We start from the raw sequence: 57,424 nt of genomic DNA, 5'->3' as shown, positions 1-57,424 counted from the left end.
GTCTTTCATGATCGGATCCTTCCTCGGGCAGGCGCTCGACGGCGCCCGCACGCGATGAACAGCCACCACTCGGGTGTCCGGCGGCGGTGCTTTTTATCTCTCTTACGCTCCGGCGGGTGGGATGCGCAACTGGCCAGCCTCGACGACGGCCTCATCGACATCGACGAGCTGCGCCTCAACCGCGAGCAAATAGGCGGCAAGCGCGTCCATCGTTGGAGCGGCATCACCGCCGTCCGGGTGGAAATTGCGCCTCAGTGCCGCGGCCAGAGCCACGCCGTCCTTTTCTTCCAGCGCCGTCGCGTAGGCTTCGAGGCGGCCGTAATACATGCTGGCCAGCTTCTTCATCTTCTTCGGCACGCCAGCGTCACCAACGCCGAGTTCTCGAATTGAATGATCGACATCCTCGAAGAAGGCATCGATGATCTCCTGGGCAATCTCCTGGCCGGGCCGCGCCGAGGCGCGCGTGCGGCGGAAATAGAGGATCAACATGGCCGAGAGCATCTCGAAGCGTCCCATGACCGTGTCAGGCACATCGAGGTCGGTGTAGAGATAGGGTTGGCGTGCCGCCGACGTCAGCAGTGCGTACTGCCGCTCGACAATCGTGGTGTTGCCACTTTTTCTTTTAAACAGTCCAAAAATCATCACAAAGCTCGGGCTTGGCTTTTCCGAAATGCGCGCAAGCGCCCATCCCGTTGTTGCATGACGGCCGAAGCTGGTTTACCGAAGCAGGCACGAATTGCAATGGCGGATCTGCCATCGTTTCTCCAAGGGGAGCTGTCGTTGACGAAGCGGTATTTGAGAAAGAATTTTAAGACCCTCGGCCGCGTGGCGGTCGTAGCTACCATCGCCGGCCTCACCCTTTCAGCCTGCCAATCCGCCAATGTCGGAGAAGTCCTTCACCAGGGTTATGTGGTTGACCAGGAAACGCTAAATCTCGTTCCTGTTGGTTCGAGCCGCGAGCAGGTTCTCCTGTCGCTCGGCACGCCGTCGACGACCGCGACCTTCGACAATGAAGTGTTTTACTACATCTCGCAAACTCGCAAGCGTCCGGTCGCCTTCATGAAGCCACAGCTGATCGGCCAGTCGATCCTTGCGGTCTATTTCGACAAGGAAGGGACCGTCAGCCAGCTCGCCCATTACACGCTCAAGGACGGCAAGGTCTTCGACATGCTGTCGCGCACGACACCGACCGGCGGCAAGGAAACGAGCTTCCTCGGCCAGTTGCTGACAGGCCCCGGCGCCGGACAGGCTGCAGCACGCAGCCTCTTCAAGGACTTCGGGAGCAGGTAGTTTACCGATCGCAAAGAAAAGGCCCGCGGAAGTCGCTTCCGCGGGCCTTTTTCGTTTCAGCGATGCAATCAGGCAAGAACTGCAAGCAGCAGCAAGGCCACGATGTTGGTGATCTTGATTGCCGGGTTGACCGCAGGGCCGGCCGTATCCTTGTAAGGATCGCCGACCGTGTCGCCGGTGACGGATGCCTTGTGGGCGTCCGAGCCCTTGAGGTGGCGAGTGCCGTTCTTGTCGACGAAACCGTCCTCGAAGCTCTTCTTGGCATTGTCCCAGGCACCACCGCCCGAAGTCATCGAGATCGCCACGAAGAGGCCGTTGACGATAACACCGAGAAGCGATGCCCCGAGTGCCGCAAAAGCCGAAGCCTTCGAGCCTGAAAGAAGCAAGACGCCGAAGTAGACGACGATCGGCGCCAGCACCGGCAGCAGCGAAGGAACGACCATTTCGCGGATCGCAGCCTTCGTCAAAAGATCAACGGCACGGCCGTAGTCCGGCCGCTCCTTGCCTTCCATGATCCCCGGCTTTTCGCGGAACTGTCGACGAACCTCCTCGACGATCGAGCCGGCAGCACGGCCGACGGCCGTCATCGCGATACCGCCGAAGAGGTAGGGGATGAGACCACCGAAGATCAGCCCCGCGACCACGTAGGGGTTGGAAAGGTCGAAGGAGATCTGACCGACGTCGGCAAAGTACGGATACTTGTCGCCATTGGCCGCGAAGTAGCTGAGGTCGTTCGAATAGGCGGCGAAGAGCACCAGGGCGCCGAGACCGGCCGAACCGATCGCATAACCCTTGGTGACCGCCTTGGTGGTGTTGCCGACGGCGTCGAGCGCGTCGGTCGATTTGCGCACTTCCGGCGGAAGGTGCGACATTTCCGCGATGCCACCGGCATTGTCGGTCACAGGCCCGAAGGCATCGAGCGCCACGATCATGCCGGCAAGGCCGAGCATGGCGGTGACGGCAATGCCGGTGCCGAAGAGGCCCGCGAGCTGGTAGGTGGCGATGATGCCGCCGACAATGACGATCGCCGGCAGGGCAGTCGATTCCAGCGAGACCGCAAGCCCCTGGATCACGTTGGTGCCATGGCCGGTGACCGAGGCCTGGGCGATCGAGTTTACCGGGCGCTTGTTGGTGCCGGTATAGTACTCCGTGATCACCACGATCAGAGCCGTGACGACCAGGCCGAGGATGCCGCAAAGAAACAGGTTCCAGCCGGTGATGTCCTTGCCCGCGACAGTGCCGATCGCGCCCCACCCGATGGTAAACGACGTGGCTGCTCCAAGCCCCAGGATCGACAAGGCGCCAGTGACGATCAGGCCCTTGTAGAGTGCGCCCATGATCGAGTTGTTGGTGCCGAGCTTGACGAAGAAGGTACCAACGATCGAGGTGATGATGCAGGCTGCGCAAATCGCCAGCGGATAGACCATGACGGTCGCAAGCACCGGCGTGCCGGCAAAGAAGATTGCCGCCAGCACCATGGTCGCCACGACCGAGACGGCATAGGTCTCGAACAGGTCGGCGGCCATGCCGGCGCAGTCACCGACATTGTCACCGACGTTGTCGGCAATCGTCGCCGGGTTGCGCGGATCATCCTCGGGAATACCGGCTTCCACCTTGCCGACGAGGTCACCGCCGACGTCCGCACCCTTGGTGAAGATACCGCCGCCGAGACGGGCAAAGATCGAGATCAGCGAAGCGCCGAAACCGAGGGCCACCAGCGCATCGATCACTTCGCGCGAGGCAGGTTCATGCCCGAGACCGGCCGTGAGGACGACGTAGTAGACGGAGACGCCGAGAAGCGCCAAACCCGCTACGAGAAGGCCGGTGATGGCGCCGGACTTGAAAGCGATGTCGAGGCCGGAAGCAAGGCTGACCGAAGCCGCCTGGGCAGTGCGGACATTGGCCCGAACCGAAACATGCATGCCGATGAAGCCGGCGGCGCCCGAAAGGATCGCACCGACGAGAAAGCCGAACGCGGCGGCGGGAGAAAGAAGAACCCAAGCGGCGATGAATACGACGACACCGACGATGGCAATGGTCTTATACTGACGCGTGAGATAGGCCTGCGCCCCTTCACGAATGTAGCCTGCGATTTCTTGCATGCGGGCGTTCCCCTGGTCGGCGGCAAGCACCGACTGTGTTGCCCAGATGGCGTAAGCCACCGCGAGCAACCCGCATGCGATAACGCCCAACAAAATGGTCATTTCGCATTACCCTCCGTTACAACCCGCGGACTCACTCCCGGCCGCAGGCCCCTCAAATCCGCGAATCACGCACCACCTCCTCAAGCAGCACCCCTCACGGCGCGGCCAGAGTGCGGTTGCAACGGGAGATCGTCAAGCCCCGGAAAACACCAGTGTGACGGCGCTGGACGGCGTTGATTTTGTGGAGAAGTCGCGCGTTAGGCGGCGGCGTTGCGTGGTGCCCGCTTCAGCAGCAGAAGAAGGACGAGGCAAACGATGGTGACCGGCCAGACGACGGCATTCAGCATGTCCCAGCCATAGGTGGACAGGACCTTGCCTGACGCGAAGGACGACAATGCCACGGTTGTGAACAGGATGATATCATGGAAGGCCTGTACCTTGTCGGCTTCCTGCGACCGATAGCTACTCGCAACGATCGCGGTCGAGCCGATGAAGCCGAAATTCCAGCCAAGCCCGAGCAAGACCAACGCGCCCCAGAAGTTCCAGAGTTCGACGCCCATATGGGCCACCGCAGCGCAGGCCATCAACAGAAGCAGGCCGCAACCGACGATGCGCTCGGCGCCGAAACGGCTGATCAGCCAACCCGTGACGAAGCTCGGGGCGAACATTGCGAGCACGTGCCACTGAATGCCGAGCGTTGCGAGGTCGGTCGAAAAACCGCAGCCAACCACCATGGCGACCGGTGCGCCGGTCATCATGAAGGTCATCAGCGCATAGCTGGAAATGCCACAGACCATGCCGGTGACGAAGCGCTGGCTGCGAACGATTGTGCCGAGCGGACGCACGCTCTGGTCATGATGGTCGCTGACCATGACGCCCGCTTCCGGCAGCCTCAACGGCGCAAAGAAGAAGGCCGCTATCAGGCAGACCGGGATAAGAACGACAAAGGCACCGGCAAAGGCGACCGGTGCGAAAAGGTCGTCGGCGAAGATGACGATCTGGGGGCCGAGCACCGCCGAGATGATGCCTCCGCCAAGGATCAGCGAGATCGCCTTTGGTTTGTAGAAAGAGGGAGACGCGTCGGCAGCGGCAAAGCGCAGCTTCTGGGTGAAGCCATTCGACGCGCCGAGCATCGCCAGCGCGAAGGCGAAGAGCCAGAAGCTTTCGCGGAAGAGGGCAACCGCGGCAAGCGCCGCGCCAAATGCGGCAAGTCCGGTGCCGCTGATGAATGCACTGCGCCGACCGATGACACGCGACAGCATCGCAACCAAGACGACGCCAAGCGCCATGCCGACGTTGAAGGCGGTAAGCGGTGCCGTTGCCAGCGACTTGTCGTTCGCCAGCAGTTGATAACCCGCGACACCACCGATGGAAAAGCAGATCGGCCCGACGACGCCGAGCATGGCCTGCGCGGCGGAGAGAAGGAAAACGTTGCGGCGCGCTTCGCGAAGGGCACCGCCCAAGTCATCCACCGCAGCCGCGACCATGATCTCTATTTCCTTGCTTCGCCACGCACCTGCTTGGCGATGCGGTCGAGAACGGCGTTGACCAGCTTGGGCTCGTCATCGCTGAAGAAGGCCTTGGCGATCTCGACATATTCGGTAACGATCACCGGTACGGGTACGTCCTTGCGCTCCAGCATCTCGAAGGTACCTGCACGCAGGATGGCGCGCACGGTGGAATCGAGACGTGACAGAGCCCAATCGTCCTGAAGGGCTGCGCCGATCAACGGGTCGAGCTTGCGCTGGTCGCGCACGACGCCCGAAACGATCGACCGGAACCACGAGGCATCGGCCTTCAGATAGGTGTCGCCGTCGACGTCCTGGCCGAGGCGATGGGCCTCGTACTCGGCAACCACTTCGAGCACGCCGCTGCCGCCGATATCCATCTGATAGAGCGCCTGCACCGCGGCGAGGCGCGCGGCGCCGCGCTGGTTGACTTGCTTCAGCGGTTGATCCGAGGGGGTCTTCGTCACTTTTCCGTGCCCAGTTTCTTCTTAAGTTCAATCATGGTGAGCGCAGCGCGCGCGGCAAACCCACCCTTGTCGCCTTCCGACCGGCGGGCGCGTGCCCAGGCCTGGTCGTCATTTTCCACCGTCAGAATACCATTACCGATCGCCAGGCTCTCGCTCACTGCGAGGTCCATGATCGCACGCGAGGATTCGTTGGCGACGATATCGAAGTGGTAGGTCTCGCCGCGGATGACCATGCCAAGCGCCACGAAGCCATCATACTCCGTTCCGCCTTCGTCCGCTCCGTCAAGCGCCATGGCGATTGCCGGCGGGATTTCGAGCGCGCCCGGAACGGTTACGATATCATAGGTCGCCCCGGCGGCGTCCAGCGCATGTTTTGCACCATCGAGCAACGCATCGGCCATATCGTCATAGAAGCGTGCTTCCACAATCAGGATGTGGGCAGCCGTGGACTTTGCCATGGATCACCTGTCTTTGAGAGTTCGGCGCCGGATGCGACCGGCAGAGGCGGCGGTCAAATCATGCCCTGCGCCGAATGGCAAGCAAATTCCGCCACAGACGGCCTTTTGCCGCGCTACACGGCGCCACCCGCTGCCTCATCGCACCGATGCTGGCCACGCACGCATAATCGCGTCGATCTCAAGTCTACAATTCTTCAAGGCCTTGCATTCGAGCGAACTGGGTCTCAAGCTCCGGTATCACAGGAGCCCCCAAGAGGTCGTCCCGTATGCCAGAACTCGCTTCAGCGATCCGCCTGCCCGGCCCGCCCCAAGCGGTCATCTTTGACATGGATGGCCTGCTCTTCGACACGGAGGCGCTCTATCGTGACGCGATGATCCGTACTGCGCCCGAGTTCGGCCAAGACATGCCGGTCTCGCTTTATCTCGATACCGTCGGACTTTCGGCGGAAGCTACCCGCCGCGTGCTGAAGCGGCATTTTGGCCTTGCTGTCGATGTCGACCAATTCTGGAAACGCGCGACGGCACGTTTCAACGCCATGGCTGAGACCGAGCTTCGCCTGAAACCGGGCGTGATCGAGCTCATCGCCCTGCTGGAGGACATGTCACTGCCCTTTGCGATCGCCACCTCTTCACATCATCACGACGTGAAACGCAATCTCGATGCGCACGGGTTGCGCGATCACTTCCCGACAGTCGTGGCCTATGGCGACTACGACAGCGGCAAACCACGTCCCGCCCCCTATCTCACGGCTGCACGGTGCCTTGCGATTCCTCCGGAACACTGCCTTGCTCTGGAGGACAGCCACAACGGCGTTCGCTCCGCAGCGTCGGCCGGCATGATGACGGTCATGGTTCCCGACCTGCTGCCACCGAGCGAGGAGGTCCGCAACTTGTGCGTCAGTATCGCCAACAGCCTGCTCGACGTGCATCACGCGCTTCTGACCATCTGGCGGCCGATGGAACAACGCGCTTGAAACCAGGAGGCGTCGAGCTGCAGATCGCCACAGGATTGCAACACCGCCCCAAGATCGCGGCAAGGACGGTGGCAAATTCTGCGCTCACAGGTTGACGATCATCGGATCGCGCGACACGGATAGGACCGGAGAGCCACCGCGAAACGAACGGAAGGCGATGCAAGGCGGCGAGCGGGCGGTGTGGTTGATGCCCACACTTCACTCCAGCCGCAATCCAGGGAGGAGAATTTGACGGACACAACGAAACCGATCATCAACCCCAGGGACCTCGAACTCGACCATTGGACACAGGGAAGCTTCTTTGAATCGCGCGATGCTGCCTTTGGCGCGCTGCTCGGTCTGAAGGACCTCGGCATTGGTTATGGAGAAGTGCCACCGGGGAAATCCGGCTGCCCATTCCACAATCATCACGTCGAGGAAGAACTGTTCATCATCCTCGAAGGCGAAGGCACCTACCGGTTGGGCGATAAAAGACATGCCGTTGGGCCTGGCGACATTCTGGGCGCACCTGCCGGTGGGCCAGAAACGGCACACCACCTGGTCAACACGGGCACGGTGCCGCTGAAATACCTGTCGATCTCGACCATGGCCGCGACCGAAATCTGCGAGTATCCGGATTCGGGCAAGTTTCTCGCCAAGACGCGCGGACCGGGCGGTGAGCGACGCTTCCGCTTCATCGGTCGCAGTGGCGGCGCCGTCGATTACTGGGACGGCGAGCCTGGCGCCTGATCGCAATCCAAGCCAACGGACAGTACCGGATCCAACATGAACAGTGTTCCCATCATCGAGACAGACCGCCTCGTCCTGCGTCCTTATCGCCGCGACGATTTCTCTTCCTACGCCGCCCTTTTTGCCGATGTGGACGTGACCCGCTTCGTCGGAGGCGTGCCGTTCACGCGTGAACAATCCTGGACGCGTTTTTTGCGTCAGGTCGGCATGTGGCACTATTTCGGCTTCGGCTTCTTTGCGATCCAGGACCGGCAGACCGGCGTCTTTCTTGGCGAAGCCGGCTTTCACGACGTGCACCGCGCCATAACGCCGTCGCTTGAGGGGACGATGGAGACGGGGTGGGCGCTGTCACCGAAAGCGCATGGCCAGGGGCTGGCGACGGAGGCCGTCAGCGCGGCTCTCAAATGGGCCGATCACCAGTTTCCGACCCTCAGGAAAACCTGCATCATCGATGTCGGAAACCAAGCGTCCATTCGCGTTGCTGAAAAACACGGCTTCAAGGAGTTCTGGCGAACGACCTACCACAGCAACCACGTCATCATGTTCGAGCGCCACCTGAAGACTGTAACTGCGACAGGCAAGATGCGCGCACACGCCGAAACATGAACAATTTTTAATTGTTTTCCAGCGTTTTACGCCACGGAAACGGCCAGATTCCGGCCCAGCGTCCTAGGCGTTGGAGCGACGCGCGCGCCCTTACCTGGGGACCAAACGCCGTCCAATCAGTCGAAACAGTCCAGTACGGTTTGCTGCGGGCCCTCCCTCCCGCAAATGATCCCGGCTGGCCCCTGCGATATGCGAACCGGGTGTCGGGTCGACCCCGATGCATCGCAGGCAACAAAGGAGCATGACCATGAACCGCATCGCAAAGCTTTCCGTCATCGCTGCCCTCTCAGCCCTTTCGTTCGGCGGCGTCTCCCATGCCGCGAGCCCCGAGATGAGCTGGCCGGCCCACATCGACCAGACGGTCCGCAACTTCAAGGGCAACAATTTCACGATCGTCAACCTCGATACGCTCAAGGAAACGAGCCAGACGCGCACGTCGATCGACGAAGCGACGCCGCAGCAGATCTCGGCCCTGCACGCCGCAGTCACCGCCAACAAGCCGCTCGCCGCCGCGCTGAAGGCCCAGAACGTCGAAATGAACAATATCGCCGGCGCCGAACAGGCGGCCGATGGCGGCCTGACCTTCTATCTGCGCTAACTCCGAGCAGCCTGATGAGACGCAACCGCCCCCGATCGGGGGCGGTTTGTTTTCCAGCAAAGCTCGAGCGGTCGGTTACTCCGGCTTGGACGCCGGGAACTCTGCTAGGCGCGCCGCGTAGCGGGCCATGGTGTCGACCTCGAAGTTGACGAAATCTCCGGCCTTGCGTTCGCCCCAGGTCGTCACCTCAAGCGAGTGCCGGATGAGCAGCACGTCAAACTCGGCGCCGTCGACCTTGTTGACCGTAAGCGATGTGCCGTCGAGCGCGACGGACCCCTTCGGGGCCACAAATCTTGCCAGATGCGCCGGCGCCCGCAGGCGAAAACGTACGGCGTCACCCTCGGGCTCCACGGACAGGATTTCCGCCTTGTCATCAATATGGCCCGAGACCAGGTGGCCGCCGAGTTCGTCGCCGATCTTCAACGACCTCTCGAGATTGATGCGCGTTCCCTTCTTCCAGCCGACAATCGTCGTCAGGCGCAATGCTTCTTCCCAGGCCTCGACCTCGAACCAACGGTCGTTGCTGCCGTCCTCAGGCAATGCCGTCACGGTCAGGCAGACACCCGAATGGGCGATGGACGCCCCCATGTCGATGGTCTTCGGATCATAGCTCGTTGCGACGCGCAACCTGATGCCCTCTTTCAGCGGGGTCACGCTGTCAACGGTGCCAATGTCGGTAACAATGCCTGTGAACATCAGTTCTCTCTTTCGTATTCCTCGAACACGTCCTCGCCGTAGTGCGCTTCAACAACACGCCTGAAGCCCGCGGGAATGGACTTACGATCAAATGGGGATGGGATGCCGTCTTCGCCAATGGCCGCGGGGCCAGTATAAAGCTGAATGCGGTCGACGAGACCGGCGTCGAGAAAGGCCCGTGCGGCAACAGCGCCGCCTTCCACCATCAGCGAGGAGAGGCCGCGTGAACCGAGCGCCGTCAGAAGATCGGCGATCGAGTTTGCTTCCAGCACCTCGACACCGGCCGCTTCCAAGGCTTTCCTGCGGGCGGCCAAGCTGTCGTCGGCTTCGCCTCCCGCCTCGGCCGATCCACCGCCGGATATCACGATCACCGGGCTCTCTCGCGCCGTGCGCACCAACTTTGAATGAAGCGGCAGGTCGAGACGGCGATCGAGCACAATGCGCACCGGCGAACGAGCTTCGAGCCCCGGCAGCCGCACCGTCAGTTCCGGATCATCGGCCGTCGCAGTGCCGATCCCGACCAGGATGGCGTCCGTTTCGGCCCTCAGCATCTGTACCTGGCCGCGGGAGATCGGGCCGGTGATGCGCACCTGCCCTGCCCCCTTTCGACCAATCATGCCATCAGCCGAAACCGCAAGCTTGAGAGTCACATAGGGGCGCCGGCTGACCTGGCGCATGAGATAGGCTTCGAGTGCGTGATGGCCCTCTTCGGGCAGAACGCCGATGTCGACGGTGATGCCGGCATCGCGCAGGCGCACCACGCCGCGTCCGGCGACCCGCTCATCCGGATCGAGGATCGAAACCACCACGCGGGCAACACCGGAGGCAACAAGTGCATCGGCACAAGGCGGTGTCTTGCCGTGATGCGAGCATGGCTCCAACGTCACGTAGGCTGTCGCCCCCCTCGCCTTATCGCCAGCTTCGGCGAGCGCCTGGGTTTCTGCGTGCGGACGCCCGCTGCGCGCAGTTACGGCGCGGCCAACGACGATGCCGTCCTTGACGATCAGGCAGGCGACGGAGGGATTGGTGGATGTCTGACCGAGATGGTGGCGGGCCAGCCTCAGCGCCGCGGCCATGAACCTCTCGTCCTCACGGGTGGGCTCTGCCATGGCTCTGTCCTGTGCGCCCTCTACTCGCCCGGGTCGCGCGCGATCTTGGCGCTGATCTCGGTGATGACCTTCTCGAAATCCTCGGCGTGCGAGAAATCGCGATAGACCGAAGCGTAGCGCACGAATGCCACGTCATCGAGGCTCTTCAAGGCTTCCAGCACCTGCAGTCCGATTTCCTCGGACGGGATCTCTGTTTCGCCGGAGCTTTCCAGTCGCCGAACGATGCCCGAAACCGCCCGCTCGATACGATCGCGGTCGACCGGGCGCTTGCGAAGCGCGATCTCGAAGGATCGCAGCAGCTTGTCCCGGTCGAAAGGAACCTTCCGACCGGTCTTCTTGATGATCATCAACTCACGCAGCTGCACCCGCTCGAAGGTCGTGAAACGACCTCCGCAATCCGGACAAATCCGGCGGCGGCGAATGGCATTCCCGTCCTCTGCCGGACGGCTGTCCTTCACCTGGCTGTCTTCAGATCCGCAATAGGGGCAGCGCATGAGCGACCGATCACATGTAGCCGTACATCGGGAAGCGGTCGGTCAGCTTGACGACCTTGTCGCGAACGCCGGCTTCGACGGCAGCATTGCCTTCGTCGGAGTTGGCAACCTTGAGGCCATCGAGGACCTCGACGATCAATTCGCCGATTTCCTTGAACTCGGCTTCCTTGAAGCCGCGGGTCGTACCAGCAGGCGTGCCGAGACGGACACCCGAGGTGACGAACGGCTTTTCAGGGTCGAACGGGATGCCGTTCTTGTTGCAGGTGATGAAGGCACGGCCGAGGGCGGCTTCCGCACGCTTGCCGGTTGCGTTCTTCTTGCGCAGGTCGACGAGCATCAGGTGGTTGTCGGTGCCGCCCGATACGATGTCGAGACCGTTGGCCTTCAGAGTTTCGGCGAGGGTGCGGGCGTTCTTGACGATCTGGGCCGCGTAGTCCTTGAACGACGGATCCAGCGCTTCACCGAGTGCGACAGCCTTGGCAGCGATGACGTGCATCAGCGGGCCGCCCTGGAGGCCCGGGAAGACGGCCGAGTTGATCTTCTTGGCGATATCTTCGTCGTTGGTCAGCACCATGCCGCCGCGCGGACCGCGAAGCGACTTGTGCGTCGTCGTGGTGGCAACGTGGCAATGCGGGAACGGCGACGGATGCTGGCCACCGGCAACGAGACCGGCGATGTGCGCCATGTCGACCATCAGCCAGGCGCCGACTTCGTCGGCAATCTCGCGGAAGCGCTTCCAATCCCAGATGCGCGAGTAAGCGGTGCCGCCGGCAATGATCAGCTTCGGCTTGTGCTTGCGCGCCTGCTCGGCAACATTGTCCATGTCGAGCAGGTGATCGTCTTCACGCACGCCATAGGAAACGACGTTGAACCACTTGCCGGACATGTTGACCGGCGAGCCGTGCGTCAGGTGGCCGCCCGAGTTGAGGTCGAGGCCCATGAAGGTGTCGCCCGGCTGCAGCAGCGCCAGGAACACGGCCTGGTTCATCTGCGAACCGGAGTTCGGCTGAACGTTGGCGAAGTTGACGCCGAAGAGCTTCTTGGCGCGTTCGATCGCCAGTTCTTCCGCGATGTCGACGAACTGGCAGCCGCCGTAATAGCGCTTGCCCGGATAGCCCTCGGCATATTTGTTGGTCATGATCGAGCCCTGGGCTTCGAGCACGGCGCGGGAAACGATGTTCTCCGAGGCGATCAGCTCGATCTCGTGGCGCTGACGACCCAGCTCCTTCTCGATCGCACCGAAGATGTCCGGATCGCTGTCGGCCAGAGAGCGGGTGAAGAAGGCGTCATTGGTCTGTGCAGGCATCGGCGCGAGGCTCCTCTCAAGGGTGGCAGTTCTTTAGCTTCCTCGCACGACGAGAGCAATATCCGCTGTGCGGTTTGCGTCATTTCCCTCATCTGCCGCGCCGAAATATCGCGGGCCGTTGCGCATGAAAAAGCCGCGCTCCCAAGGGAAGCGCGGCTTTTTGAGAACCGTGTCGCAAATCTGCCTATTGCGGCAGAGCGTCCTGCTCGACCGAACCGGAGGGCTGCTCGACACCATAGGGCGACTGCAACGCGAGCTCGGTCGCACCGTCGCGCTGGTAGATGTCGTCGCGGAACTGCACCACGCCGTCCTTGGCAGACCAGGCGGTGATGTAGGTAAAGAAGACCGGAACTTCCTCGGCGAGAGTGATCGGCGTGTTGACACCGGTCTTGATCGTCGCCTCGATCTGCTGGCGCGACCAGCCGGGCGTATCCTTCAAGAGCCAGGTCGACAGATCGCGCACGTTCTGCACGCGAACGCAACCGGACGATTCGAAGCGCATCAGCTTGTTGAACAGGCCCTGCTGCGGCGTGTCGTGCATGTAGACCTGATGCTCGTTGTGGAAGTTGATCTTCGTCGACGACATCGCGTTGATTTTGCCCGGGTCCTGGCGGAACATCAGGTTCGGCGCCTTCTCGGCGTTCCAGTCTACCGTTTCCGGGGAAACTTCGCCGCCACTGCCATCAAACAGACGGATCGAGTTGCGTGCGAGGTAGGTCGGATCCTTGCGCATCAGCGGCATGATATCCTTCTGGATGATCGAGCGCGGCGCAGTCCAATAGGGGTTGAGGATAACCTCGTAGATCTTCGAGTTGAGGATCGGCGACTGGCGGTCGATCTTGCCGACGATTGCGGTGTGACGCAGCGCCACGCGGCCGTTCTCGACAGCCTCGATATAGGCGGCCGGGATGTTGACCATCACGTAGCGGCGGCCGAGATCACCGGACATCGACTGCAGACGGACGAGGTTGGTCTGCAATTGGCCGAGGCGGGTGTTGGCATCGACGTTGATTGCCTTCAGCGTGTATTCGCCGATGACACCATCGGCCGGAAGGCCATGGCGCGCCTGGAAGCGCTTGACCGCACCCTCGACGTAGCTGTCGAAGGATGAGGAGACGCCTGCCGACTGCGGCAGGTCACCGGAAACCATCAGGCGCTGGCGCAGTTGCTGAACCGAAGGATCGGTGACGCCGAGTTCCAGCTTGACGCTGGTCTGGACCATCGGCCAACCGCCTTGGGAAACGATGTTCTGGTAATCGAGGATCGCTTGCTGCACGTGCGCGATCGTTTCCGGGCCGAAGACCGGGGTGTTTGAAACGACGGCGGTCGCCGTACGCGACGCCTTGGCGTCGAACTGATCGTCCCAGGAACCACGGCGCGGCGAATTGATGATCTCGTTCAGGGCGTCCTGTGCACCTGCGGCGCCGGCAATTGCCGCGGCACCGAAGGTTGCAGCCGAGCGCAGAAAGGCGCGGCGCGAGAATGCATCAATTCCATTCTTTTTCGACATATTCTACCATCCCAATGCGTTGGCACGCCCTATGCGCTGACACGCACGTTGCCGGAGCCCTAACACGATCGTGGTTAACAAAGGTCAACCAACGAGCCACCCTGCCCTCACATGATTTCACGATACCGCGAGTGAGGACCCTCATCCGGCAGGCGAAACGCGAAACGAGTCCACGTTCAGAAAACACGTGGCCGCACCTACCGCATGTCCCCGTCGCTGTCACAGCAATATGGCCAATTCGTGTCTCGGCCGGATCGATGGGCGGGATGGCATGGCTTTTGCTTTGCGTTTGCGGACGCACGTCTCAAGCAGAACAAATCGCGACAACATTATGAATTTCTAATATTTTTTCGAGTGGCACCACGGCTGCTGGGCGAGTTGCGCGCCGGCGCGATGCGGCTTTTCGGCAAAAGACCGAAAAAGCGAAAAGCGGCAAAGGTCGGACACGCAGGGATTGCGCCCGACCCTTGAACTGGAGGTATTGGCCTGGACTACAGGCGGTACATGATCGAGTCGTTCCAGAAGCGGTCGAGGCGCTGCAGGAGCTTGTTCATCTGGGTGAATTCGTCCGAACCGATGCCGCCGACCTTCTGGATCGAGCCGATGTGGCGCTCGTAGAGCTTGGCGACGGTTTCGGCGATTTCCTGGCCGTCTTCCGTCAGGCTGATGCGAACCGAGCGGCGGTCGACACGGGAGCGCTGGTGGTTGATCAGACCAAGGTCGACGAGTTTCTTGACGTTGTAGGAAACGTTCGAGCCGAGGTAGTAACCGCGGGAGCGAAGTTCGCCGGCGGTCAGTTCCGAGTTTCCGATGTTGAAGAGCAACAGCGCCTGAACGGCGTTGACGTCGTCGCGACCCTGACGGTCGAACTCGTCCTTGATGACGTCGAGCAAACGGCGGTGCAGACGCTCGACGAGGTGAAGGGATTCCATATAGAGACCGCGGATGGTATCTTCCTGAGGGTCTCGTGGCTGAGCCGCCTGCGGCTTCATCTTGGTGTTCATTTGACTGCCTCACTGTTTTGTTTGGCGGTGTCTGTTTGTCTTCCCGCCTTGAGTGAGACCCTATCGAATACGTCTAAAATTCTACTTAAACCGCAGCCTTAACAAGAGCTTGCCATTTGGCGAGCCTGTCTCAGGGTGAATCAACCCTTACCTGCTTTGCCTGCCGCCAGCGCTGGTAGAACAGCGCGGCACGGAAAAGAACGAACGTCAGCGCCACGGCGACGTGCAACACGACCAGCAACGGGCGGCTGCCGAAACTGGCAGGATAATACTCATACATGGCGATCTCGATCGCCACTGCGACCACCCAGACGACAGGCCCCCAGGAGACGAGCAGCCACAGCCCTAGGGCCGCGACCGGGTAGACGACGGCAAGTGCCGTCGCCGCCGCACGCCACTCCGGCGACAGCAGATCGAAGCGGCCGGCGCCGCCATGGGAAAAGCCGATCAGCATCGCCCAGTAGTTGAGCGCGAACCAGATGCATGAGGCCGCGACCAGACGCAGGAACAGCCCGAAGAGGATCTCGGTCAATGACGGTTTCGGCACATGGGCAGAATCATGAAGCATGGCCGGCAAGATAGGGCGGGCGCGCGTCATCCGCCAGCGGGATCGAGGCCCCCTGCCCTTCCAGCCGGGTGGCAGGGAAGAAATGCCGCAGCCCGCACGCCGGGCGCGCAGTTTCCAAGCGGAGGCGCCGCATGGTAAAGCGCATGCCTATCGACGATGACAGTGGAAAGGCATGGGCGCGATGAACGACAGGACAAATCTTGTGGACAGGATCACCGGCCACCGCCGCATGCGCCGCAACCGCAAGGCCGACTGGACTCGACGCCTTGTGCAGGAGAACCGCCTGACAGTCGACGACCTGATCTGGCCGATCTTCATCGTGCCCGGCAGCAACATCGTGCAGCCGATCGATGCGATGCCGGGCGTCAACCGCATGAGCATCGACAAGGCGGTGGAAGCCGTCCGGGAAGCGGCCGATCTCGGCATCCCGGCGATCGCCACCTTTCCAAACATCGACATGTCGTTGCGCGACGAGACCGGCTCCAACAGCCTTGCCGCCGACAATCTGATCAATGAGGCGACCCGCGCCTTCAAGAAGGCCGTGCCCGAGATCGGCGTCATTACCGATGTCGCTCTCGATCCCTTTACCAGCCACGGGCACGACGGAATCCTGCGCAACGGCGAGATCGTCAATGACGAGACGGTCGAGATGATCGCCCGGGCGGCCATCGCCCAGGCCGATGCCGGTTCCGACATCATTGCGCCCTCCGACATGATGGACGGCCGCATCGGCGCGATCCGCCAGGCGCTCGACGCAGCCGGCCACCAGAATGTCGGCATCATGTCCTATGCGACGAAATTCGCCTCCGGCTTCTATGGTCCCTATCGCGAGGCGATCGGTACGGGCGGCCTGCTGAAGGGCGACAAGAAATCCTACTACATCGACCCGGCCAACGGCACCGAGGCGATCCGCGATGCAGCGCTCGACGTCGAGGAAGGCGCCGACATGCTGATGGTGAAGCCCGGTCTTGCCTATCTCGACATCTGCTGGCGGATGAAGGAGGCCTTCGGCCTGCCGGTCTTTGCTTACCAGGTTTCGGGCGAATATTCGCAGATCAAGGCGGCAGCGGCGAACGGCTGGATCGATGGCGAGAAGGTGATGCTGGAGACGCTGCTCGCCTTCAAGCGCGCCGGTTGCGACGGCATCCTCAGCTATTTTGCCGTCGAGGTGGCCCGGATTCTCGCCAAGGGCAGATAGTTTGGCGAAGCGGCCAGGCTAGCGATCCTTGTTTTGCAGGGTCCGCAATCCCATATCCATCAAGCAACCAAGCGAGGCTTAAGCGGATGACCATGCACAACGAAGACCTGAGGCTGCCGAGCAACGACTGGCGCGCCTATCAGGGCGTTCTGTCGCGACGCGTCTTTGCCTTTCTGCTGGACTACGCCGTTATCGCGCTTCTTTGGATTCCTGCGGCGGTCGTGGTCTTTTTCCTGGGCATCCTCACGCTTGGCCTCGGTTTCATGCTTTACCCGGCGCTGTTTGCGATCGTGGCCATGCTGTATTTCGGCCTGACGGTCGGTGGCCGCGAACAGGCCTCCCCCGGCATGCGCATGATGGGCCTGGCGATTGCCCGCACCGATGGGCGACCAATGGACTTCCTGACGGCCATTGTGCACCTCGTGATCTTCTGGATTGCCAATGCGCTGCTGACGCCGCTGATTCTGCTGATTGGCCTGTTTACCGACCGCAGCCGGCTGCTGCACGACCTGCTGATCGGTACAGTCACGGTGCGTCGCGACATGTACTGACGTCCGGCGTGCAACGGGCACCGCTTATTTTCATACATCCTAAAGTATATGGGCAGAGGATCATCGAAGCGGTAACGAGTGAGTTGACGTTTTCCATTCTTCCGCCATGCTACTGTCATGAACAACCGCGCGAAGAGTGACCGCCGGACTCGATGAACACACAGGCCACACCGTCTCCCCAATTTTACCTGACTGCGCCGGCAGCCTGTCCTTATCTGCCGAACGAGATGGAACGGAAAGTCTTTACCCACATGGTGGGCGAGCGCGCGCCCGAACTGAATGACCTTCTCACCCAGGGCGGCTTCCGCCGATCGCAGAACATCGCCTATCGGCCGGCCTGCGAGACCTGTCGTGCCTGCATCTCGGTGCGAATCCTGGCCAATGAATTCCGGCCCAGCCGGTCCATGCGCCGCGTGATGGCCGCCAATCGAGATGTGATTTCAGCGGAGTACGCCGCCGAACCCTCGAGCGAACAATATAATCTCTTCCGCCGCTACCTCGACCGCCGCCACCAGAAGGGCGGCATGTCCGACATGTCGGTGCTCGACTATGCGATGATGGTCGAAGACACGCATGTGCACACGAAGATCATCGAATACAGGCTGAGGGTTGAAGGTGACGGCATTAGCGAAAAGGCCCGCGGACCGTTGATCGCGGCCGCCTTGACCGACCGCATGGGCGACGGGCTCTCCATGGTCTACTCCTTCTTCGACCCGAGCCATGAAGAGCGCTCGCTCGGCACGTTCATGATTCTCGACCACATCCGTCGGGCAAAAGAGCGTGGCCTGCCGCACGTCTACCTCGGCTATTGGGTCAAGGGCTCCCGCAAGATGGGGTACAAGACAAAGTTTTTACCGCAGGAACACCTTATGGCCCGCGGCTGGGAACGCTATGAAGGTGGAGCCACCACCTTGGAAGCTGCTCCTACGAAAACGGGTTAAAAATTGAGTTCATCCTCTGATGCCGCGACGCACAGGCGCGGCCTTGCCATCACCGGCCTTGGTGGCCTTGCCCTTTCCTTCGACATTCCCCTCATCCGGTCCGCCGGTGGTGATGTCTGGTCACTGCTGGCCGTGCGCAGCCTGTCGACATTCCTCATCGCTCTCGGTGCCTGGTTCGTGATCAACCGCGTTCTTGGCCGCAAGATCTCGCTGATGCCGGGCAAGAGCGGTCTGATCGTCGGGCTATTCTACGGCATCAATTCCTGCACCTTCCTGCTCGCCGTGTTTAACACCTCGACGGCGAATGTGGTCTTCATCCTCGCCTTCACCTCGATGTTTGCCGCCCTTCAGTCCTGGATCTTCCTCAAGGAGCGCCCGTCGAACGCCACGCTCACGACCATGCTGGTCATGGTGTTCGGCGTGGGGCTGATCGTCCAGCACGGGCTGGAAAGCGGCCACTTCTTTGGTGACGCGATGGCGGCATCCTCGGCGTTCCTGCTGGCAAGCGCGATTACCATCAGCCGGGCGAGCAGGCGCGACATGGCGTTGGTGCCGCTGGTGACCGCGATCTTCCCCGCGGCCGTGGCGATGCTGATGCTGCCGGCCGGCGGCCTCACGATTGCAGCGCCTGGCTACATTCTCTTCAACGGCCTGGTGATGATCCCGCTCGCCTTCTTCTGCCTGGCGACGGGACCACGTTATCTGTCGGCCCCCGAGGTCGGCATGTTCTACCTTCTCGAGACAATCCTTGCGCCGATCTGGGTCTGGCTGGTCTTTTCCGAGACCCCGACGACGCAGACCCTGATCGGCGGCACCATCCTGATCTTGGCGCTCGTCGGTCACTCGCTGTGGCAGATGCGCAGCCGGTCGTTGCGAACAGCGATCCCCTGCCCCGAATAACGGACGGTCGTTCAGTTGTCGCGGCGCGGCCCCATGGGTCGCGGGCGGCGAGATTTCGGCTCGCTATCTCGATCGCGAATCGGCGTTCGAGTAAGAACAGGTTCCGGCGCTCCAGACGCCAGCAGCGTTTCGGGCATCTCGGTGCGCATGGCCCAGAGTTCGCGGTTGGTGTTGATCCAGGTGGCCGCTTCATTCAAGGGCGCCGGGCTTCCACTCAAGGATTCGCCATCGCGGCGCCGCAGGCGGGTAATGAGCCCGGCAGTATCGAGCAGCGCGAGATGCTTCTCGAGTTCCTCGCCACGAACCGCAACCGCCGTCGCCATATCGGCGACACGCACCTCACCACCGAAGAGAATCTCGAAGATCCGACGACGAACCGGATTGGCAAGCGCCAGGAGAATATCGTCAAGGGCGGCAGAGTTCGGCATCATTTACATCCTGTTGGATGTGCATTGATCCATGATCGCGCGGCACGTACAAGCGCCGTTTCTGCCTTCATTTCAATGGGATTTCCAAGGACTTAAGGCGCGCGCCACGCGCACCAAAACGAGACAGGTGGCCGTGCGGCTGACTTGGCTGCACGGCCACTTAAACAATATCAGCCGCTGAATTTTCCGCTGCGCGGGAAGCCCTTCGGCACGACGCGACCGGCCGACGCGCGATCGGCCTGCCACTCGATCAGTTCGTCCTTGGTCTTGGTGAAGACGCGGCCGGCGCTGTCTTCCCAGACGAGGCCCTCGGCGAGCGCGAAGCAGCGGACGTCGGAGATGCCGCCATCCTTGTAGCGCTGCAGCCGGACGCCCTTGCCACGTGCCATCTCGGGGATCTGGACGAGCGGGAAGACCAGCATCTTGCGGTTCTCGCCGACAACGGCGACATGGTCCCCCTTGACCGGCACGACGAGCTTCATTTCGTCAGGCATCGCGACATTCATCACCTGCTTGCCCTTGCGGGTGTTGGCGACAATGTCACTTTCGGTCACGACGAAGCCGTTGCCGGCGGCGGACGAAACGATGAGCTTGCGCGCCGGATCATGCACGAAGGCAGTCAGCACGTCCTGGTCGTTTTCCATGTCGACAATGATGCGGAGCGGTTCGCCGTGGCCGCGGCCGCCGGGCAGCTTGTCGCCGCCAAGTGTATAGGCTTTGCCACCGGTGGTAAGGACGAGGATCTTGTCAGTCGTCTGCGCCGGGAAAGCCACCTTCAGCGCGTCACCCTCCTTGAACTGGAGCGACGACGTGTCGGAGATGTGGCCCTTCAGCGCCCGGATCCAGCCCTTCTCGGAGATGACGACGGTGATCGGTTCCTTCTCGATCATCGCCTGCTGGATGGCCTCGACGTCCGCATCCGGCGCGTCGGCGAAGGTGCTGCGGCGCTTGCCGATCTCGGTCGCCTTGGCGAACTTCTTTTTGACCTCGCCGATCTCCCAGGCGACGGTCTGCCACTGCTTCTCCTCGGAAGCGAGCAGCGCCTCGATCTCGCTCTTTTCCTTCGAGAGCGCATCGAACTCGGTGCGGATCTCGAATTCTTCCAGCTTGCGCAGAGAGCGCAGGCGCATGTTGAGGATCGACTCGGCCTGCAGGTCGGTGAGCGAGAACCGCTCCATCATCACGGCCTTCGGCTCGTCCTCCTCGCGGATGATGCGAATGACCTCGTCGATGTTGAGATAGGCGACGAGGTAGCCACCGAGGATTTCGAGCCGGCGATCGATCGCAGCCAGCCGATGGCGCGAACGGCGTTGCAGCACCTCACGGCGGTGGGCGAGCCACTCCGTCAGAACCTCATTGAGGGCCATGACGCGCGGCACACGGCCCATCGACAGCACGTTCATGTTGAGCGGAATGCGGCTTTCAAGCTCCGTCAGCTTGAACAGCGATTCCATCAGGATGCCGGCGTCGACCGAGCGGCTTTTCGGCACCAGCACGATGCGGATGTCTTCGGCGGACTCGTCGCGGATGTCTTCGAGCAAGGGCAGCTTGCGCGCGACCAACAGCTCGGCGATCTTTTCGATCAGCCGCGACTTCTGAACCTGATAGGGAATTTCGGTGACGACGATCTGGTAGCCGCCGCGGCCAAGGTCTTCCTGGGCCCAGCGGGCGCGGACGCGGAAGCCGCCGCGACCGGTCTTGTAGGCCTCGACCATGCTGGCCCGGCTCTCGACGATCACGCCGCCGGTCGGGAAATCAGGTCCCTCGATGCCGCCCTTCTGCGGATTGGCGGGATCGTAGAGCAGATCCTCGAGGCTTGCGTTCGGATGGCGGATGAGATGCAGCGCCGCATCGCACAGTTCATGCGCGTTGTGCGGCGGGATCGATGTCGCCATGCCAACCGCGATACCCGTGGCGCCGTTGGCAAGCAGGTTCGGGAAGGCCCCGGGGAGCACGGTCGGCTCCTGGTCTTCCTCGTTATAGGTCGGGCGGAAATCCACCGCGTCCTGGTCGATGCCTTCGAGAAGCAGCGAACAGACATCCGTCATCTTCGCTTCAGTGTAACGCATCGCCGCGGCGTTATCGCCGTCGATGTTGCCGAAGTTGCCCTGGCCGTCGACGAGCGGATAGCGGATCGCAAATTCCTGCGACAGGCGCACCAGCGCATCATAGATCGAGGCGTCGCCGTGCGGGTGGAACTTACCCATCACGTCGCCGACGATGCGTGCGCACTTCTTGAACGAGGAATTGGGGCGAAGGCCCATCTCGCTCATCGCATGCACGATACGCCGGTGTACAGGCTTCAGCCCGTCGCGAACATCCGGCAAGGCGCGGTGCATGATGGTCGACAAGGCATAGGCGAGGTAACGCTCTTCCAGCGCCGCCTTGAGGTCAACCGGCTGAATGTGATCGTCCCCGCCAGACGGGGGAATAAGGCTTTGTCCCATGGTTCCTTGCTAGCGCAACAAACCCGGAACGGCAAGGATTTCAGGGGATGCGATTGTGGAGAACCCCTTGGCCCGCGCCTGCTTGCGCCCAAAGCTGATGCGCTTGTCCCGACGCAATGTTCGTGCAACGGTCAGGCGGCTATGCGTCGGCGGCGAGCGATTTGGTAACATGCCGGAAAGCATGACCGAGCAGGAACATACTCGGTGTCATCAAGCGAATATAATTTCGCCCTGTTTCGTAATAGCTTCTGCCGCAGTTGATTTGGACGATTTGCGAGGGGGACTGCAAGACACGAACCGGCCGATTGGGAATGGCGGCGCAGTGCCGCCGGAACTGACCGATACTGCCGTTCGCATAGTTGACGCCTCCAGCCAAGATAAACCAGATTAGCGACGCCTCATCTTCGAAACAGCTACACACTCAAAGATTTTACGAAGGAACTCGACAATGATGCATACGCGCAAGATCCGCCTGATGATGGCGAGCGCCGCGCTCCTCACCTTGGCCAGCCCGGCCTTCGCGCTCGACGGCGCGGATCTGATGAAGAAGCTCGACGCGGCGACGAACGCGAACGGCACGTCCATCACCTATGACAAGGCCGAAGTCGACGGCGACAAGGTGACGGTGACCGGAGTGCAGCTCAAGGTCGCGAGCCAGCCGGGCGAAGCGGTCGACCTCAAGATCGGGGATTTGACCTTCGAAGGCGTCGAAGAAACCGAAGGTGGTGGCTATTACGCCGAAACCGTGTCGTTCCCGGACGTCAACGTCAGCCAGGATGAAGGCAGCCTGTCGGTCAAGGACATCCTGCTCTCCGGTCTGACGATCCCCGCCAATGCGAATGGCGGCACGATCAACGACATCCTCCTTTACGAAAGCGCCAGCACCGGCTCGATCACGGTTGGCTCCAAGGGCAAGGAAGTGTTCTCGCTCGAAAGCACCGAGGCGAACCTCGCCCGCCAGGAGAACGACGCCGGCTTCGATTTCGACGCAACCGCTACCGGCATCAAGGCGGACCTTTCGTCCGTCGAGGACGCCAAGACGAAGGAAGCCATCGAAAAGCTCGGCCTGACGACGCTTGACGGCGCGCTGACCATGAAGGGCAGCTGGGAAGTCGAAAGCGGCAACGTCGCTCTCGAAGAATATGCCGTCGACTTCAAGAATGTCGGCCGCCTGAACTTCGCCGTCGACATTTCCGGCTACACGCTCGCCTTCGTCAAGTCGATGCAGGAGGCCATGAAGGCTGCCGAGGCGAACCCGAACAAGGAAGAGGCCAACCAGGCCATGGGCCTCGCCATGATGGGCCTGATGCAGCAGTTGACCTTCAACAGCGCCGAAATCCGCTTCGACGACGCCTCCATCACCAAGAAGGCGCTCGACTATGCCGGTTCGCAGCAGGGCGTCACCGGCGAGCAGATGGCACAGTCGCTGAAGGGCCTGGTGCCAATGATGATGGCACAGCTCAATGTGCCGGAGCTGCAGAACCAGGTCTCGGCCGCGGTCAACGCCTATCTCGACGGCCCGAAGAGCCTGACGATCAGCGCCGCACCGGAAAAGCCGGTGCCGTTCCCGATGATCATGGGCGCTGCCATGGGCGCACCGAACACCATTCCTTCGGTGCTCGGTGTCAAGGTGACGGCGAACGACTGATCGAAGTCCTCACCATCGAACGGGCGCCGGCGAAATCATTGCCGGCGCTCTTTCTTTTCAACCTGGCCGACACGCGAAGGGGCCGGTGGAACCTTCGGGTCGTTGACAAGACGCCGACCGCGGCCCCATAGATCGCACCGCCGGTTGGTGCGCGACGGATGCAACGACTGATCGTCTCCTTGAATCGTCACCGATTTGAGGAGAAAAGCATGCAGCATTTCAAGGTGCGACAGCGACCTTTGCGTGTCTGAAAACAGGCGCGGCGCTGTAGTCCCACACACCATCTCATCAGCCGAAGATTGGATACCGATGACTGCCTGGTTCGCTCAACCGGTAAAGTTCAGGGAAGAACTGTCCGAGGACGCCTTCGAGCCTGCACACGCCGAATATTATAGCGGGCCATCGGGCAAGCCACTCCGTCTGCTGTTGCAGGCGAGAACCGACTTTCTGTCGATCTGGCGCGCAAACGATTTCACCGAAACGGCATCGCAGATCCGAATTCTGGGCCGCCAGGTGATCGTGGTGAACTCGCCCGATCTGATCCGGCAGGTCGTGGTCAAGCGCCACGAGAATTTCGAACGCAAGACACCCCAGATGCGCCGTGCGCTCGAGTACCTACTCGGCGATGGCCTGTTCATTTCCGATGGCGACACCTGGAAGCAGCGCCGCCCGCTCGTCGCCGACATCGTGCACACCAAGCGCGTGCCGAGCTTCGGTCCGGTCATGGAACGCACGGCGAGCGAACTCGTCGAGCGTTGGAGCACGCTGCCGGAAGGAACGCAGATCAACGCGCTGCACGAAATGGCTGGGCTCACCGCCGAGATCATCGCCCGGAGCGTCTTTGGCAATCAGCTCGGCGACGACAGTGCCGCGGCCGTCACCGAAGGTTTCACGAGCTATCAATCGTTGGTGGACTCGGTCAATCTCGGCTACTTCATCGGCTTCGACGACGGCCTGCCGATCTTCCGCACCCCCTCCATCCGTCGCTCGGTGAAGCGCATTCACCGGATCATCGACAAGGTCGTGGAGGATCATCTCGCTGGGCGCGGTGACCACAATTCGATGGTCGAACTGCTCATCCGCCGCCAACAGAGAAACCCGGACCTGAACCTGGATCTGGTGGCGCTGCGCAACGAGGCGGCGACCATCTTCATGGCCGGTCACGAGACGACGGCCGCGACCTTGACCTGGGCCTGGTATCTCCTGTCCCGGGCGAAATGGGTCGAGAAAGCCGTCCACGACGAACTCGACCGGGTGTGCGGCGACCGCGTGCCGACGATGGACGACATCCCCCGGCTCGAATGGTGCAAGGCTGTGATCGAGGAAACCCTGCGCCTGTACCCGCCGGTCCCTATCCTGGCACGCCAGACCCGTGACGCCGACAAGATCGGCCATATCGACGCCGAGCCCGGTTCCCTCGTTCTTATCGTGCCTTGGCTCCTGCATCGGACAGCGAGCCTGTTTGAAGACCCGCATCATTTCAAGCCCGAGCGATTCATGGGCGAGAAACGGCCGATCCCCTATAGCTATGTTCCCTTCGCCAGCGGCCCGCGTGTCTGCCCAGGACTGCATTTCGGCTTGACGGAAGCCATCCTCTGCCTTGCCGTCATCGCGCAGAAATTCCGGGTTTCGGTCGCCGACAATCACAAGGTCGAGCCGATCTGCCGCCTTACCTTGCGCCCGAAGGACGGACTGCCGGTGACCATCCAGCGCCGCCAACAGCAATCGATTGCCGCGGTCGCATAACAACGCCGTCCGCGGCAAAATCCCGGCTTGCCCGTAACTGGACGCCTTGTGCTCTTCGAGCTTGATGCGCGCCGGTTGGCTCCTATCTCCTTTGTCAGAGCTGCCGAAACGGCAGCGGCATTCCTGACCGACCTGATGGAAGGAGGAGACCATGGGACTGAAGCAAGCGGATATCACCGCCATACTCGGCCCGGTCGACGAGACACTGGTGGCCGAGTTGCTCGCGACCGGTGCGACAGCGGGTGAACTTGCCGAGGCCATCGCCTGGGTCAACAACGATGAAGCGCTGATTGGTGAAGGTCGCCACCTGCCGGCGGGGCGCGTCGCCGCGTTGATCGATATCCTGACGCCGGACAATGACGAGGAACGTAATTTCGGACTGTAGCCGAACTGGCAGCAGGCCGGGCTGATCGATTGCAGGCAGGGCAGCCCGTGTCGTGGGTGACCTGCGGGAATTCTGGGCCATGGTTTCATGTTGAGGGAGGTCAACGATGGCTGCCAAGGAAGTAAAATTCAGTAGCGAAGCCCGTGATCGCATGCTGCGCGGCGTCGACATTCTCGCCGACGCAGTAAAGGTAACGCTCGGCCCCAAGGGGCGGAACGTCGTCATCGACAAGTCTTTCGGCGCACCGCGCGTTACCAAGGACGGCGTATCGGTCGCCAAGGAGATCGAACTGGAAGACAAGTTCGAAAACATGGGCGCCCAGATGCTGAGGGAGGTGGCGTCACGCACCAGCGATGTTGCTGGCGACGGCACCACGACCGCAACGGTGCTGGCGCAGGCGATCGTCAAGGAGGGCGTCAAGGCAATCGCCTCGGGCATGAACCCGATGGACCTGAAGCGCGGCATCGATCTGGCGGTGGACGCCATCGTGGCGCAACTGAAGGTGCACGCGCGCAAGATTTCCAACAATGACGAAATCGCCCAGGTCGGTACGATCTCTGCGAATGGTGACACCGAAATCGGCCGGTACCTTGCGCAAGCCATGGCGCGTGTCGGCAATGAAGGCGTGATCACCGTCGAGGAAGCCAAGACCGCCGAAATCGAGCTTGAGATCGTCGAGGGCATGCAGTTCGACCGCGGTTATCTCTCCCCCTATTTCGTCACCGATCAGGAGAAGATGCGGGTCGAGTTCGAAGATCCTTACATCCTCATTCATGAGAAGAAGCTGTCCAATCTGCAGGCCATGATCCCGATCCTCGAATCGGTGATCCAGGCGAGCCGGCCACTGCTGATCATCGCAGAGGATGTGGAAGGAGAAGCGCTTGCGACGCTCGTCGTCAACAAGCTGCGCGGCGGCCTCAAGATAGCCGCCGTCAAGGCGCCGGGCTTCGGCGACCGGCGCAAGGCGATCCTGGAGGATATTGCGATCCTGACGGGCGGTACGGTCATCTCCGAGGATCTCGGCATCAAACTCGAAAACGTCACGCTCGAAACGCTCGGCCGGGCCAAACGGGTGATGGTGGAGAAGGAGAACACGACGATCGTCGATGGCGCCGGCGCCAAGCCTGACATTAACGGGCGTGTCGGCCAGATCAAGGCGCAGATCGAGGAAACGACCTCCGACTACGATCGGGAAAAGCTGCAGGAACGGCTCGCCAAGCTCGCCGGTGGCGTCGCGGTGATCCGGGTCGGTGGCTCCACCGAAGTGGAAGTGAAGGAAAAGAAGGATCGCGTCGACGATGCCTTGCATGCGACGCGAGCCGCGGTCGATGAAGGCATCCTGCCCGGCGGCGGCGTTGCGCTCTTGCGGCTCGTCAAGGCGCTCGACGGCTTGAAGGCCGCCAACGATGACCAGCGCGTCGGCGTCGACATTGTCCGGCGGGCCGTCGAAATGCCCGTGCGCCAGATCGCCGAAAATGCCGGCGCCGAGGGCTCGGTCATCGTCGGGAAGCTGCGCGAGAAGAGCGATTTCGCCCATGGCTGGAATGCCCAGACCGGGGAATACGGTGACCTTTTCCACATGGGCGTCATCGATCCTGCGAAAGTCGTGCGCGCAGCGCTGCAGGACGCCGCCTCCGTTGCCGGACTGCTCGTCACCACCGAGGCGATGGTCGCCGAGAAGCCGAAGAAGGGTGGCCAACCGCCGATGCCAGGCCCGGGACCAGGCATGGATTTCTAAAGCGTCCCGCTGCGAAACGGGACCCACTGACAACGGAAAGATGCTCTAGAATCAACATTCTAGAGCATCTTTTCTGCGTTCGTTCGACCGCACGGCGCTCCCAGCCAAGGCAGGCGTCGACAGGAGGCGCACATCCGAAGGGATCTTGACGCACTTGCTGCGGATGATAGCACCGACGCAGGGAGAGCGGGCGTATGCAGCCCTGCTGTCGTCATGATCGGAGTATCCCCGGAACAATGGGCCAGGACACGCAAGCACCGCCGCATCGGGCGTCGAAACGAAAAGCCTGGACCTACGCGCCGGAAACCGCCCCACCCTTCAAGGACCTCTTTGCGGGCGGCGAGCGGCGCAAGGCCGCGGTCAAGTACTGGATCAAGCAGAACCTCGAAAACGCCAACGACATCTTCATGTATTTCGCCTTGAAGCTGCTGCCGGCCAGGGCATGTTCCGACTTCGGCGCCAACCTCGCACGCTATGCGACCCCTCGGTGGCACAAGGGGGCGCTCCGCCGTGCCACAGCGACATTGTTGGCCCTTCGCCCCGAAGCAAGTGACGCGGAACTCGCGCAATTGCTCGACGCCTATGCCGATTCTCAAGGGCGTCAGATGTCGGAGTATTCTGTCGTCGAGCGGCTTGCCCATGACAAACGGCGCCTGCGTTTCGAAGGCACTGAGGGGCTTGCCGCGGCGACGGCCGATGGGCCGACGATCTTCATCAGCACCCATACGGCCAATTGGGAAGTCATGTGGTGCTGCCTCATCGACATGGGCATCAAGCTCACTCTGAACTACGCCCCTCCCCGCCAGCGCTCGCGCCACTGGATCGTCAACCGCGTGCGCACCGGCGCCGGCCTCGACATCCTGAAACCGGGCCGGAGTGCCGTACGACCGGCACTCAGGCTGCTTGAGGACGGCGGCAACCTGCTGGTCTTTTGCGATGAAGGTTTCAACGGTCAGATCCGCGGCCCCTTCCTCGGCATGGAGCCGCACCTGTCGGGCAATCTCGGGCTTGTTGCCAGGCTCGCCCGGAAAACCGGCGCACGCATCTGCCTCGTCTACATCGTCAGAGACGGCGGAACCCGCTTCACGCTGCACGCGGAGGCACCCTTCCACCTGCCGGAGGGGGACAGTTCGGAAGCGAACCTCATCGAGGACGTGAAACTTCTCAATTCGAAGATCGAGCCGATCATTCGCGCCTATCCGGAGCAATGGTATTTCGTCGACAACGCCCTGCCGCCACGTTGACTGGAGCATCCCGCTTGGAACCGCTCGAAGCGAAAAGATGATCTAGATTCAGAGCACTAAAGTGCTCTTGTTGCGCTCATCCGAATGCATGGCGGTTACAGCGTCCAATACAAAAGGCCCCGGGGTATCGCTCCACCGGGGCCTTTTTGATTCCATCGGTCCGCGGGACCTCAGTCCTTCTTCTGCGGGATCGGGCGGAGCGCCAGTTCACGCAGCTGGGCGGGTGTGGCTTCAGACGGCGCACCCATCAACAGGTCGACGGCCTGCTGGTTCATCGGGAAGATCGAGATCTCGCGCAGGTTCTTGGCGCCGACGAGCAGCATGACGATGCGGTCGATGCCGAAGGCCATGCCGCCATGCGGCGGAGCACCGTACTGGAAGGCGCGGTAGAGACCGCCGAACTGGTCTTCGACTTCCTGCTGCGACTTGCCCGTCAGTTCGAACGCCTTGACCATGACTTCCGGAAGCTGGTTACGGATCGAGCCCGAGGCGATTTCGAAGCCATTGCAAACCATGTCGTACTGGTAGGCCTTGATCGACAGCGGATCTTCGCCGTTGAGCGCTTCCAGGCCACCCTGCGGCATCGAGAAGGGGTTGTGGGCGAAGTCGATCTTCTTTTCGTCTTCCAGCCATTCGTAGAACGGGAAGTCGACGATCCAGCAGAATTCGTAGCGGTCGCGGTCGACGAGGTTCAGTTCCTCGCCGGCGCGGGTGCGGGCTTCGCCGGCAAACTTGTAGAACTTGGCGGGGTCGCCGGCGACGAAGAAGCAGGCGTCGCCGTCGTCGAGGCCGAGCTGGGTGCGGATCGCATCGGTGCGCTCCTCGCCGATGTTCTTGGCGAGCGGACCGGCGCCCTCGAGCTTGTCGCCTTCCTTGCGCCAGAAGATGTAGCCGAGACCCGGCTGGCCCTGGCTCTGGGCCCAGGCGTTCATGCGGTCGCAGAAGGCACGCGAGCCACCGGTCTTGGCCGGGATCGCCCAGACTTCGACCTTCGGGTTCGACGCGATCATGTTGGCGAAGACCTTGAAGCCGGAACCGGCGAAGTGCTCGGTGACGGCCTGCATCTCGATCGGGTTGCGCAGGTCCGGCTTGTCGGAGCCATACTTGCGGATCGCGGTGTCATAGGGAATGCGCGGGAACTTCTCGGTCACCGGCTTGCCTTCGGCGAACTCGACGAAGATCTCGCGGATCACCGGCTCCATGGTCGACCAGACGTCTTCCTGTTCGACGAAGCTCATTTCCAGGTCGAGCTGGTAGAATTCGCCCGGCAGGCGGTCGGCGCGCGGGTCTTCGTCGCGGAAGCATGGCGCGATCTGGAAGTAACGGTCGAAACCGGCAACCATCAGCAACTGCTTGTACTGCTGCGGCGCCTGCGGCAGGGCATAGAAGTTGCCGGGGTGGATGCGCGACGGAACCAGGAAGTCGCGCGCGCCTTCCGGCGACGACGCGGTCAGGATCGGGGTCGTGTATTCGGTAAAGCCGACTTCGCCCATGTGGCGGCGCATCGACGAGATGATCTGGGTGCGCTTGACGATGTTCTTGTGCAGCGTGTCGCGGCGCAGGTCGAGGAAGCGGTACTTGAGGCGCACGTCTTCCGGATAGTCGGGCTCGCCGAACACCGGCAGCGGCAGTTCCTTGGCAGCCGAGAGGACCTCGATCTCCTGAGCGTAAAGCTCGATCTCGCCGGTCGGCATGCCCTTGTTGACGGTGTCTTCGGTGCGGGCCTTGACGAGGCCGTCGATGCGGATCACCCACTCGCCGCGAACGGTTTCGGCGACCTTGAAGGCCGGGCTATCCGGATCGGCGACGACCTGAGTGAGACCATAGTGGTCGCGCAGGTCGATGAAGAGAACGCCGCCATGGTCGCGGACGCGGTGGACCCAGCCGGAGAGGCGAACGGTGGAGCCGACATCCGACTTGCGGAGGGCGGCACAGGTGTGGCTGCGGTAACGGTGCATCGTCATATCCCGGAATTGCAAAGAGCCGCGCAAGCTCGTGGGACACAGCGCGCGGCAAGATGGTCAAAATCGGGCGGAAAAGCGCATGATGCGCAGCCTTTGTCAAGCTGCAGCGCCCACTGCCGCCCCGATGGAGGTGCGTTGTAAACGAAGGTAAGGGCCAGTCCAAGACTGCTTGTGGCAGAAGGCGGCCGAAATGCAGCGAAAAGAACGGCAATCGTCACAATTCGGGACTGTCCGGCCGCAACATGCGGGGCTACACATTGCAAGGCCCACAGGGATCCCCCGAGTCGCGGCCGCTTTCCCGGATGTCGCCTGCCCCATGTCTCAGATTCGCCCGCTCATCCCCCTTCTCGTTACCGCAGGCATCCTCATCGGCGGCAACGGCCTGCAGGGCACGTTCATCTCGCTGCGCGCGCTGGAGGAGGGTTTCTCGACATCGGTGATCGGTATCGTTGGCGCCGGATATAATATCGGCTTCGCGCTCGGCTGCGTCTATGTCACCCGCATCCTGCGTTCCATCGGCCATATCCGCACCTTCTCGGCGATGGCGGCAATCGCATCCGCCGCCGCCATCTCGATGGTGCTCGTCATCAATCCGCTGATGTGGTTCCTGATGCGGCTCCTGGCCGGCATCTGTTTCGCCTGCCTGTTCGCAACGGTCGAAAGCTGGCTGAACGCCAGCGTCACCAACGCGAACCGGGCACGGACACTTTCTGTCTACCGCCTCGTCGATCTCGGCTCGGTGACGGCTGCGCAATATGTCATCCCCGGCATCGGGCTTGGCGGATTCGAGCTCTTTGCCATCATCTCCATGGCGCTGACGCTGTCGCTGGTTCCGATCTCCTTTGCCGACCGATCGAGCCCGGTGGCGCCGGAAGCGATCCGCTTCGACGTCAAGGCGCTCTGGAACATCTCGCCGCTTGCGACCGTCGGCTGCATCGTCGTCGGCCTCACCAATGCCGCCTTCCGCTCGCTCGGGCCGATCTATGCGCAAGGGATCGGCCTGTCGGTGACGGCGATCGCCACCTTCATGAGCGCCGGCATCATCGGCGGCGTTGTGCTGCAATATCCGCTCGGCCACTATTCCGACCGGATCGACCGCCGGCTGATCATCCTGATTGCCACCTTCGGCTCGCTGCTCGCCGGCCTGTTCCTGGCCTTTGGCGCCGGCAACGACGAATGGCTGAACTTTGCCGGCATCTTCCTGTTCGGCGCCTTTGCCATGCCGCTCTATTCGCTCTGTTCGGCGCATGCCAACGACCATGCGGCGGAGGGCCAGCACGCGCTGGTTTCCGCCGGCATGCTGTTCTTCTGGTCGCTCGGAGCAATCATCGGGCCGCTGTTTGCCTCGTTCCTGCTCGAGCTCTTCGGGCCGCAGGCTCTCTTCATCTACACGGCCGCGATCCTGTTCCTGTTCATGCTCTACACGCTGCAGCGCATGACGGCGCGCGGCCCCGTACCAACGGCAGCGCGGGCCATGCCGTTTCGCAATTTGCTGCGCACGTCCTCCTTCTTCAACAAGCTTGCGGCGGGCAACAATCACAAGCGCAAGGACAGCTAATACCCTGCGGCAAGATGCGCGCGACGCGTCGAATTGCTGAATGCACCAATCAGGTTTAAATCGGTGGCGACGTAACAAATTGTCGAGATTGCCGAAATGCCCGTCATCAGTCGCCGCACCTTTCTTCAAGGCTCTGCAGCCCTCGGAGGCGCATTCGCGCTTGGCGCGGGCATGGCCGCGCGCGCAGGTGCTGCACCGGACCCGCAGCTTCTGACGGCACAGTTGACGGAAGCGAAGATCGCTGCAGGCGGGATCACGCCAAAAGTGATGACCTACGGGATGGGAGAGGCGCCCACGAGCGCCATGCCGCCCGTGCTGCGCATGCGCAAGGGCGAGCCCTTTGCCGCGCGTCTCATCAACCGGCTGGACGAGCCGACGACGGTACACTGGCACGGCCTCAGGATCGCCAATGCCATGGACGGCGTGCCTGAACTGACGCAACCCTATGTCTATCCGGGTGACCCTTTCGACTACGTGTTCACGCCGCCGGATGCCGGCACCTTCTGGTATCACCCGCACTGCAATACGCTCACCCAAATGGGAAGCGGCCTGACCGGCGTGATCGTCGTCGAGAACCCCGAGGACCCAGCGTTCGACGCCGAGATCGTGCTCAACCTTCGCGACTGGCGACTGGGTGCTGGCGGCGCTTTCATCGACGCCTTCAGGCCCCGCGACGCGGCCCGTGGCGGCACCTATGGCACGGTGCGCACCGCCAATTGGCAGCAGGAGCCGACTTACGATGTACCGGCCGGCGGACTTGTTCGTGTGCGGATCGCCGCCACCGACGTAACCCGCATCTACACGATCGGACTTGAAGGCGCGGCGGCGGTGGTGATCGCCCTCGACGGCAATCCGGTCGACAAGCCGTTTGCGCTCGACCGCTACGACTTCGGCCCCGGCCAGCGCATCGACCTTGTGCTTCGCATGCCCGACGCCGAAGGCCAGGAGGTTGCGCTTGGCAACTTCCGCGGATCGCATCCCTGGACCATCGCGCGCTTCCGGGCGAAAGGTGCGTCGCTGAAACGCGACCTACGCGATGTCGGCGCCCTGCCCGCAAATCCCATCGCCGAGGCGGACCTGTCCGTTGCGACCCGCGTGCCGATCGAGCTTACGGCGACCGCCGAACACAAGGCGACGCCGTCGATCTGCGGTTCGCTCGGCTACACGTTCTGGGCGATCAACAAGGTGCCGTGGCCGGGCGACACGCCCGACCCGATCGCGCCGATCGAGGAGATGAAATTCGGCAGGAGCTATGTGCTTGAGATCGCCAACCGGACGCCGCACGCCCATCCGATCCATCTGCACGGCCTGAGCTTCCGCATCCTCTCGTCCAACAAGCGGACCTTCCTGCCGCCGCCAACCGATACGATCCTGCTTTTGCCCGACGAACAGGCGGAAGTGGCACTTGTGGCAGACAATCTGGGCGATTGGGTCATTCATTGCCACATCATCGAACACCAGAAGACCGGGATGACGGGTTATTTCAAGATCGTCTGAGATTTCGATTGTGACAGATGCCGCGACGGGCTACACGAAAATCCAAGCCGCATTTTTGCCACAGTGATTTAAATCTGATGATTGAAACAACCGCAGACCTTGAGGCCGCCTGCCAGCAGCTGGCCCTTTCAAATTATATTACGATCGATACCGAATTCCTGCGCGAGACGACCTTCTGGCCGGAGCTCTGCCTGATCCAGATGGCGAGCCCGGATCTCGCCGTCATTGTCGATCCGATGGCCAAGGGCATCGATCTTGCGCCCTTCTTCGCGCTGATGGCCAATCCTGACGTTGTCAAGGTGTTCCATGCCGCGCGCCAGGACATCGAGATCATCTTCCATCTCGGCAATCTCATTCCGCACCCGATCTTCGACACCCAGGTCGCAGCCATGGTCTGTGGCTTCGGCGACAGTGTCTCCTACGACCAGCTCGTCAGCCGCGTGACTGGCAACCAGATCGACAAGTCGTCGCGTTTTACCGACTGGAGCCGCCGGCCGCTGACCGAAAAGCAGCTCGACTATGCGCTGGCCGACGTCACGCATCTGCGCGACATCTACAAGCATCTGACGACCGAACTCGAGCGCGAGGGACGCTCGCTCTGGCTGACCGAGGAGATGGCGATCCTTGAGGCCCGCGACACCTACGACCTGCATCCCGATGATGCCTGGCAGCGCCTGAAGATGCGCGTCAAGAAGCCGATCGAACTCGCCGTCTTGAAAACGGTCGCCGCTTGGCGCGAGCGCGAGGCTCGCGCCCGCAATGTGCCGCGCGGACGCATCCTGAAGGATGATGCCATCTACGAGATTGCGCAGCAGCAGCCGAAGGATACGGAGGCCCTGGGACGGCTCAGAACCATTCCGAAGGGCTGGGAGCGCTCCAGCGCCGGTGCGGCCATCGTCGAGGCGGTCAACGAGGCGCTCGCCATCCCGAAGACCGACCTGCCGAAGCTGCCGCGACCGAGCCACACACCGGAGGGCGCTGCGGCTGCAAGCGAGATGCTGAAGGTGCTGCTGAAGCTCATCGCCGAGAAACAGGGCGTCGCCGCCAAGATCATCGCCAACAGCGACGATCTCGACAGGATCGCCGCTGAAGGCGAGAAAGCCGATGTCGGCGCGCTCAAAGGCTGGCGCCGCGAACTGTTCGGCGAAACCGCGCTGAAGCTGATCAGCGGCGAAGTGGCGCTTCGCTTCGTCGACAAGAAGATCGAGACGGTGGAGCTCGGCGGTTGAGCGCAGGCGGGCGGGACAATTTTCCGCCCGAATCCAGCTCTAGCTGAGGGCCGGCGGCTCGGAATCACCATCGTCGCAAACGGGGTGAGAACGATGTCGAGGTGCCGGGGCGCAATCGTGCCGATCGGAACACGCGCCCGCCTCTTCCGTGACCGGGGTTCTCCGCATGCGTTGGCGTTTCTCCACTTTCGAAGGACTTCTCCTGCTGCTGGTGGTTGCCGCCGCCGGAGCCATCTATGCCTGGATTGCCTATGGCACAGGCGCCCTGATCGGTGCGACCTATGCACTGTTCATGTGCACGCCGATCATTGCGTTCGAGCGACGCATCATTTTCCGACGCCTCAACCGACGGATTCACGCCTTCTCGACACCGATGTTTTTCGTCGCCTCGTTGGTGATCTACTTTGTGCTTCTCGACGTCGGCTACGCGACCGCCGGCCTGATCATGCAGACAAGCGGCGCCTTCGGAGAGGATTACTGGATGGAGGCGATGATGCCCTCCAAGACCGTACTGCTCTATGCACTGGTGATCTCGGGTTCGCTGGTCTTTATCCTCAGGGTGCGTGAACTTCTTGGGCGCGACGTGTTCTTGAGCCTCCTCACAGGGCGCTATCGCAAGCCGATCCAGGAAGAGCGCGTCTTCCTGTTCATCGATCTCGCCGGGTCGACATCCTATGCCGAGCGCAACGGCGATCTCAGGATGCAGGAGTACCTCGGCAAGCTGTTCTCGACCATCGCCGACCCGGTTCTGCGTTATCGCGGGTCGATCGACGACTATGTCGGCGATGCCGCCGTGATTACCTGGCCGTTCGACCGGGCCACGAAAAACGCCGCCTGTATCCATTGCGTCTTCGACATATTGGAGACCATCGATTCCGACGCGCATCGCTGGCAGAAGGAGTTCGGCGAGGTACCGCGCTTGCGCGCTGCCCTTCACGGCGGGACCATCGTTGCCGCCGAAATCGGCCTGGACCGGCACAAGATCACCTATTTCGGCGACACGGTGAACACCACGGCGCGGCTCGAAGGCTTCTGCAAGACGCTTGGGCACCAGGTGTTGGTCTCTACGGACCTTGCCCGCAAGATGCGGCTGCCGCACTACGTCCGGGTCGAGGACCTAGGCGAACATGCCGTCAAGGGGCGCGGCCAGAAGCTCGGGGTCCTGGCTCTCAAGGTGGCTGGCGCGACGCCTGCGCTTGCCGCCAATCCGGCCGAATAGATCGCCTCAACCATGCAACTTCGCACCCTTGGTGATCTTGTCGACCAGCTTCTTGTCGGCGTGGATGGCTATCCCTGCGACCGCCGCATCATCAGGACGCGTTTCGGCGAAGACCGCACGATTGGCGCTGTCGTGCCCGGTGGCGAACATGGCATCGACATAGATCGACGCTCGCACGTCCCTTTCGATCGCGCGCCGTTGAATATTGCCCAGCGTCTTCCCATCTGCGGCTAGCACAATGATCGGCTGCACACTTAAGGCGTTGTAGACGTTGCCGGCACCGTCGCGATAATCTTCGCCGATGATGCCGGGCTTCTGCCCGGCAATTCCCGTGGCGAGGAAGGCGGTGACGTTCAGCTTCTGCCAGGTGGCAAGGTCTTCGCGCAATATGATCGCAAACTTGGTATCGAACATGTCGGTCATCTCCATTTCAGCCCGGCAGGGCGTGCCGGAAGACGCAATATCGGAGGATGCCGTCATCGATCTTGAACGATTGTGCGGCACGCCCGGCGACGGCATTCGCGTCGCTCCGGCCATCGATGGCATCGAGCGCATTGAGGCGCGGCTGCATGGGAAGTTCTTCGAGCCGCACCGTCACGATACCTATGCGATCGGCGTGACGCTTGGCGGCGTCCAGACGTTCCAGTACCGGGGCGAAAGCCGGTTCAGCAATCCCGGCAGCATCATCATCATCCATCCTGACGAGGTCCACGACGGCGGCGCGGGAACAGATATCGGCTTGCGCTACCGGATGATGTATCTGCAGCCGGAGCGACTGCTTGCCGCCCTCGACACTGCGGGCGGCTCCCTGCCCTTCGTCGCTGCGCCGGTCGTGGGGGACGAAGCTCTCAGGCAGGCGATCGGCGAGGCGGTGATGGACCTCGACAACAGCATCGACGACCTGGCGCTTGACGACATTCTCGCAAGGATCGCCGAGGGCCTTTGTCGCCATGCCGGGGTCGCCAGCCACCAGGCCCGCACGTTGGATAAGCATGCCGTCCTCCAGGCAACCGAGTACCTCCGCGCCAATCTCGAGCGACCGGTCGGATCCCCTCAACTGGAGGCAGTCAGCGGGCTCGACCGGTTCACGCTGGCGCGGCAATTCCGCAAGGTGCTTGGCACTAGCCCGCACCGCTATCTCTTGATGCGGCGGCTGGAGCGTGCGCGGCAAATGATCGCCAAAGGTGAGAGCCTTGCGGGCGCCGCGCTTGAAACCGGCTTTGCCGATCAGGCGCATTTTACCCGTCACTTCAAGCGGGCCTACGGCATCACTCCCGGGCGTTGGGCAAACCTCGCAGTCGCCGGCTGAGCCTGTCACCAAAGCTTCATCCGGTTGTAAAGCAAGCATCACCCAACCGTCATCAAAGCCGCCTATCGGGTTGCCGTCTTTAGCCTCCAACCCATGGTGACTTTCATGACGAAAACGCTTCTCGCCACCGCGGCACTGACCCTTTTGATGACAATGGCCGCCTCGGCCGAGGAAAAGTCCTTCACGGCAACGCTGAAGGGTCACGCGATCCTGTCGGCAAACACGATCGTCGCGGCTCCTGCCGACGCACCTGACCACTTGAAAACCTCGGGAAAGTTCACCACTCCCGATCGCAAGCGCGCCGAAGCACTCGGCACGGTCCCCGGCAAGGACGGTGTGCGCCTGACCGGCCTCTCGCTACCGTTTGACGGCCAGCCGATGCAGGGTTTCTCCGGCATCAAGGCGATGGAAGACGGCACCTTCTGGAGCCTTTCTGATAACGGCTTCGGCAACAAGCTCAACTCCACCGACGTCATGCTGATGCTGCACCATGTGAAGATGGACTGGGACGCCGGCAAGGTCGAGGCGCTGAAGACGCTGTTTTTGACCGACCCGGACGAGAAGGCCCCCTTCCCGATCGTCATGGAAGGTTCCGACAAGCGTTATCTCACCGGTGCTGACTTCGACGTCGAATCGATCCAGCCGGTTTCCGACGGCTTCTGGGTGGGTGAAGAGTTTGGCCCGTACATTCTCAAGTTCGATCTCGACGGCAAGCTGACCGACGTGATCCTAACGACGGTCGACGGCAAGCCGGTCCTTTCGCCCGACAACCCGACGCTGACGCTGCAGGCCGATCCGTCGAAGAAGACGCCCGCCTTCAACCTGAAGCGCTCGGGCGGCTATGAGGGCATGGCGCTGTCTAAGGACGGCGGCAAGCTCTATGGCCTGCTCGAAGGCCCGCTCTGGACCGATAGCGAAACGGTCGAGCAGGCCGAGGGCGGCCCGGCGCTGCGCATCATCGAGCTCGATGTCACAACCAAGGCCTGGACCGGCCGCAACTGGCTCTATCCGCTTGCTGAAGGCGGCGAAGCGATTGGTGACTTCAACATGCTCGACGACAAGACAGCGCTGGTGATCGAGCGTGACAACGGTGCCGGAACCGTCGACAAGGCCTGCGCCGATCCGAAGGACCCGAAGCCGGACTGCTTTGCCACCGGATCCAAGGTCAAGCGCATCTACAAGATCGCCTTTGACGACAGCAATGTCGGCAAGGCCGTGCGCAAGATCGGCTATATCGATCTGCTGAAGATCGCAGACCCCGAGAACAAGAAGCGCCAGGGTGGCGGCGAAGGTTTCTACGACATGCCCTTCGTCACAATCGAGAATGTCGACCGCGTCGATGAGACCCACATCATCGTCGGCAACGACAACAACCTGCCGTTCTCGGCCGGCCGTTCGCTCGACAAGGCTGACGACAATGAATTCGTGCTGCTCGAAGTCGGCGACTTCCTGAAGGCTGAATAATCAAAAAGGGCGCGCGAACCGACCTTCGCGCGCCCTCTTCTGTTGATCCGGTCCCGGTTGATCCGGGTACTCTCGCCATCAGCTTTCGAAGTGGAAGGCGAGCTTCTTTCCGGTGAGCTTTCCGAGTTGCTGCAGCCGGCCGTCGAGCCGCTCGCCTTCAAACTCGGAATAGGCCGCGGGCACCACGATCTCCAGGTCCACATCCAGCTGGGACGATTTGCGGAAGGTCAGGTTCCGCGCGACGCCGGGCATTGAAGCCGAGAAGAGATAGGCCACGCGCAAAAGGCCGCCGAGCAGCTTTGCCAACTCCAGCAGGCGCGGCGTGGTGATTCCGGTAAGCGCCCCGGTAGCGCCGTCGTCGTTCAGCCCCTCGAAACGATAATAGTTGGCAAGTGCGATATAGGCGCGGCCCGCATGGGTGATACCCGAGAAGGTCGAGTGGGCGATGATGTTCAGCGCCTGCAGGCCACGATAGTCGGGGTGGGCGCGCCAGCTGATATCGGCGAGCAGGCATGCGGCCTGCCGGTAGCGGCTTTCCTCCTCGGTTTCCTCGATACCGAAGAACGGCACCATCCGCCCGGTCCAGTCGGCAAGCTCGCGCGCATGCTCCGGCGAGCGGGCGCGCAGGATGGCGATTTCGTTTGCCGCAGCCAGCAACGGATCCTGGGCGCGCTCATGATCGTTGAGCAGCGAGAACAGGTAGCCTTCGCGCACGCCAAGTGCCGAGAACGAAATCCGCTCCGGCTTCATGATCGACAGCGCCTCCTGCATCGCGATCGCCCCGAAGGGCAGCAGGCTGCGGCGGCTCTTCGAGATCGTCTGATAGGCCGAAGGCTTGATGTTCTTCGGCTCGATCACCTCGGGCAATAGCGCCATCGCCTCGTCGTAGGAGATCTCGTAACCCTGCATCATGTGCAGCGGATAATCGCGGATTTCCATGTGCAGTTTGGCGATCGATCGCCATGTACCGCCGACAGCGTAGAAGGTGCGACCCGCCCCGGTCTTCAGCACCGGAGAGCTCTTCATGAACTTTCGCACCCAGGCGCGCGCCTTGGTCAGCGAACCATTGCTGTGCTCGAACAGGCGGATACCACCGAGCGGCAAGGTGATGCCGGTGCCGATCTTCGTTCCCTTGACCTCGACGAGTTCAAGAGAGCCACCGCCAAGGTCGCCGACGACGCCATCGGGATCGTAATAGCCGCTGACGATGCCCATGGCGGAGTAATAGGCTTCTTCCTCACCCGTTAGGATGCGGACCTTGTGGCCGAGGATCGCTTCTGCCTTCGCGATGAAGGCGGGACCGTTGCTCGCCTCGCGAGCGGCGGCAGTCGCAAGTACATAGACTTGCGTCGCACGCGCCTGCTGAGAGAGCGCATGAAAGCGATGCAACGCCTTCAGCGCCCGCTCGACGCTCTCTTCGTCCATGCGACCGGTGGCATCGATGCCCTTGCCGAGACCGCACATCACCTTTTCGTTGAACAGCATGGCCGGCGAGCGGTTCAGGCCTTCATAGACGACAAGACGAATGGAGTTCGAACCGATATCGATAACGGAAACGGGGCGGATGCCGGGCAGACGCCCCTGCGCTTCAGACTCGACCATGCAATTCCAGTTTATTTGCGCCAGCCGCTCTTCCAGCCGGCAATGAGCTTCGGTGCACTGGACTTCAGGGCCTCACCCCGGCCGGAGAGGCTGGGATTGGTCATGAAGTAGTGCTGCGCATTGAAAGGCTCGGCATCCTTGCCGACTTCCATCCGGCGAGAGGTGCCATCCGGAAGAATTTCGTAGCTCTGCTGGTTGTCGATGAGATTGCCCAGCATGATCTGCGACAGAACCTGTTCGTGTACGGTCCGGTTGATGAGAGGCACGAGCGTCTCGACCCGCCGGTCCAGATTGCGCGGCATAATATCCGCCGAGCCGATATAGACAAGGGCATTTTCCGATGGAAGCCCATGTCCGTTACCGAAGCAGAATATGCGGGAATGTTCAAGGAAACGGCCGACGATGGACTTGACACGGATGTTGTCCGAGAGCCCCGGGACCTGCGGACGCAGGCAGCAGATGCCACGCACCACGAGATCGATCTCGACACCGGCGCGGCTCGCCTTGTAGAGCGAGTCGATGATGTCCGGGTCGACGAGCGAGTTCATCTTCATCCAGATCGCTGCCGGCCGTCCGGCCTTGGCGTGCTCGATTTCCTCCTCGACATGCTTCAAGATACGCGGACGCAGCGTGTGCGGCGAGACCGCCAGCTTCATGCCCGCCTCCGGCTCGCCATAGCCGGTGATGAAGTTGAAGATGTTGGCCATGTCATGGGCGATGACAGGGTTGCAGGTGAAGAACGACAGGTCGGTGTAGATCTTCGCCGTCACCGGGTGGTAGTTGCCGGTGCCAAGGTGGCAGTAAGTTCGGAGCTTACCTTCCTCGCGCCGGACCACCATCGACATCTTGGCGTGGGTCTTCAATTCGATGAAGCCGAAGACCACCTGCACGCCAGCGCGTTCGAGGTCGCGCGCCCAGCGGATGTTGGCCTCTTCGTCGAAGCGGGCCTTGAGCTCGACCAGCGCCGTCACCGACTTGCCGGCCTCGGCCGCATCGATCAGCGCACGCACGATCGGGCTGTCGTTCGAGGTACGGTAGAGCGTCTGCTTGATGGCGACCACATCCGGATCGCGCGCCGCCTGCAGCAGGAACTGCACCACGACGTCGAAGGATTCGTAGGGGTGGTGAACCACCATGTCCTTCTCGCGGATCGCCGCCAGGCAGTCACCGGCATGTTCGCGCACGCGCTCGGGAAAGCGCGGATTGTAGGGGTCGAACCGCAGGTCGTCGCGCGGCGCCTTGGTGATTTCCGAGAGCGTGTTGAGGGCCAAGAGGCCGGGGAGAACCGCAATGCGGTTTTCCGGCACACCAAGTTCCTGTACGACGAACTGGCGCAGCGACGCCGGCATCTCCGAATCGGTCTCGATGCGGATCACCGAACCGCGGCGGCGGCGTTTCAGAGCGGTTTCGAAGAAGCGCACCAGGTCTTCGGCTTCTTCCTCCACTTCAATATCGCTGTCGCGGATGATGCGGAAGGTACCGGAACCCCTGACTTCGTAGCCGGGGAACAGCCGATCGATGAACTGGCTGACCATGTCTTCCAGCGTGATGTAGCGGATGACGTTCTTGACGTCTGGCAGCCGGATGAAGCGGTCAAGCGCGACCGGCAGGCGCAGAAGTGCCGTCATCGGCTCGCGCCCGGTCTTGCTGACGAGCTGCAGGCCCATCGAGAAGCCGAGGTTCGGGATGAACGGGAACGGGTGAGCCGGGTCGATCGACAGTGGCGTCAGCACCGGGAAGATCGACTGGTCGAACTCGTTGGCAAGCCAGCTCCTGTCCTGCGCCGACAGCGACGCCGGGCGCACGATCAGGATATCTTCCTTGGCGAGATACTGCTGCAGCACGGCCAGCGAGGCCTGCTGCTCCATCTGCAGGTTGTCGATTTCCTTCAGGATGTCCTCGAGTTGCTCGACCGGCGTCTTGCCGTCGGGCGAGCGCATGGAGAGGCCCTGACGCACCTGTCCTTCGAGGCCGGCGACGCGCACCATGAAGAACTCGTCGAGGTTGGCGGCCGAGATCGACAGGAAGCGGACGCGCTCCAAAAGCGGGTGCGCAGTGTTCAGCGTTTCCTCAAGCACACGGCGATTGAATTGCAGCCAGGAGAATTCGCGATTGATGAAGCGCTGCGGGCTGGTCAGCAGATCGACATCTTCTGCCGACGCCTGATTTTCATTCACCGCAGATATCGCGTTGTCCATGCTGATCAAATCCTATTGCTCCGGCTGCACCGGCTATCCCAGTTTGACGACGGTTCTGTGACAGTCAATCGGACCGCCGCTGATTTCCAAGCTCTTCGAGAACTTCTGACGCAAGCGCGCGGGTCAGTTTCGTGCCACGCGAGAGCGCCAGGCGGTCGATGCGCTCAACGATCGTCTGCGCCGCCTCGAGCGACCGTTCCATGCGCTGGACAATATAGCCGACGAGCCGCTCATCGACGAAGAGCTGGCGGTCGGCAAAGAGCTTGATCAGCACCTGCGTCAACAGTTCGTCGTCCGGCTCGCCGATCTCGACGACGGTCGCCGCCTTCAGGCGTGAGCGAAGGTCGGGAAGCTTGGCCGGCCAGGACATCGGCCACAGCCGCGTGGTCATCAACAGACCGGTACCATGCTGGCGCACGCTGTTGATCACGTGGAAGAGCGTGGTGTCATCAAAGCCACTGCGGTCGGCATCCTCGAAAAGCACCGGGCGCTGCGCCGCAATCAGGGCTGCATCGGAGCCGGCAAGCGGGTGTATCGCCTCGGCCCCTGCCCGCTCCTTCCAGATACTGGCGAGATGCGATTTGCCGGAGCCAACCGGCCCGGCGATGATGACGACCGGCGACGGCCAGTCGGGCCAATGGTCGACGATCGCGATAGCCGCGCTCAGCCGATCAGACACGAGAAGATCGTCACGGCCCGTCGCGGGGTCATGCTCAAAGGCCAGAGGCAATTGTTCGAATGGGCGTTTTGTCATGCTGTACTCGGGACAATCGTCGGAAATCAGGCGGCCTTGTCGCTCTTGGCCTTCTTGTCCGCAGCCTTGCCGTGCCCATGATAGAGATCGCTATCAAGGTACCGCTGTATACCGAAGCGGACAAGCACGCCAATGGCTGCCGCCGCCGGCACCGCCACCAGCAGACCGACGAAGCCGAAGAGCGCACCGAAGGCAAGCAGCGCAAACATCAGCCAGACGGGATGCAGCCCGACGCTTTTGCCCACCAGCTTTGGCTGGAGGATGTTGCCCTCCATGAACTGGCCGGTGAAGAAGACGGCGAGCACGAGGCCGATCCAGAGGTAGTCCGGCCAGAACTGGACCAGAGCCACACCGACCGCCAGCACGAGGCCAACCAGGGATCCGACATAGGGAATGAAGCTGATCATGCCGGCAAAAAGGCCGATCAGCAGACCGAAATTGAGGCCGACCAGCGACAGGCCGATGCCGTAATAGAGGCCGAGAATGACGCACAGCGAACCCTGGCCGCGCACGAAGCCGGCAATCGTCGTGTTCATGTCGCGGGCAATCTGGCGCACATCGGAGACGTAGTCACGCGGAACCCAGCTGTCGACCTTGTCGACCATGCGGTCCCAGTCAAGCAGCAGGTAGAAGGCAACGACCGGGGTGACGACCAGAAGCGAGATGACATCGAGCAGCGCCACGCCGGAGTTCCAGATCTGCTGGAAGAGCGTGCCGACGAAGGCAGCGGCCTGCTCCAGGAGCTTTCCAGAACTCTGCTTGATCGACGGCATCTGGCTTGCCAGCCAGTCGGGGATGAGCCGCGTCTGTGCCTCGTTGACCAGCACCTGCAGCTTGGCAGCATAACCGGGGATGTTGGCAATGAAATCGGAGGCCTGGCTGACGATGACCGGTATGATCACCATCAATGCCAGCACGAAGACCACGACGAAACCAACCAGGATACCGACCGTCGCCATCAGCCGGCTCAGGCCCAGGCGCTCAAGCCGGTCGGCGACCGGATCGAGGAAATAGGCGAGCGCCATGCCGGCGAGGAACGGCAACAGGATCGAGCTGAAGACCATGAGGAAGGCAATGAAGGCGGCAAGCACCAGCAGCCAGAAGACAATCTGGCGCTGCAATCCGGAACCGCTGACCTTCGTATCCATGACACTCCCTTTAGATCGCGATGAGTTCTGGTTGGATCGACCTGAACCTATTAACGTGATCGTTTTTTCACAAGCGCGGGCGAGATGCTGGCGAAAGGCCGCAAATGCGTTTCCTCGACCGCTTCTAAGCCCTGCTCACGCCTTTCACGCATAACAAGGAGATAGGGGGCGGCGCGGTCACCGGTCAAGCCTGACGGCATGCGCCAGAGTGGTTTGGCACAAGGCGGGCCAGCTTCCACGGTGGGATATGGGCAAAATGTTGAAAAAACGCCTTCAACGAGACCTCTCGGCTTGCACTCCCTTGGCTCCCGTGCCAATCGCATCCGCAAAATACCTGTCGCACGACGAGCCTTGGAGAACGAGCATGAGCCAGTCGGGAAAGAACGGCCTCACCTATAGCGACGCAGGCGTGGATATCGACGCCGGCAACCTCATGGTCGAGAAGATCAAGCCGCATGTGCGCTCCACCCGGCGGCCTGGTGCCGACGGCGAGATCGGCGGTTTTGGCGGCCTTTTCGATCTGAAGGCTGCAGGCTTCAGCGACCCGGTTCTGGTTGCCGCCAATGATGGCGTCGGCACCAAGCTGAAGATCGCGATCGACGCCAACAAGCACGACACCGTCGGCATCGACCTCGTCGCCATGTGCGTCAACGATCTCGTGGTCCAGGGCGCCGAGCCGCTGTTCTTCCTCGACTATTTCGCGACCGGAAAGCTCGACCCGGACCAGGGTGCCGCGATTGTCGCCGGCATTGCCGCTGGCTGCCGTGAATCCGGTTGCGCGCTGATCGGCGGCGAAACGGCCGAAATGCCGGGCATGTATTCGGGCGGTGACTACGACCTCGCAGGTTTTGCCGTTGGTGCAGCCGAGCGCGGGCAGTTGCTGCCGGCCGGAGACATCACCGAAGGCGACGTCATCCTCGGCCTCGCCTCCTCCGGCGTGCACTCCAATGGCTATTCGCTGGTGCGCAAGATCGTCGCGCTCTCGGGCCTTGCCTGGGATGCCCCTGCCCCGTTCGGCGAAGGCACGCTCGCCGACCTGCTGATGACGCCGACGCGCATCTACGTAAAACCGCTCCTGAAGGCGATCCGCGAAACCGGCGCAATCAAGGCGCTCGCCCATATCACCGGCGGTGGCTTCCCGGAGAACATTCCGCGCGTGCTGCCGAAGCACCTGGCAGCCGAGATCGACCTTGACGCGATCAAGGCGCCAAAAGTGTTCTCGTGGCTTGCCCAGACCGGTGGCGTTGCCGCAAACGAGATGCTGCGCACGTTCAACTGCGGCGTCGGCATGATCGTCGTCGTTCCGGCCGACAAGGCTGCCGAGGTTTCCGCCGTGCTGACGGCAGAAGGCGAGACAGTGTTTTCGCTCGGTCGGATGGTCGCGCGCGAAGACGGTGCCGCTGGCACGATCTACAAGGGCACCCTCGCCCTATGATGACTGAGGTCTCGAGCGCCAGGAAACGGGTCGTCGTCTTCATTTCGGGCGGCGGCTCGAACATGCTGGCGCTTGCGAAGGCGGCGGCCGAGCCGGGTTTCCCGGCCGAAATCGTTGCCGTCATCGCCGACAAGGCGGATGCCGGCGGCCTCGCCAAGGCAGCCGCACTGGGTATCCCCACGCGCAGCTTCCTGCGTACGGATTTCGACAGCAAGGACGCCCACGAGGCGGCAATCCTCGCCGAGCTTGACCGCCTGTCGCCCGACATCATCTGCCTGGCCGGTTACATGCGCCTGCTTTCGGCAGCCTTCATCCAGCGCCACGAGGGACGGATCCTCAACATTCATCCGTCGCTGCTGCCGCTCTTCCCGGGTCTGCACACCCACCAGCGCGCGATCGACGCCGGCATGAAGGTCGCCGGCTGCACCGTGCATTTCGTTACCGAAGGCATGGACGAAGGTCCGATCGTCGCCCAGGCGGTCGTTCCGGTCGTGCCCGGCGACACGGCCGACAGCCTTGCGGCTCGCGTGCTGACTGTCGAGCACCGCACCTATCCGATGGCGCTGAGGCTGATGGCGGAAGGCAAGGTGCGCATGGAAGCTGGCCGCGCCGTCGTCAACAACGCCGGCGAAACAACTGCGACGCTGATTTCGCCCGCTGCCTGATCCTTTGCCGGCCTTAGACATTGGAAAGGCCAGATGATGCAGCCGCTTACTTCGCCGACGCCAGCCGCCGGTCGAGCGCATCGAGCACCCTCCGCGTCAGAGCCGGATAGTCCTCGTCGAAGTGGTGACCACCTTCTATGGCAATGACGTCGACGCCTGTGCCCTTGAGTTTGGGGCAGGCATCATCCTCTTCGTCGGTGCCGTATATGCATTGCACGAGTGCCGGGTCGATGCGCTTGATGTCGTTGAGCGGGTCGCCGCCCTTGCCATCGCCGTCCGCCCCAAGCCAGCCGAGCACGGAAACCTTGTAGTCGACCATATGCGACAGCGCCATCAGCGTGACCTGGCGCACATGCGCCCGCTCGCCTGCCGGCAGCAGGTTGAAGGTGCGCGGCAAGATGTCGGCACCGAAAGAGTAACCGATCAAAAGCACGTTGCGGACGTTCCAGTGCTTTCGGTAATAGCTCATCACCTTGGCCAGATCGTCGGCCGTTGCCTGCGGATCGCGCTCCGACCAGAAGTAATGCAGGGAATCGAAGCCGACGACCGGAACGCCCTCTCGCTGCAGCACGTCGCCGACCTCCTTGTCGATGTCGCGCCAGCCGCCGTCCCCCGAATAGATCACCGCCATGGTGTCGCGGGTCGGCTTAGCCTCAAGGATCGTCAAGGGCAACCCGAACGGGTTTCCGGCATCGCTCTCATTCTCGATCAGATCGGCAAGATGGTCGGACAGCGCCGTATAAGCATCGTCGTCGCTGTCTTCCTGGGCGATATCTGGATGTTTCGCGACGAGCGCTGCGACATGGGCCCGCCCGTCCGACGATGCGGCCTGCGAAAATACGACGGAGACCGGGTCCGGCAAGGCACCATCGGTCAGGCCATAGACCATCCGGTCGCCCTTTTTTACCTTTTCAGCCGGCGTGCAAAGTTGCTTGCCAAGGGTGATCCCCTCTTCCGGATCGATCGCCAGCGTCTGGCCGATGGTGGCAGGCGGGGTTTGGGCGGCAATTGCCAATGCCATTGCGCCGCCGGCACCGACACCCGCGACAACTGGCAGCTGATAGGCGTCCGTGCCGACCATGCGCTGGATCTGCTGGCTGAGCGATTCGATATCCGAGACCATGTAGATGCAATCGCCATCGTCCTTGGCGAGCGACGCGAGATAGGCCTTGAGATCGATCCCGATGACAACAGACTTGGCAGCCGACAGGGTCTCCGCAATCGCCTGCTCCTTGTCCGTCCAACCGCCGGCATCCGAAAGAAGCACCACCAGCGAGGCCGGCTTTTCCTTTGGCAGCAGGATATGCGGCGACGGGATCATCCCGGTGTCGTGCGTCTTCGCAGCGTCTTCAGCCGCAGCGGGAAAAGCCGCGGCGGATAGAAACAGGGTCGCAAAGGCGAGCCGTTTCCAGCGGGTTGCAAAACCAGTCATTTCCTCACCACTCCCTTGAGACCGCCACCGATCAGGAATGTCGCATCCATCAGAGCGAGGATCGGATTGATGCCGCCGCTGGCGACAAGATAGCGCGGTTGCCATTGTGGATGAAATTTCGACTTGAACGCACGAAGTCCTTTGAAATTGTAGAAACGTTCTCCGTGCTCGAAGAAGGTGCGTCCGGCGCGATCCCAGACCGGGGCGATCTGCCGCGTCGACATGCCCGAAAGCGGTGCCATGCCGAGGTTGAAGGCGCGATAGCCCTCAGCCTTCAGGTATTCCATCACCTGGGCAAAGAGAAAATCCATGGCCCCCTTCGGCGCATCCGGCGAAAAACGCATCAGATCGACCGTCCCCTCCTCCTTCGTCGCCGTTACCAGGATGTTGGCAAAGGCGACCGTGCGCCCATCGTAGGTAAGGATCGCCACCGGCTGTTCGGCCAGGTAGTCGGGATCAAAGGCACCGAGCGAGAAGCCCTTTTCCTTTGCGTTGTGATGTGCGAGCCAGGCGTCGGACACCGCGGTCAGGTCGCCCATGATGTCGCGGACGCCTTGGGGCGGAACGACGCGAAATTCGAGCCCGTCGCGCTGGGCGCGGCTCACCTGCTGGCGCAGGTTCGCCCATTTCCCACCCTTCATTTCAAAGCGGGCGAGGTCGACACGCGCCAGTTCGCCGAGCCTGAAGGCCCGCAGGCCGGCATCGGCATAATAGGCAAGGCCCTCGGGCGAGACCTGATAGAACACCGCCCGACAACCCGCGGCACGCGCCTTCTCGATGAACTGCCAGATCAGTTCCGGCCACGCATCAATTGGGCCGACAGGATCGAAAAGCGCGATCCAGGACCGGGCGCGCTGGCCATACATGATGAAGGCGCGACCATCGGCGGAGAACAGGATGCTCTTGTCACCCATCCGCACAAGATTGGCGTCGGACATGCCCTGCGCCTCGACGATCGCCAGCGCCCGTCCCATCGCGTCGTCGGAGGCAGGTTCGGCAGCACCCGTCGCCGGGCGCATCAGGCTCCAGATGGCAAGCAGGCTCGCCCCGATCGTCACCCCGAGAAGGGCTCGAAGCCCGCGCGGTGCTTCGGCGGAGAACTCGAACTGCCACCAGAGTTCGTGGCTGTATTCGACATCGCGGTAGACGAAGAGAAGCACAACCAGCGCACCGAGGCAGATGACGCCGAGTGCCGTCAACCACGGCACCGTCAACGCCTGGCCGAAGAGTGAGGCCGGGCGCACAAACAGGCGACGGCTGACGATGAGGCCGAAGAGGAAGAAAGCCAGCAAGCTTGCCTCGACCACCGCGATCGCCTTGATCAGCGACAGCAGCAGGGCTGCGACCGCAATGACGATCGATGCCCACCAGGCGCCGTCCAGGCGCTGCGCCAAGCCGCGCGAGACGACCACCAGCGCCAGGCCGAGCAGGCTTGCCAGGAAGTGCGCGCCTTCGACGATCGGCAGGGGCAGCAGGCTTTCGAGGAAGGCAAGGTTTTCGTCCGGGGTCGGCGTCACGCTCGAAAGCACGAGCATGATCGCAAGCACGATACCGAGCGTGGCAAGCAGTAGCGGCGTCATCCGGCCGCCGATACGCCGCACACTCGAGGCGACCGGATGGCCGGACAGTTGCCGCAGCTCAATGCCGATCACGACGGCGATCGCAATCAACAGCGGCAGCACGTGATAGATCACGCGGTAAAGGACGAGTGCGCCCAGGATCGTATCGACGTCGGCGTTGTGACCGAGGGTGGCGATGATGATGGTCTCGAAAACGCCGAGCCCAGCTGGAACGTGGCTGAGAACACCGACGCCGACGGCGAGCGAATAGACCGCGAGGAACGCTGGCCAGCCGATCGCGCCCGCGGGCAGGAGCACATAGAGCACCGTGGCAGAAGCTGCGAGATCGAGCGCGGTCACCAGGAACTGGCGCGAGGCGGTACGCGAATCCGGCAAACGCAATGTCAGGCGCCCGAGGCTCACTTCGCGGCCATCGCGCGCCAGGAGGAAAACTGCGAGCAGGCCACCGAGGATCGCGAGAGCGATGAGGCGCAGCGACAACGGATCAAGGCCCGTCATCGGCGCCACGTATTCGCCAACGGCAAGCAGGCTGAGGCAGGTCACCGTCAACAGCCCGAGACCGAAGGCGAGCGTAACGAAGGCGATGATCCGGGCGATATTTTCCGGCTCGATGCCGAGACGGGAGTAGGACCGATAGCGGATCGCGCCGCCGCTCAATGCACCGAAGCCCGCGGTGTTGCCGACCGCATAGGCGCACGCAGCCGTCAGCGCCACGTCGGCGTAGGGCAGCTTTCGCCTGACATAGTCGAGTGCGCCGACGTCGTAGAAGGTCAACGCCAGGAAGCTTAGGGCGGTGAAGAACACGGCGGCCGCAACCGAGGCCCAGCTTGTGTCGGCCAGCGCCTGCACGACTTCGTCATATTGCACTTCTGACGTCAGGTGAAAGATCGCAAAGCCAAAGAGAGCGATCACCAGCAGCGTACCGGCGGCCGAGAGGGAGCGACGATTACGTCGCAGGAAAGAGATCCAGCCCCCCTCCGCCTGTTGCTCGTCGTCGATTGCGCTTTCCGGAAGGGAGGATGTCATGGTTCGCCCATGTCATTGATGAGGACATCAGCGCTTTAGCTTACCCGATAACAATCAGAAAGTGAAATATCCGTAATGTATTATCTGCTTACAAAACAATCTGTTAGGCAACAAGATCGGCGCGGTTGAGCTTTGCCCATTGCAAAAGCATGATCGTCTTTGCGTCACAGATTTCGCCAGTGGCGATCATCGCGAAGGCTCGGTCGAGCGGAATCTCCAGCACCTCGATGTCCTCGCCCCATGCGCCAGCCCGCCACCGTCCCCGCGCTTCTCGGTCACGTCGATACGGCCGACGAAAAAGCTGGTTCGCTCGGTGAGCGCACCCGGGCTCATATAGGCGTCGAAAAGGTGGACCGCGCCTTCCACATGATAGCCGGTCTCTTCCATCGCCTCGCGGCAGATGGCAACCTCCGGCGTATCATCGTCGAGCAGGCCGGCAACCGCTTCGATCATGTAGGCGGCCGGGTCACCCTGCAGCAACACGGGAACGCGCAATTGTCGAACGAGCACCACGCTCTGGCGCCTGGGATCGACGAGCAGGATCGTCGCGGCGCTGCCGTGGTCATGCACCTCGCGCTTCAGGGTCGCGGTCTCGCCGTTCGTCATGTCCTGTTCGAGGGTGACTTCCTCCAGATGAATGAATCCGTCCCACAGCGTGCGTCGGCCGACAATCCTGACGCGCGGGTCGTGATGTGTGCTCATGCGAGGTCCTTCAGTGCTGGAGCCGGAAATGCGGCTGCGCCGTCGTCAATGGATGTGCTCCGACAGAGCGCGGTCTTCGCGCTCGATCTGCAATGTCGTGTGATGAAGATCAAACTCTTTGCGCAGCCGATCCTCGATCGCCCGCCGCACGGTTTCACCGTCGGCGCCATCGGCGAGAACCGCATGGGCGGTCAGAGACAGCTGGTTCTGGGTAATGGCCCAGAGGTGAAGATCGTGCACGGATGCAACACCTGGCACGGCCGTGATTGCCGCATGAACGTCCGAGAGCCGCATGCCAGGTGGTACGCCCTCGAGCAGGATGTTGACGCACTCCTTGAGAAGCACCCAGGTCCGCGGGAAAACCATGAAGCCGATGCCGACGGCGAGCAGCGAATCCACCCATTGCCAGCCCGTCAGCCAAATGATCACCGCGCCGACAATGACCGCAAGCGAGCCGAGCATGTCCGACCAGACCTCGAGATAGGCGCCCTTGACGTTGAGGCTCTCGTCCTTGTGGCTGGTGAGGAGCCGCATCGAGGCGAGATTGACGAGGAGCCCGATGACCGCAATCGCCAGCATGCCGCCCGATTGGATCTGCTGCGGCTCGAACAGGCGTTGCCAGGCTTCATAGAGGATGTAGAAAGCGACAGCGAGTAGCAGCAACGCATTGAAGGCGGCGGCCAGGATCTCGAATCGGGCGTAGCCGTAGGTGCGCAACAGGTCGGACGGGCGGCGGCCGACATGAATGGCGACGAGCGCAATCGCCAGGGCTGCCGTGTCGGTCAGCATGTGCATGGCATCGGAGATCAGCGCCAGGCTTCCGGTCAGGATACCGCCGACGACTTCCGCCAGCATGAAGCCGCCGGTGAGACCCAGCGAAGCCCAGAGACGGGAAACCGGTGTGCTGCTGACATCCGCGTGATGGTGGTCGCCGCTCATCATGATTCCCGGTTGCGGTCTAAGACATGACTAGGCGGCCGGACGTACCCAGACCCTGTTGTCGTGGAAGGCAGCGCCGCCATAGGGTGCAACGGCGTCGGCACCGGTGAGCACGTTGATCCCCTCGCCGTCGAGATGTGCGCCATTCGGCCAGAGCCCCTCGGCAATCACCACGCCGCGGCGCGCTCCGCCGCCGATCCTGGCATGCAGACGCACCTCGCCGCGATCGTTGCCGAGCTGGACGATATCGCCGTCGGCGATGCCGAGCGCCTCGGCGTCCTCGGCATGGATCATCACTTCCGGGCGCACTTCCTTCTGGATCGAGGACGGCGTCTCGGCGAAGGTCGAATTGAGGAACGACCGGGCCGGTGAAGTCGCGAGCCGGAACGGATGCTCGGCGTCGGCGACCTCGATCAGATCGACATGGTCGGGATACTCCGGCAGCGCCAGGTGCGGACCCTGGATGCCCATGGACCGCGGCGGCCGGTTCGGCGCCGGCGTTCCCGTCCAGTCCGCCTTGAATCGGAATTTGCCATCCGGATGGCCGAATCCCCTAAGATAATGCGCTTCCTCGAAGCCTGGCTGACAGTCCAGCCATTTCTCGCGCGTCATCTCCTCATAGCCGATACCGTAATTGGCAAGCAGCCGGTCGATATGCTCACGCTCCGTCAGGCCGAAGCCGCCTTGGTCGGCAACACCGAGGCGCTTGGCCAGTTCCTCAATGACGAAGAGGTTGGTGCGCACGGTCGACGGCGGCTCCACCACCTTCGGGCCGATCAGGATGTGTTGATGCCCGCCGCCGCGATAGAGGTCGTCATGCTCGAGGAACATCGTCGCCGGAAGAACGATATCGGCAAGGGCGGCGGTGTCCGTCATGAACTGCTCGTGCACCGCAACGAACAGATCGTCGCGCAGGAAGCCGCGCGTCACCAGCCGCTGTTCCGGCGCGACGTTCACCGGGTTGGTGTTCTGGATCAGCATCGCCGTGACGGGCCCACGGTGTCGCAGCGCCTCGGCGTCGCCGGTCAGCACGCGGCCGATCTGCGACTGGTCGAGCATGCGCACATCGGGATCGTGGAAGGCCGAGCCGATGAGCTCGCGCTTGTCGAGCTTGAAGATGTCATTGTTGGAGTGGAACGCACCACCGCCTTCGTGCTTCCAGGAGCCGAGAACCGTCGCGACGGAAGCAGCCGCATGGATAGCGACCGAACCGTTGCGCTGACGGGTGAAGCCGTAGCCGAGGCGGAAATAGGTTTTCGGCGTTGTGCCGACGAGCTTGGCGAAAGCCTCGATCTCCTCGACCGAAAGGCCGGTGATGGCCGAGGCCCATTCGGGTCCACGTGACTGGAGATGGGCCTCGAGCCCGGCCGGATCATCGGCGAACTCGGCCATATAGGCCCGGTCGGCGTAGCCGTCGCGAAACGCGATGTGCATCACGGCGCAGGCCAGCGCCGCATCGGTGCCGGGCTTCAAGACGAGCCCCATATCCGCCTGCTTGACGGTCGGGTTGTCGTAGATGTCGATGACAACGATCCTGGCGCCGCGCTCCTTGCGGGCCTTGACCGCATGGGTCATGACGTTGACCTGGGTTGCGACCGCGTTCGTTCCCCAGATCACCACGCAATCGGCCCTCGCCATCTCGCGTGGATCAGGGCCGCGCAGTGCCCCGGTCGCCATGGTAAAGCCGGTCCAGGCCATGTTGGTGCAGATCGAGCCGAAGAAGCCGGAATAGCGCTTGGCGTGACGCAGGCGCTCGATGGAATCGCGCTGCACCTGGCCCATGGTGCCCGCATAGAAGTAAGGCCAGATTGCCTCGGCGCCGTGCTTCTGCTCAGCGCGGACGAATTGATCGGCGATCTCGTCCAGTGCCGCTTCCCAGCTTACCTCCTGCCAGTTGCCATCGCCCTTGGCGCCCTTTCGGCACTGGGGCACCATGAGACGGCCCGGGTGGTAGATGCGTTCGGAATAGCGCGCCACCTTGGCGCAGATTACGCCAGCGGTGTAGCTGTTGCCGGCAGCACCACGCACGCGGCCGATCCGCCCCTTGGCGGTGAGGTCCACCTCCAGCGCACAGGCGGAGGGACAGTCGTGCGGACAGACGGAATGGCCGATCGATTTTTCTGTTCTGATGGGGGTCGAAACGTTCATGGCTTTTCTATATGGCATCGGCATAGCGGCTCAAAGAGCCAATCACGCACCCATCGCAACAATTGATCACGGCCATCGGCGGCGCTCATGAACTATCGGCACATCTACCATGCGGGCAATTTTGCCGACGTGCTCAAGCACGCGGTGCTGGCGCGGCTCGTCACCTATCTCCAGCAGAAGGAGAAAGCGTTTCGCGTGCTCGACACCCACGCCGGCATAGGGCTCTACGATCTATCGAGCGAAGAGGCACAAAAGACCGGCGAATGGCGGGACGGCATCGGTCGGCTGCTTGACGGCAACCTGCCGCCGGAAATTGCCGCGATTCTCGCGCCATATCTCTCGTCGATCCGCACGCTCAACCCCGGTTCGGAACTGACGCTCTACCCCGGTTCGCCGAAGCTTGCCCGTATGCTCTTTCGCCCGCAGGACCGGCTGTCGGCGATGGAGCTGCACCCGGACGACTATGAGACCCTGCACCGGCTGTTCGACGGCGACTTCCAGAGCCGGATCACCGAACTCGACGGTTGGCTGGCACTCGGCGCCCATCTGCCGCCGAAGGAAAAGCGCGGTCTGGTCCTCGTCGACCCACCCTTCGAGAAGGAAGGCGAGTACGAACGGCTCGTCGACGGGCTCGCACGCGCCCACCGGCGCTTTGCCGGCGGCGTCTATTGCCTGTGGTATCCGCTGAAGCAGGGCGCGCCGATCAAGGCGTTCCACGAGGCGCTGAAGGCGCTCGATATTCCGAAGATGCTCTGCGCCGAACTGTCTGTCAGAAGCGACCGAGAAACCACCGGCCTTTCCGGCACCGGCCTCATCATCGTCAATCCGCCGTTCACGCTGAAGGGCGAACTCGACGTGCTGTTGCCGTTCCTAAAAGGTCGGCTGGCGCAGGACCGTTTCGCCTCTGCACGCTGCTTCTGGCTACGTGGTGAAGAACGGGCAAGCGGAGGGGCTTGACGGACGGCCTGCGCAGACCGCAATCTTGCGGAACGACACAGGGGGACGTTCATGACTCGCACGCTCGCAGCAACGCTTCTCATCTCGCTATCCCTTGCCGGGACCGTGGCGCCCGGCGCATCGGCGGCCGACTACATCGGCAGCGGTCAAGCACGATCCTACGATGCGGGGGGTTGCAGCGAAGCCTCGGTGCTCGGCTTCATCACCTCGCGCTTCGAATACCGCGATGCAAACTACCTGCACGCCAATCTCTCGATCGCCGAGATCCGCAACACGGGGCAAAGCCGGCAAGAGCTTCGCGACGAGACCCATCTCGTCGAGCGCGAGTATTGCCGCGCGACGGCTGTGATGACGGACGGCTATCAGCGCTCGCTTTTCTACGTCATTGAGCGCCCATGGGGCTTCGCCGGTGTCGGTCGCAGCATCGAGTTCTGCGTCGGTGGCCTTGACCCGTGGTATATCTACGGCGCCCACTGCGCATCGCTTCAGTAATCATGAGCTCACTCCGGACTTGGCGCCGGCTTTTGCCGGCGCTTTTCGTTGCAGTGGGCTTGGTCGGCTGCAGCGATCAGAACTCTGAAAAGAAAACGCCCGCAGCAGCAGCAAGCGAGACGACGAAAGCGAGCGTTGCCGTTCCGATCGGCAATGGTTTCGATTTCTATGTCCTGTCGCTGTCCTGGTCGCCGACCTGGTGCGGCGACAATGATCCGAACGGCAAATCCAGCCAATGCGAGGTCGGCGGCAACCGCGGGCTGATCGTGCACGGCCTCTGGCCGCAGAACGAGAAGGGTTATCCGGATTTCTGCCCGACGCGACAGTCCGATCGCGTGCCGTCGGCGCTCGGCCGGCAGTATCTTGACCTGATCCCATCCATGGGGCTGATCGGACACCAATGGCGCAAGCACGGCACCTGCTCCGGCCTAAGCCAGGAGGACTACTTCGCCGTCACGCGCGCCGCCTGGAGCCGGCTCGCGTTGCCGTCAGAGCTCTCCCCTGCCCGCCAGCAAGCCCACCTGTCCGTCGCCGGCATCGAAAATGCGCTCGTCGGCAAGAACCCGGGCATGACGAAGGATGGTTTGGCCGTTACCTGCGAAGGCAACCGGCTCGAGGAAATCCGGATCTGCTTCGACAAATCACTGAACTTCCGCGCCTGCCCGGCGGTCGCTCGCCAGGCGTGCCGGAAAGACAGCATTTCGCTTCCCCCTGCGCCCTGAGCAAGAAAGACATTCGATGAAGATACTGTACTCGCCCGCCTCGCCCTATTCGAACAAGGTTCGGATGGCGGCGCATTATGCCGGGTATTCAGCCGAAAGCGTCCTGACCGACACCAGCGCCAACCCCGCGGAACTGATCGACAACAATCCGCTCGGCAAGATCCCGACGCTGATCCTCGGCGATGGCCGGGCGCTCTACGACAGCCGCACGATCATGCATTTCATCGACCGGGAAACCAAGGGCAAACTCTATCCGAAGAATGCCGGCAAGCGCACCGATGTCGAGCTTCTCGAAGCCCTCTGCGACGGCGTCTGCGACAGCCTGCTGGCGATCGTCTACGAGAAGCGATCGCATCCGCCGGAAAAGGTGCACCAGCCCTGGATCGACAGGCAATGGGAGAAAGTCGAGCGCAGCCTCGACCACCTGAACGCCAACCTGCCGAAGACCGGCGGCAAGCTCCATGCGGGGCACTTCGCGCTGGCTGCCATGTTGCGGTACATCGAATTGCGCTTCGCCGGCGAATGGCAGAAGGGCCGCGCCAAGCTGAAGAACTGGCCGGCGAAGTTCGAAAAGCACTTCCCCGCCTATTCCAAGTTCAAAGCCTGAGAAGCAGGCATGAAAAAGGCCGGGTCACCCCGGCCTTCAGACTGCTGACAAACCCCTGGCGAGAGCTGGGGGTTTGTGATTCAGTGGGCC

General features: G+C 62.2%; 51 protein-coding genes and 1 pseudogene (1 of these 52 cut by a window edge). 26 read left to right on the top strand and 26 right to left on the bottom strand.

What is annotated here, in order from left to right; genetic code table 11:
- Positions 1–9: the beginning of a YceD family protein gene (locus MKZ91_RS26305; protein WP_336173988.1), read on the bottom strand. The gene continues 543 nt to the left of window position 1, outside the view; only the first 9 of its 552 coding nucleotides appear in the window; its start codon is at positions 7–9; its stop codon lies off the left edge, out of view.
- 93 nt (positions 10–102) lie between these two features.
- The gene (locus tag MKZ91_RS26300) at positions 103–642 is read right to left on the bottom strand and encodes a ubiquinol-cytochrome C chaperone family protein (protein WP_336173987.1); all 540 of its coding nucleotides are present in this window, start codon (positions 640–642) and stop codon (positions 103–105) included.
- A gap of 138 nt (positions 643–780) precedes the next feature.
- On the opposite strand from MKZ91_RS26300, the gene MKZ91_RS26295 reads away from it, so the two are divergent.
- On the top strand, positions 781–1,290 hold the full coding sequence (locus MKZ91_RS26295; RefSeq protein ID WP_336173986.1) for an outer membrane protein assembly factor BamE: 510 nt from the start codon (positions 781–783) through the stop codon (positions 1,288–1,290).
- A gap of 68 nt (positions 1,291–1,358) precedes the next feature.
- On the opposite strand, the gene MKZ91_RS26290 is transcribed toward MKZ91_RS26295, so the two are convergent.
- The 4 genes from MKZ91_RS26290 to ribH all read right to left on the bottom strand — a co-directional run bounded on the left by MKZ91_RS26290 (position 1,359) and on the right by ribH (position 5,867).
- The gene (locus tag MKZ91_RS26290; protein ID WP_336173985.1) at positions 1,359–3,494 is read right to left on the bottom strand and encodes a sodium-translocating pyrophosphatase; all 2,136 of its coding nucleotides are present in this window, start codon (positions 3,492–3,494) and stop codon (positions 1,359–1,361) included.
- Between the two features lie 197 nt (positions 3,495–3,691).
- Entirely contained in the window at positions 3,692–4,921 is a 1,230-nt protein-coding gene (locus tag MKZ91_RS26285) for an MFS transporter (protein WP_336173984.1), read from the bottom strand.
- A gap of 5 nt (positions 4,922–4,926) precedes the next feature.
- A complete protein-coding gene (gene nusB / locus MKZ91_RS26280; protein WP_336173983.1) occupies positions 4,927–5,409 on the bottom strand; it encodes a transcription antitermination factor NusB in 483 nt (160 codons plus the stop codon).
- A complete protein-coding gene (gene ribH / locus MKZ91_RS26275) occupies positions 5,406–5,867 on the bottom strand; it encodes a 6,7-dimethyl-8-ribityllumazine synthase (protein ID WP_336173982.1) in 462 nt (153 codons plus the stop codon). Before ribH ends, nusB begins: the two co-directional genes overlap by 4 nt.
- A 266-nt stretch (positions 5,868–6,133) precedes the next feature.
- On the opposite strand from ribH, the gene MKZ91_RS26270 reads away from it, so the two are divergent.
- From MKZ91_RS26270 to MKZ91_RS26255, 4 genes are all read left to right on the top strand, one after another.
- On the top strand, positions 6,134–6,841 hold the full coding sequence (locus tag MKZ91_RS26270) for an HAD family hydrolase (protein WP_336173981.1): 708 nt from the start codon (positions 6,134–6,136) through the stop codon (positions 6,839–6,841).
- Positions 6,842–7,069: 228 nt separating this feature from the next.
- On the top strand, positions 7,070–7,570 hold the full coding sequence (locus tag MKZ91_RS26265) for a cupin domain-containing protein (RefSeq protein ID WP_336173980.1): 501 nt from the start codon (positions 7,070–7,072) through the stop codon (positions 7,568–7,570).
- 36 nt (positions 7,571–7,606) lie between these two features.
- Positions 7,607–8,176, top strand: a complete 570-nt coding sequence (locus MKZ91_RS26260; RefSeq protein WP_336173979.1) for a GNAT family N-acetyltransferase — start codon at positions 7,607–7,609, stop codon at positions 8,174–8,176.
- A gap of 247 nt (positions 8,177–8,423) precedes the next feature.
- Positions 8,424–8,774, top strand: coding sequence for a hypothetical protein (locus MKZ91_RS26255; protein ID WP_336173978.1), 351 nt, complete (start codon positions 8,424–8,426; stop codon positions 8,772–8,774).
- Between the two features lie 75 nt (positions 8,775–8,849).
- Here MKZ91_RS26255 and MKZ91_RS26250 read toward each other — a convergent pair whose 3' ends face one another.
- The 7 genes from MKZ91_RS26250 to MKZ91_RS26220 all read right to left on the bottom strand — a co-directional run bounded on the left by MKZ91_RS26250 (position 8,850) and on the right by MKZ91_RS26220 (position 15,461).
- Positions 8,850–9,470, bottom strand: coding sequence for a riboflavin synthase (locus MKZ91_RS26250; RefSeq protein ID WP_336173977.1), 621 nt, complete (start codon positions 9,468–9,470; stop codon positions 8,850–8,852).
- Entirely contained in the window at positions 9,470–10,579 is a 1,110-nt protein-coding gene (ribD, locus tag MKZ91_RS26245; RefSeq protein WP_336173976.1) for a bifunctional diaminohydroxyphosphoribosylaminopyrimidine deaminase/5-amino-6-(5-phosphoribosylamino)uracil reductase RibD, read from the bottom strand. The genes MKZ91_RS26250 and ribD overlap by 1 nt, the downstream gene beginning before the upstream one ends.
- A gap of 20 nt (positions 10,580–10,599) precedes the next feature.
- A complete protein-coding gene (nrdR, locus tag MKZ91_RS26240; RefSeq protein WP_034803756.1) occupies positions 10,600–11,073 on the bottom strand; it encodes a transcriptional regulator NrdR in 474 nt (157 codons plus the stop codon).
- Between the two features lie 10 nt (positions 11,074–11,083).
- Positions 11,084–12,379, bottom strand: coding sequence for a serine hydroxymethyltransferase (gene glyA, locus MKZ91_RS26235; protein ID WP_275023326.1), 1,296 nt, complete (start codon positions 12,377–12,379; stop codon positions 11,084–11,086).
- Positions 12,380–12,563: 184 nt separating this feature from the next.
- Entirely contained in the window at positions 12,564–13,889 is a 1,326-nt protein-coding gene (locus tag MKZ91_RS26230; protein ID WP_336173975.1) for a L,D-transpeptidase family protein, read from the bottom strand.
- A 491-nt stretch (positions 13,890–14,380) separates the two neighbouring features.
- Complete coding sequence (gene ldtR, locus MKZ91_RS26225; protein ID WP_336173974.1) at positions 14,381–14,893, bottom strand: transcriptional regulator LdtR; 513 nt, start codon at positions 14,891–14,893, stop codon at positions 14,381–14,383.
- A gap of 130 nt (positions 14,894–15,023) precedes the next feature.
- A complete protein-coding gene (locus MKZ91_RS26220; protein WP_336173973.1) occupies positions 15,024–15,461 on the bottom strand; it encodes a DUF6163 family protein in 438 nt (145 codons plus the stop codon).
- 181 nt (positions 15,462–15,642) lie between these two features.
- Here MKZ91_RS26220 and hemB point away from each other — a divergent pair, with 181 nt between their 5' ends.
- The 4 genes from hemB (at position 15,643) to MKZ91_RS26200 (ending at position 19,051) form a co-directional block, all read left to right on the top strand.
- On the top strand, positions 15,643–16,659 hold the full coding sequence (gene hemB, locus MKZ91_RS26215; RefSeq protein WP_336173972.1) for a porphobilinogen synthase: 1,017 nt from the start codon (positions 15,643–15,645) through the stop codon (positions 16,657–16,659).
- A gap of 86 nt (positions 16,660–16,745) precedes the next feature.
- Positions 16,746–17,210: an RDD family protein gene (locus MKZ91_RS26210; protein ID WP_336173971.1), complete on the top strand. Its 465-nt coding sequence runs from the start codon at positions 16,746–16,748 to the stop codon at positions 17,208–17,210.
- 152 nt (positions 17,211–17,362) lie between these two features.
- Entirely contained in the window at positions 17,363–18,151 is a 789-nt protein-coding gene (locus MKZ91_RS26205; RefSeq protein ID WP_336173969.1) for an arginyltransferase, read from the top strand.
- Positions 18,152–18,154: 3 nt separating this feature from the next.
- Positions 18,155–19,051, top strand: coding sequence for a DMT family transporter (locus tag MKZ91_RS26200; protein ID WP_336173968.1), 897 nt, complete (start codon positions 18,155–18,157; stop codon positions 19,049–19,051).
- 11 nt (positions 19,052–19,062) lie between these two features.
- On the opposite strand, the gene MKZ91_RS26195 is transcribed toward MKZ91_RS26200, so the two are convergent.
- Both MKZ91_RS26195 and parC read right to left on the bottom strand, forming a co-directional pair.
- Positions 19,063–19,479 (bottom strand): transcriptional regulator, encoded by a 417-nt coding sequence (locus MKZ91_RS26195; RefSeq protein ID WP_442892353.1) that lies wholly within the window; start codon positions 19,477–19,479, stop codon positions 19,063–19,065.
- A gap of 170 nt (positions 19,480–19,649) precedes the next feature.
- Positions 19,650–21,926 carry a DNA topoisomerase IV subunit A gene (parC, locus tag MKZ91_RS26190; RefSeq protein ID WP_336173967.1) on the bottom strand — a complete coding sequence of 759 codons (2,277 nt, stop codon included), beginning with the start codon at positions 21,924–21,926 and terminating at the stop codon, positions 19,650–19,652.
- A 448-nt stretch (positions 21,927–22,374) separates the two neighbouring features.
- On the opposite strand from parC, the gene MKZ91_RS26185 reads away from it, so the two are divergent.
- The 5 genes from MKZ91_RS26185 to MKZ91_RS26165 all read left to right on the top strand — a co-directional run bounded on the left by MKZ91_RS26185 (position 22,375) and on the right by MKZ91_RS26165 (position 28,687).
- On the top strand, positions 22,375–23,574 hold the full coding sequence (locus MKZ91_RS26185; RefSeq protein ID WP_336173966.1) for a hypothetical protein: 1,200 nt from the start codon (positions 22,375–22,377) through the stop codon (positions 23,572–23,574).
- Positions 23,575–23,883: 309 nt separating this feature from the next.
- Entirely contained in the window at positions 23,884–25,320 is a 1,437-nt protein-coding gene (locus MKZ91_RS26180) for a cytochrome P450 (RefSeq protein WP_336173965.1), read from the top strand.
- Positions 25,321–25,471: 151 nt separating this feature from the next.
- On the top strand, positions 25,472–25,705 hold the full coding sequence (locus tag MKZ91_RS26175) for a hypothetical protein (RefSeq protein ID WP_336173964.1): 234 nt from the start codon (positions 25,472–25,474) through the stop codon (positions 25,703–25,705).
- A gap of 106 nt (positions 25,706–25,811) precedes the next feature.
- Complete coding sequence (gene groL, locus MKZ91_RS26170) at positions 25,812–27,443, top strand: chaperonin GroEL (protein WP_336173963.1); 1,632 nt, start codon at positions 25,812–25,814, stop codon at positions 27,441–27,443.
- Between the two features lie 236 nt (positions 27,444–27,679).
- A complete protein-coding gene (locus MKZ91_RS26165) occupies positions 27,680–28,687 on the top strand; it encodes a lysophospholipid acyltransferase family protein (protein ID WP_336173962.1) in 1,008 nt (335 codons plus the stop codon).
- A gap of 170 nt (positions 28,688–28,857) precedes the next feature.
- Here the strand turns inward: MKZ91_RS26165 and aspS are convergent, their stop codons facing one another.
- On the bottom strand, positions 28,858–30,645 hold the full coding sequence (aspS, locus tag MKZ91_RS26160) for an aspartate--tRNA ligase (RefSeq protein ID WP_336173961.1): 1,788 nt from the start codon (positions 30,643–30,645) through the stop codon (positions 28,858–28,860).
- 322 nt (positions 30,646–30,967) lie between these two features.
- Between aspS and MKZ91_RS26155 the strand changes: the two genes are divergently transcribed.
- The 4 genes from MKZ91_RS26155 to MKZ91_RS26140 all read left to right on the top strand — a co-directional run bounded on the left by MKZ91_RS26155 (position 30,968) and on the right by MKZ91_RS26140 (position 36,154).
- Positions 30,968–32,209, top strand: a complete 1,242-nt coding sequence (locus MKZ91_RS26155) for an MFS transporter (RefSeq protein ID WP_336173960.1) — start codon at positions 30,968–30,970, stop codon at positions 32,207–32,209.
- A 96-nt stretch (positions 32,210–32,305) separates the two neighbouring features.
- Complete coding sequence (locus MKZ91_RS26150; RefSeq protein WP_336173959.1) at positions 32,306–33,706, top strand: multicopper oxidase family protein; 1,401 nt, start codon at positions 32,306–32,308, stop codon at positions 33,704–33,706.
- Positions 33,707–33,783: 77 nt separating this feature from the next.
- On the top strand, positions 33,784–34,935 hold the full coding sequence (gene rnd / locus MKZ91_RS26145) for a ribonuclease D (protein WP_336173958.1): 1,152 nt from the start codon (positions 33,784–33,786) through the stop codon (positions 34,933–34,935).
- Between the two features lie 166 nt (positions 34,936–35,101).
- Positions 35,102–36,154: an adenylate/guanylate cyclase domain-containing protein gene (locus MKZ91_RS26140; RefSeq protein ID WP_336173957.1), complete on the top strand. Its 1,053-nt coding sequence runs from the start codon at positions 35,102–35,104 to the stop codon at positions 36,152–36,154.
- 6 nt (positions 36,155–36,160) lie between these two features.
- Here MKZ91_RS26140 and MKZ91_RS26135 read toward each other — a convergent pair whose 3' ends face one another.
- Entirely contained in the window at positions 36,161–36,568 is a 408-nt protein-coding gene (locus MKZ91_RS26135; protein ID WP_336173956.1) for a DUF2000 family protein, read from the bottom strand.
- Between MKZ91_RS26135 and MKZ91_RS26130 the strand changes: the two genes are divergently transcribed.
- Both MKZ91_RS26130 and MKZ91_RS26125 read left to right on the top strand, forming a co-directional pair.
- On the top strand, positions 36,567–37,463 hold the full coding sequence (locus MKZ91_RS26130; protein WP_336173955.1) for an AraC family transcriptional regulator: 897 nt from the start codon (positions 36,567–36,569) through the stop codon (positions 37,461–37,463). The genes MKZ91_RS26135 and MKZ91_RS26130 overlap by 2 nt on opposite strands.
- A gap of 105 nt (positions 37,464–37,568) precedes the next feature.
- Positions 37,569–38,927 (top strand): esterase-like activity of phytase family protein, encoded by a 1,359-nt coding sequence (locus tag MKZ91_RS26125; protein ID WP_336173954.1) that lies wholly within the window; start codon positions 37,569–37,571, stop codon positions 38,925–38,927.
- Between the two features lie 78 nt (positions 38,928–39,005).
- Here MKZ91_RS26125 and ppx read toward each other — a convergent pair whose 3' ends face one another.
- The 4 genes from ppx to MKZ91_RS26105 all read right to left on the bottom strand — a co-directional run bounded on the left by ppx (position 39,006) and on the right by MKZ91_RS26105 (position 44,629).
- Entirely contained in the window at positions 39,006–40,529 is a 1,524-nt protein-coding gene (ppx, locus tag MKZ91_RS26120) for an exopolyphosphatase (RefSeq protein WP_336173953.1), read from the bottom strand.
- An 11-nt stretch (positions 40,530–40,540) separates the two neighbouring features.
- Positions 40,541–42,727: an RNA degradosome polyphosphate kinase gene (locus MKZ91_RS26115; RefSeq protein WP_336173952.1), complete on the bottom strand. Its 2,187-nt coding sequence runs from the start codon at positions 42,725–42,727 to the stop codon at positions 40,541–40,543.
- Positions 42,728–42,791: 64 nt separating this feature from the next.
- Positions 42,792–43,481, bottom strand: coding sequence for a DnaA regulatory inactivator HdaA (gene hdaA / locus MKZ91_RS26110; protein WP_336173951.1), 690 nt, complete (start codon positions 43,479–43,481; stop codon positions 42,792–42,794).
- A 26-nt stretch (positions 43,482–43,507) separates the two neighbouring features.
- Positions 43,508–44,629: an AI-2E family transporter gene (locus MKZ91_RS26105; protein WP_336173950.1), complete on the bottom strand. Its 1,122-nt coding sequence runs from the start codon at positions 44,627–44,629 to the stop codon at positions 43,508–43,510.
- Between the two features lie 364 nt (positions 44,630–44,993).
- Between MKZ91_RS26105 and purM the strand changes: the two genes are divergently transcribed.
- On the top strand, positions 44,994–46,064 hold the full coding sequence (gene purM / locus MKZ91_RS26100; RefSeq protein ID WP_336173949.1) for a phosphoribosylformylglycinamidine cyclo-ligase: 1,071 nt from the start codon (positions 44,994–44,996) through the stop codon (positions 46,062–46,064).
- Positions 46,064–46,729: a phosphoribosylglycinamide formyltransferase gene (purN, locus tag MKZ91_RS26095; protein WP_336174019.1), complete on the top strand. Its 666-nt coding sequence runs from the start codon at positions 46,064–46,066 to the stop codon at positions 46,727–46,729. Before purM ends, purN begins: the two co-directional genes overlap by 1 nt.
- A 46-nt stretch (positions 46,730–46,775) precedes the next feature.
- Here purN and MKZ91_RS26090 read toward each other — a convergent pair whose 3' ends face one another.
- The 5 genes and pseudogenes from MKZ91_RS26090 to MKZ91_RS26070 all read right to left on the bottom strand — a co-directional run bounded on the left by MKZ91_RS26090 (position 46,776) and on the right by MKZ91_RS26070 (position 54,574).
- Positions 46,776–48,161 carry a virulence factor family protein gene (locus tag MKZ91_RS26090; RefSeq protein WP_336173948.1) on the bottom strand — a complete coding sequence of 462 codons (1,386 nt, stop codon included), beginning with the start codon at positions 48,159–48,161 and terminating at the stop codon, positions 46,776–46,778.
- Positions 48,158–50,767, bottom strand: coding sequence for a bifunctional lysylphosphatidylglycerol flippase/synthetase MprF (gene mprF, locus MKZ91_RS26085; protein WP_336173947.1), 2,610 nt, complete (start codon positions 50,765–50,767; stop codon positions 48,158–48,160). Before mprF ends, MKZ91_RS26090 begins: the two co-directional genes overlap by 4 nt.
- Before the next feature lie 103 nt (positions 50,768–50,870).
- Positions 50,871–51,469, bottom strand: a pseudogene (locus MKZ91_RS26080) (NUDIX domain-containing protein).
- A gap of 45 nt (positions 51,470–51,514) precedes the next feature.
- The gene (locus MKZ91_RS26075) at positions 51,515–52,408 is read right to left on the bottom strand and encodes a cation diffusion facilitator family transporter (RefSeq protein ID WP_336173946.1); all 894 of its coding nucleotides are present in this window, start codon (positions 52,406–52,408) and stop codon (positions 51,515–51,517) included.
- Positions 52,409–52,438: 30 nt separating this feature from the next.
- Positions 52,439–54,574 (bottom strand): molybdopterin-containing oxidoreductase family protein, encoded by a 2,136-nt coding sequence (locus MKZ91_RS26070; RefSeq protein WP_336173945.1) that lies wholly within the window; start codon positions 54,572–54,574, stop codon positions 52,439–52,441.
- A gap of 69 nt (positions 54,575–54,643) precedes the next feature.
- Between MKZ91_RS26070 and MKZ91_RS26065 the strand changes: the two genes are divergently transcribed.
- The 4 genes from MKZ91_RS26065 to MKZ91_RS26050 are packed head-to-tail and all read left to right on the top strand — an operon-like array spanning position 54,644 to position 57,334.
- Positions 54,644–55,513 (top strand): 23S rRNA (adenine(2030)-N(6))-methyltransferase RlmJ, encoded by an 870-nt coding sequence (locus MKZ91_RS26065; protein ID WP_336173944.1) that lies wholly within the window; start codon positions 54,644–54,646, stop codon positions 55,511–55,513.
- 51 nt (positions 55,514–55,564) lie between these two features.
- Positions 55,565–56,005, top strand: coding sequence for a hypothetical protein (locus MKZ91_RS26060; protein ID WP_336173943.1), 441 nt, complete (start codon positions 55,565–55,567; stop codon positions 56,003–56,005).
- A 2-nt stretch (positions 56,006–56,007) separates the two neighbouring features.
- Positions 56,008–56,727 carry a ribonuclease T2 family protein gene (locus tag MKZ91_RS26055; protein ID WP_336173942.1) on the top strand — a complete coding sequence of 240 codons (720 nt, stop codon included), beginning with the start codon at positions 56,008–56,010 and terminating at the stop codon, positions 56,725–56,727.
- Between the two features lie 16 nt (positions 56,728–56,743).
- Positions 56,744–57,334, top strand: a complete 591-nt coding sequence (locus tag MKZ91_RS26050; protein WP_336173941.1) for a glutathione S-transferase — start codon at positions 56,744–56,746, stop codon at positions 57,332–57,334.
- Positions 57,335–57,424: the final 90 nt, after the last annotated feature.

Source organism: Ensifer sp. MJa1, assembly GCF_037026475.1.
In the GTDB taxonomy this organism is placed as follows: Bacteria; Pseudomonadota; Alphaproteobacteria; order Rhizobiales; family Rhizobiaceae; genus Ensifer.
This window is presented reverse-complemented; position numbering and strand designations above follow the sequence as displayed.

Excerpts from the sequence above, each read along its gene's own strand:
- MKZ91_RS26290 (WP_336173985.1), bottom strand. The coding sequence starts at position 3,494 with ATGACCATTTTGTTGGGCGTTATCGCATGCGGGTTGCTCGCGGTGGCT.
- MKZ91_RS26105 (WP_336173950.1), bottom strand. The coding sequence starts at position 44,629 with ATGGATACGAAGGTCAGCGGTTCCGGATTGCAGCGCCAGATTGTCTTC.
- MKZ91_RS26090 (WP_336173948.1), bottom strand. The coding sequence starts at position 48,161 with ATGACTGGTTTTGCAACCCGCTGGAAACGGCTCGCCTTTGCGACCCTG.
- MKZ91_RS26165 (WP_336173962.1), top strand. The coding sequence starts at position 27,680 with ATGGGCCAGGACACGCAAGCACCGCCGCATCGGGCGTCGAAACGAAAA.
- MKZ91_RS26175 (WP_336173964.1), top strand. The coding sequence starts at position 25,472 with ATGGGACTGAAGCAAGCGGATATCACCGCCATACTCGGCCCGGTCGAC.
- hemB (WP_336173972.1), top strand. The coding sequence starts at position 15,643 with ATGAACGACAGGACAAATCTTGTGGACAGGATCACCGGCCACCGCCGC.
- MKZ91_RS26220 (WP_336173973.1), bottom strand. The coding sequence starts at position 15,461 with ATGCTTCATGATTCTGCCCATGTGCCGAAACCGTCATTGACCGAGATC.
- ldtR (WP_336173974.1), bottom strand. The coding sequence starts at position 14,893 with ATGAACACCAAGATGAAGCCGCAGGCGGCTCAGCCACGAGACCCTCAG.
- purN (WP_336174019.1), top strand. The coding sequence starts at position 46,064 with ATGACTGAGGTCTCGAGCGCCAGGAAACGGGTCGTCGTCTTCATTTCG.
- mprF (WP_336173947.1), bottom strand. The coding sequence starts at position 50,767 with ATGACATCCTCCCTTCCGGAAAGCGCAATCGACGACGAGCAACAGGCG.
- rnd (WP_336173958.1), top strand. The coding sequence starts at position 33,784 with ATGATTGAAACAACCGCAGACCTTGAGGCCGCCTGCCAGCAGCTGGCC.
- MKZ91_RS26270 (WP_336173981.1), top strand. The coding sequence starts at position 6,134 with ATGCCAGAACTCGCTTCAGCGATCCGCCTGCCCGGCCCGCCCCAAGCG.
- MKZ91_RS26065 (WP_336173944.1), top strand. The coding sequence starts at position 54,644 with ATGAACTATCGGCACATCTACCATGCGGGCAATTTTGCCGACGTGCTC.
- MKZ91_RS26250 (WP_336173977.1), bottom strand. The coding sequence starts at position 9,470 with ATGTTCACAGGCATTGTTACCGACATTGGCACCGTTGACAGCGTGACC.
- purM (WP_336173949.1), top strand. The coding sequence starts at position 44,994 with ATGAGCCAGTCGGGAAAGAACGGCCTCACCTATAGCGACGCAGGCGTG.
- MKZ91_RS26055 (WP_336173942.1), top strand. The coding sequence starts at position 56,008 with ATGAGCTCACTCCGGACTTGGCGCCGGCTTTTGCCGGCGCTTTTCGTT.
- MKZ91_RS26155 (WP_336173960.1), top strand. The coding sequence starts at position 30,968 with ATGTCTCAGATTCGCCCGCTCATCCCCCTTCTCGTTACCGCAGGCATC.
- ppx (WP_336173953.1), bottom strand. The coding sequence starts at position 40,529 with ATGGTCGAGTCTGAAGCGCAGGGGCGTCTGCCCGGCATCCGCCCCGTT.
- MKZ91_RS26255 (WP_336173978.1), top strand. The coding sequence starts at position 8,424 with ATGAACCGCATCGCAAAGCTTTCCGTCATCGCTGCCCTCTCAGCCCTT.
- MKZ91_RS26285 (WP_336173984.1), bottom strand. The coding sequence starts at position 4,921 with ATGGTCGCGGCTGCGGTGGATGACTTGGGCGGTGCCCTTCGCGAAGCG.
- ribH (WP_336173982.1), bottom strand. The coding sequence starts at position 5,867 with ATGGCAAAGTCCACGGCTGCCCACATCCTGATTGTGGAAGCACGCTTC.
- MKZ91_RS26070 (WP_336173945.1), bottom strand. The coding sequence starts at position 54,574 with ATGCCATATAGAAAAGCCATGAACGTTTCGACCCCCATCAGAACAGAA.
- MKZ91_RS26260 (WP_336173979.1), top strand. The coding sequence starts at position 7,607 with ATGAACAGTGTTCCCATCATCGAGACAGACCGCCTCGTCCTGCGTCCT.
- MKZ91_RS26135 (WP_336173956.1), bottom strand. The coding sequence starts at position 36,568 with ATGTTCGATACCAAGTTTGCGATCATATTGCGCGAAGACCTTGCCACC.
- aspS (WP_336173961.1), bottom strand. The coding sequence starts at position 30,645 with ATGCACCGTTACCGCAGCCACACCTGTGCCGCCCTCCGCAAGTCGGAT.
- MKZ91_RS26195 (WP_442892353.1), bottom strand. The coding sequence starts at position 19,479 with ATGCCGAACTCTGCCGCCCTTGACGATATTCTCCTGGCGCTTGCCAAT.
- nrdR (WP_034803756.1), bottom strand. The coding sequence starts at position 11,073 with ATGCGCTGCCCCTATTGCGGATCTGAAGACAGCCAGGTGAAGGACAGC.
- MKZ91_RS26205 (WP_336173969.1), top strand. The coding sequence starts at position 17,363 with ATGAACACACAGGCCACACCGTCTCCCCAATTTTACCTGACTGCGCCG.
- ribD (WP_336173976.1), bottom strand. The coding sequence starts at position 10,579 with ATGGCAGAGCCCACCCGTGAGGACGAGAGGTTCATGGCCGCGGCGCTG.
- MKZ91_RS26185 (WP_336173966.1), top strand. The coding sequence starts at position 22,375 with ATGATGCATACGCGCAAGATCCGCCTGATGATGGCGAGCGCCGCGCTC.
- glyA (WP_275023326.1), bottom strand. The coding sequence starts at position 12,379 with ATGCCTGCACAGACCAATGACGCCTTCTTCACCCGCTCTCTGGCCGAC.
- MKZ91_RS26125 (WP_336173954.1), top strand. The coding sequence starts at position 37,569 with ATGACGAAAACGCTTCTCGCCACCGCGGCACTGACCCTTTTGATGACA.
- MKZ91_RS26060 (WP_336173943.1), top strand. The coding sequence starts at position 55,565 with ATGACTCGCACGCTCGCAGCAACGCTTCTCATCTCGCTATCCCTTGCC.
- MKZ91_RS26115 (WP_336173952.1), bottom strand. The coding sequence starts at position 42,727 with ATGGACAACGCGATATCTGCGGTGAATGAAAATCAGGCGTCGGCAGAA.
- MKZ91_RS26150 (WP_336173959.1), top strand. The coding sequence starts at position 32,306 with ATGCCCGTCATCAGTCGCCGCACCTTTCTTCAAGGCTCTGCAGCCCTC.
- MKZ91_RS26300 (WP_336173987.1), bottom strand. The coding sequence starts at position 642 with ATGATTTTTGGACTGTTTAAAAGAAAAAGTGGCAACACCACGATTGTC.
- MKZ91_RS26210 (WP_336173971.1), top strand. The coding sequence starts at position 16,746 with ATGACCATGCACAACGAAGACCTGAGGCTGCCGAGCAACGACTGGCGC.
- groL (WP_336173963.1), top strand. The coding sequence starts at position 25,812 with ATGGCTGCCAAGGAAGTAAAATTCAGTAGCGAAGCCCGTGATCGCATG.
- MKZ91_RS26180 (WP_336173965.1), top strand. The coding sequence starts at position 23,884 with ATGACTGCCTGGTTCGCTCAACCGGTAAAGTTCAGGGAAGAACTGTCC.
- parC (WP_336173967.1), bottom strand. The coding sequence starts at position 21,926 with ATGGGACAAAGCCTTATTCCCCCGTCTGGCGGGGACGATCACATTCAG.
- MKZ91_RS26140 (WP_336173957.1), top strand. The coding sequence starts at position 35,102 with ATGCGTTGGCGTTTCTCCACTTTCGAAGGACTTCTCCTGCTGCTGGTG.
- MKZ91_RS26075 (WP_336173946.1), bottom strand. The coding sequence starts at position 52,408 with ATGAGCGGCGACCACCATCACGCGGATGTCAGCAGCACACCGGTTTCC.
- MKZ91_RS26050 (WP_336173941.1), top strand. The coding sequence starts at position 56,744 with ATGAAGATACTGTACTCGCCCGCCTCGCCCTATTCGAACAAGGTTCGG.
- hdaA (WP_336173951.1), bottom strand. The coding sequence starts at position 43,481 with ATGACAAAACGCCCATTCGAACAATTGCCTCTGGCCTTTGAGCATGAC.
- MKZ91_RS26130 (WP_336173955.1), top strand. The coding sequence starts at position 36,567 with ATGTCGGTCATCTCCATTTCAGCCCGGCAGGGCGTGCCGGAAGACGCA.
- MKZ91_RS26230 (WP_336173975.1), bottom strand. The coding sequence starts at position 13,889 with ATGTCGAAAAAGAATGGAATTGATGCATTCTCGCGCCGCGCCTTTCTG.